Consider the following 43,414-nt stretch of genomic DNA (forward strand, 5'->3'; position numbering starts at 1 on the left):
ATCAATGCTCCGTGAAAAGCGCGGTTACAGCTTTCCCATTCCTCGATATCCGAGGCATGGTTGCCGCGTTCGATTGCTGTGGCTGCGTCAGCGATATCACTGTCCCTGATAAGCGGTACTGCTACCCGCAGCGCCAAGGTTTCCAATGCTGCTCGCATCCTTGTGATTTCCACGATGGATGTTTCGTCGAGATGCGCAACTCTGACGCCCTTGCGGGGTTCGCTGAGCACGAGTCCCTGCGATTCGAGTCGACGAAATGCTTCACGCACTGGTACATGACTGATGGCGAACTCGTGTGCGATCGTGTCTTGGCGTAACCACTCTCCTGGCATCAATTCACCCTTGACGATGCGATCGGCCACTATCTTTGCAATCCGCTCCTGCAATGTCAGATCTGTTGAAGCATCCATCTGAAGCTCGCACTGAGGTTAATTAAGGTGTCATTAAAATAGAAGGTCGCAAACGGACTCGACAGCATTTCTAAACGTGCCATCGATCACCATCGCTTTTATTGCCTCCAAATCGTCATACACCCATCTGTCGTCTTCGAGTGTCGCTGGAACTTTCTCCCGAAGAGCCTGAAGCGCTACCGCGGTACCAATTCCAAGTGGATATTCATTAAGACGGGGCTCAGACAGGTCTAACGCCTGTGCGGCGATCAGCAGCTCGGCCGCGACAATCGCCTGCGTATTTTGAATTACCGTCCGAGTCCGACGGGCGGCAAAGCAAGAATTGCTCACATGATCTTCGGTGTTTCCCTTTGCTGGCAAACTAATTGTGCTGGCGGGGCTGCATAGTCCTACATTTTCGAGAGTAAGACCCGTACCCATGCTTTGCACAACTGAGAAGCCAGTGTTTATTCCGGCCCGCTGAGCGATCAAGTTAGTAGGTAGGCCAAAATTGCAAGCGGGGTCGATGAGGCGGGCACTCCGCCTGTCACAAATAGCGCCTACATCAGTTACTGCCAAGGCAAGAAGATCCATTGCTTGCGCAATATATTGGCCATGGAAATGGCCACCCGAAACTACATCGTATCCTCCCTTTAGGTCGGAAAATATCAACGGATTGTCCGTTGCACTGTTCATTTCCGCTTTGAGAATGGTATCGATGTAATCGAGTGCGTCTAGCGCAGGTCCATAGACCTGCGGCGCACAGCGTAAGGAATATGCGTCTTGAATGCGGGGTTCAATCACAGCTTCCTGGGAGGCCTGGAGCTGAACTTGTCGGGCCGCTTCTGTGCACCGACCGCTGCCCGAAACGACATTGCGTATCGCGGCGGCGACGCGCCGTTGACCACGATGTGGTCGAGCCAGCATGACGCGGTCTTCGAAGCAGGACAGTTCTCCGCGCAATGCCTCAAGTGTCATGCCTAGCGAGATAGTGGCGTCGGTCAATAGTGACCGTGCGTCGTGTGCGGCCAAGACTGCATAGGCTAGGGAAGCTGTGGATCCATTGATGAGAGCCGTTGCGTCCTTTGCGTGCACATCCATGGTCGGTGCCAACCCCGCACGTTCGAAAGCGATTGAGGCTGGGATAACGTCGCCTTGGAACTCGACCTTGCTCTCAGCCATGCCCATGAGCGCGGCACTCATGATGGCGAGCGGCGCGAGATCCCCACTCGCTCCTACGCTTCCTTTGGCCGCGATGACGGGGATGATGTCGTGATTCAGCATCGCGAGCAGCCTATCAACAATCGTCTCTCTAACACCTGAGTGATTACTGGCGAAGGCGTTGGCCCTCATGGCCATCATGGCCCGTACGACTTCGGATGGCATGCGCTCCCCAGTGCTTGCAGAGTGAGAGCGCACAAGATTCCTCTGAAATTCCGAGATCTCTTCGCTTCCAATACGTCGATTTTTGAGACTTCCAACGCCAGTATTGAACGCGTACATCAGGGGAGCGAAATCGTTGAGCCAATTCTCCTCAATGTGAGCGCGTGTCGTGCGAAGTGCTCGCCGGGCGTGCGCGGACAACTCAACTCGGGCATGGTTGCGTGCGATTTCGATCACTTCGTCGGGAGTGAGAGTGGCGCCGTCGAGGGTAACGGTCACTTGGGTCATGGGCTGCTCCGTATTTGATAGATAATAGATAATAGATAATAACTCATCAGAACCGAGTGTCAAGAGATGCATGGGGCACATGCACGCGAGTTGCCGCTTGGTGGGAGGAGCTGCTAGCGGTCTTGAGTGATGTACGCCTCAGGCGTACTGGAACAGGGTGCAGGCAATTGGGGAGGCCATATGCAGCAGCGCGACTAGCTTTGGCGGCGCGTGGGGCGTTTGGATGACTCGCCGGGCTGTGGTGCGCCGTCAAGCGTTCAGTTGGGGGCTACAACCCTGGGGCGGCACGCCTGTCAGGTTGTCGCGTGAAGTAGGAAGGCGCGTCGCTGTGCCTTGATTTGCGCGACAAGCGATGCAAGCGCTTTGCATCAATCTGCTCGATCGCTGCAAGGGAGACGCCCGCCTGTCGACCGAAGACGGGCGCTGCGAGGACGAACTGTTCTTGCAACTGTTCGTCGAGTCCTATCTACTGACGGCCCCTGCGGGTTGCGGCGCTTGCGCCTTGCCGTGGATCGTTTATCCGAATCATCCGACGCGCCGGCGGCTCTTACCCTACTATGGCGCGGCGGCGAGCGTGCCCGCGGCGAACGCGGAAACACTATGCTTGGCCATAGACTTGGTCTCCGCAGGATTGGGGGCTTGCGTGGCGCCTGAGTCCTTGGTGCGCGGCCGTCCGGGTGTCGAGATCCGGCCTATCTGGGCTTCGAAGTGTCGCGACGTGTGGGCCTGTGGTATGCCGTGCAATCGCTCGACAATTCCGTCCTGGCTACACTGGTCGAGCAGCTGCGCACCGATCGATCATCCCGCCAGTTCTGCGTCTGGATGCTTAAGGCCGCCCTAGCGGCCGGGCGACGTTATCCCTGCATTCAATAACTGCGCTCGAAGGATTGACACGAACCCGACCAACTAGTAGATTGGTTGATGTTGTATAGATACCAAGTGCGCGCATGAAACATTGTTCTTGCGTTATGAGTCCCTCCAATGAATAGGCATGAGCGCTGATCTGTCTCCCCGTGCGACCGAAATTGCAGAGCACACTAAGCAACTGCTCGCCGCAGGCGGCTATCACGGGTTCAGCTATGCGGATCTGTCCAAACTGGTGCACATCGGCAAGCCCAGCATTCATCATCATTTTCCGAGCAAAGCGGACTTGGTGTTGACAGTGGTCACGCGACACCGCCAGCAGGCTCGGGAAGGATTGGCGGCTCTCGATCGGAATATTGAGGATCCCTTGGCGCGATTGATGGCCTACGTCAACTATTGGACGGAATGCATCCGCGATGGCACATCGACAATGTGTATTTGCGCCATGCTCGCCGCAGAATTGCCCATGATCCCGCAAGAGATCGTGGATCAGGTTAGAGGTTATTTCGACGACTTGACGACTTGGATAGCGACAGTTCTGGACAGTGGGGTGGCAAGGTCTCAGTTCAAGCTGTGCGACAGCGCGTTTGTCGAGGCTCAGACCTTTATGTCTACGGTACACGGTGCGATGTTGACCGCACGGGCCTTGGGCAACGCGGACTCGTTTCAGGCCATTTCGCGAGTGGCAATTGGTCGCTTGAGCGCGTTGAGTTGAGCATCCCTCATGGAGGCGGGCGCTACGGCGCTCATTTTTTGAGTTGTTTTATCGACCAACTAGTCGGTTGTTTGTTTGGGAAACAATAATTGCCGCCCTGCATTCGTCCAGCCGCCAGCGTTACGGCGATCAGGGCTTTACCTTCAGAAGGAGTCATTGTCCTATGCCTCATCCCATTTCCGCGTTGGGCGCGGGTCACACCATTCTCAGCTTGGCGACCTTCGCTGCGGGTCTCTATAGCTTCGCCCGATACCAAAGAATTGAGAGCACTACCCAGTCCGCCAAGATCTACTTGACCGGAATGGTGGTCTCGGTACTCACATCGTTTGGCTTGTCCAGTACAGGCGGCTTCAATGTTGGCCACGCACTGGGTATCGCGGCACTTATTGCGGTATTGGGCGGCCTATTCGTTCCGCGGATAGGGTTCTTGGGTGGTGCACGGCGATACCTTTCCCAGTTCGCATTCACGTTCAGCTTCTTTCTGTTGTTAGTCCCCGGGATCAATGAGACGCTGACGCGGCTACCGGCTAGTCATCCCATAGCGAGTGGTCCCGAGTCCCCCATCGTACGTGGCGCGCTTGCGGCGTGGCTGGGTATTTTTGTGCTGGGGTCGATACTGCAGTTTTCGTGGCTTCGTTCGTACCGCAGCCGTACATAGCCTGCGAAAACATATTCCAATAGATGGCTAGGCAATATGGCATCGCCAACCTCTGGCCAGAGTTTCGCCAAACTCTGAGCCTAGAACTAGACATTCCACCTAACAGTATTCCTCTCTCCCTCAAGCCGCATCAACGGCGGCCGATGATTTCTAGGAGCAGATTGTGCATGCCGGTCATGAGCAAATACAGAATAATAGGCATTCAGAGAACATGAAAAACATGCTTGATGATGACGAAGCCTTGGAGGGAGTGGAGTCGTGGTTTAACGGGCAAGAGTTGACAATCAAACTAGGCATTCGATACCCAGGGCGAAAAGCTGACGAGTACTTGGAGTCGTGTGCGGGTTGGTTGCTGCGCCTTGTCCGACATGCTCGCGGCGCAAGCATTAAATAGATAGGACGCTGCCGGGTAGCTACTTGTATTTCCCGTATCCTTCTTCAAGCGCTTTTCCAATGTCAGTGCGACGGAACGGTGGTTGAGGCCAGGGGCGCAGAAAACGGCGCCAGAATCAAACGCGCGCGTCTAGTACACCGGAAAGATATGGAGTTTCTATGGAAGACTCGTCGGTATACAGAGTTTTGCAAGCCGCCTGTGAAAGAGCTACATCATATTTGCAGTCAGTAAAAAGTCGGCCGGTAATAGCCTCACCCGAGGCCATACGCCGTCTCGACGAACTTAGGCATGCACTACCGCAAAAAGGCGTTGACTCGATCGAAGTCCTACGGCGCCTCGATGAGATCGGATCTCCTGCGACTGTCGCCACCGTAGGTGGACGTTATTTTGGCCTGGTGATAGGCGGTGCTTTGCCAGCTACCGTTGCGGCGAACTGGCTTGCGACGGCGTGGGACCAGAATGCATGCTTCCGATGGACTTCTCCGATTGCGGCGACTCTAGAAGACGTGTCGTTGCAATGGCTACGCGAATTGTTCGGTATGCCAGAAGGAGTCGCAGGGGCGTTTGTCAGTGGCGCGTCAATGGCCAGCCTTACCGGGCTGGCATCCGCACGCCACGCGCTTCTTTCGCGTTTGGGTTGGGACGTGGAAGCTAAAGGAATTTATGGCGCGCCCGAACTCCGCGTTGTTGTTAGTGAAGAAGTTCATGTGACGGTGTTAAAGGCGCTTTCGTTACTCGGCCTCGGACGCGAACGTGTTATTCGGGTCCCGACTGACCGCCGCGGGCGGCTCAAAGTCGATAGTATGCCGGCGCTCGATAGCCGTACAATTGTCTGCATCCAGGCTGGTAACGTGAACACCGGTGACTTCGATCCGGCGGCGGAAGTCTGTCGTCGTGCAAGAGAGTTCGGTGCCTGGGTCCATGTTGATGGTGCTTTCGGTCTCTGGGCACTTGCGAATCGGGATTTCGGTGCGTTGACAGCCGGCTTGGCTGAGGCAGATTCATGGGCGACGGATGGTCATAAGTGGCTCAATGTTCCTTATGATAGTGGCATCGTCCTTGTTCGAAACGCAGCGGATCTACGGGCAGCAATGTCAGCGAGTGCGGCGTACCTATCAGAGGGCGTCGAGGATGGGCGTGAACCCTCCCACTACACACCGGAATCCTCCAGACGAGCGCGCGGCGTCGAGATATGGGCTGCGTTGCTGCACCTCGGTCGCGACGGCATTTCAGATCTCGTTGGACAATTTTGCAGCCTTGCACGGCAGTTCGCTGACGGTCTTTCGAGCCACGGATACGAAATACTCAATGATGTCGTGCTTAATCAGGTGCTCGTATCCTTTGGATCGCCCGAGGCGACGCGAGCAGTGATCAATGCGCTCCAGGCTGAAGGCGTCTGCTGGTGTGGGGGGACGCTGTGGCAAGGCCGCCCCGCAATGCGCATCAGCGTTGCGAATTGGGCAACTACTGAGGCAGACGTCGAACTCAGCGTTCAAGCCATAGTACGGGCCGTGAAGAGTTCCCTGCCAGGGTGACGGCTTAGGGCAAAGAGGATGGCGCGGCGAGAGGACAGCCTCATTCATAGCAGCCAAAGACACGCTGCACATTGCGCCCGCTTCGCGTCAAATCCAACGTTGTTCTTTCGCCGCATGGGGAGTCTCGCTACCCCTTCGGAAACGTCCCCAGCGATGAGGCGGCGACCAGCTACTGTGGCTGGCCCTGCGCAACATCACCGGGAAGTGGGGCAATTCAACGCATGACTGGAAGGCTGCCATGAACCAGTTTGGGATCCTCTACGAGGAACGGTTCACACATCCACATTGTTGAGATAATGCTGGCTCACCGGACGAAATGATGGTGAGCCTTTAACTGTCCTGCGCACAAAGAAACTGACAGGCCCCGGAATGCGTCGTGCTCAGGTGCCCCAAGTCTCTCAATCCTGGGCGGTGATGTCGATGTCGCGCGTTTCCTTGAAGAAGATCAAAGCCAGTAGCGAAACAATCGTCCAGCAGATCGGATACCAAAGGCCCGAGAAGATGCTGCCGGTCTGCGCTGATATCCCAAAGACGAAGGTCGGTAGCAATCCTCCAACCCAGCCCGTGGCCAGGTTGTACGGGACCGACATCGACGTGTATCGAATTCGCGTCGGGAACATCTCGACAAGCGCCGGACCCACTGTCATCACTGACAGAATCGCGAAGCTAAAGAAGATTACCAACAGCAGAAAGACCATGATGCCGTTGAACGCGGAAGGATCGCTTCTCTCTGGATAGCCTTGATCAATTAAGAGCTTTCGCAGGTCGGTAGACATGCCCGTGCTCCGCACTTTGGCCTCGTCCGCGGAGAGGCCGGCTGCGTCGTACGCCTCGACAATGCCGCTGCCAACCCGAATCATTGTCGCCCCACCGACAGGGGCTTCCGCCAGCGAATAACTGATGCCGGCACTAGACAGTAGCTGTTTTGAGACGTCGCATGGTGACGTAAATTTCCGATTGCCAACCGGATTGAACATCAGTGAGCAGCTGTCCAGATTCGTCTGCAGAGTGACCGGTGCGTTCGCCTGCGCTGAAGCGAGTGCCGGATTGGCGTAATGTGCCAGCCCTTTGTAAGTAGGCATTACAATCGCCGCGGTCACCATGAAGCCGATGAGCAGCGAGTACTTGCGTCCGATGCGATCGCAGATCCATCCCGACAAGGGGAATACAGGTAGGCAGGCAGCCGTCGCCAACAGCACCACGGTATTGACGGTCTTGGGATCGACTTTCAGCGTCTGCGTCAAAAAGTAGGTCGGATACAGGGCCGCCATGTAGTACATCGCAGTCATGCCTGCACAGAGCGCGAAGGCTACGACGATGCGGCGCAAATTCACAGGGTCGAGAAACGCTTCCCTGATGGGCGCCTTAGATAGTTTTCTCGAGGCCTTCAACTTCTCAAATGCGGGCGATTCCTTCATCTTCAGACGAAGGCCGAGCGAAATAGCCAACAGCAAGATCGAACCGACGAACGGTATGCGCCACCCCCACACATCGAAGGCGCTGCCGGAGATCTCCCGGGCACCCAGGATAACGAGGAACGACATCAGTAGGCCAGCGGTAGTCGATGCAGTCGTCCACGACATATTGAGGCCACGCTGGCGCCCAGTAGAGTACTCGGCAACATACGTCAGTGCGCCCGTATATTCACCGCCCGCCGCGAGCCCCTGAAACACGCGCATGCAAATCAACGCAATCGGGGCGGCGATGCCGATCGTTGCATATGTCGGAAGCAACCCTACGCCGACGGTCGCTAGGCCCATCATGCTTATCGTCACGACGAATGTGCGCTTGCGCCCGATCCTGTCGCCAATTCGGCCAAAGATAAGTGCGCCCAAAGGTCGCATCATGAAGCCGATTGCAAACGTCAGCAATGCAAAAATGAAAGCTGTATTGGCGTCGACGCCCGAGAAGAACTTCTGGGCCAGCACGGACGCCAAGGAGCCATATAGCGCGAACTCATACCATTCAAAGGCCGTCCCGATCGAAGCCGACCAGATCGCGCGTGCCATCGGGGCCGGCTCGGAACCTGTCCGCTCGAGGCTACCCTCCATACCTGCGGAATTGCTCATGTTTGTTTGTCTCCAAAATCTAGGGTGGGCTAGGGCGCTTTTTTCTGCGCCGTAAATACAACTTGAATGGAACCTCAGGGCCCGTCCGCGACGCGCGGCGTGTGCTATGCACCAAATTTCACAGGCGCACCATTAGGTCGGGGACGACCTCGAACAGATCCGTGCAGAGGCCATAGTCGGCCACGGAGAAGATGGGCGCATCGGGACCTTGTTGATCGCGACGAACGCCTTGGCGCCCCTCATGCCTGCCAGGTGCTGGATCGCGCCGGAGATGCCAACTGCCACGTAAAGCTGCGCTTCGACGAATTTGCGCCATCTTGACGTTGGCGAGGTCGATGCCCACGCCGTCCGCCATCACGCGGACCTTTACATCAGAGTCGACCACCGGCTTGATTGGGACATGTATTTTCAAAATCTCACTCCTCTGTTCACACCTCGAGAGGCACGCGTCTCTACACGGCCTCGAAGATTGCTGCCATGCCCTGCCCACCGCCGATACACATTGATTCCAAGCCGTAACGTGCTCCGCGGCGGCGCAGCTCATGCAGCAACGTAGCCAGCATGCGCACCCCAGTCGCGGCAATAGGGTGGCCGAGCGAAATGCCGGAGCCATTGACGTTCAACCGCTCTTGATCGTTCCATTTCCACCCCTTGAGGACCGCGAGCACCTGAACGGCGAACGCCTCGTTGAGTTCGACAAGATCGATCCGATCAAACGAGAATCCGGTGCGCGCAAACAGGCGTTGAACTGCAGGCACGGGACCAATGCCCATTTGCGAAGGCTCGCACCCTGCCGCAGCCCAGCCGACCAGGTACCCCATCGGCGACAGTTCAAGTTCGTCGAGCTTGTCCTCGGCGACGATGAGACACGCGGCTGAGGCATCGTTCTGCTGGCTCGCGTTTCCGGCCGTCACAGTTCCACCGTTGCTGATCGGGCGCAGCTTGGAAAGCGACTCCACAGTGGTCCCGGGCCTGATACCTTCGTCACGCGCAAACAGCAACTCGTCACCCTTCTTTTGCGGGATTGAGACCGGTACGACCTCATCGTCGAACCGCCCACTCTCCCAGGCGTCCGCCGCACGCGCGTGGCTCCGGGCGGCGAACCCATCGGCTTCTTCCCGGGAAATGCCGTACTCGCGCGCGAGGTTCTCGGCTGTTTCTAGCATTCCGGAGATGTAGCCGAAGCGCTCCTCAGGCTGCGAACGCTCTCGTCCACGTTCGAGCCGGTCGAGCAGGCGCGCCGAACCGGAGCGTTTGCCCCAGCGCATGTCGGTCGAGTAGTACTCGATATTGCTCATGCTCTCGACTCCACCTGCGAGAACGACATCGGCGGCTCCACTCTGAACCATCATCGCGGCAGTAACGATGGACTGCAGGCCGCCTCCACAGCGTCGGTCGAGTTGCATGCCCGGCACCGCGATCGGCAGCCCGGCGTGCAATGCGGCCCAGCGGCCGATGCAAGGCGTTTCGCTGTTGGCATACGATTGCGCAAACACCACGTCGTCAATGCGCGCCGGATCAATGCCAGAGCGCGCTAGTACCGCCTGGATGACGGTACTCGTCAGCGCTTCAACCGGAACCCCGCGCAAACTGCCGCCGAATGTGCCGACGGGGGTGCGCACGGGTGCCACAATGGCAGCTCGTCTCATGAAATCTCCTTGAATGTGGGTTTCCGCGCGCCCGGCACTGTGGCGCGCGCAAGTTCGTCGCGATCCTCCGGATGCGCGATCGCGATCATCGCGTCGATACGTTGTGCAAGAGTGAGCGCACGTAGGTCAGCGACGCCGTACTCGGTCACGATGATTGCGGCGTCGCTGCGCGGCGTGCTAACCGGTCCCGCAATCCTGGGTACGATCCGGGCATGCCGGCCAGCACGCGACGGCAGTACCACGATCGGCAGGCCGCCACGCGAACGCCGCGCCCCACGCAGGAAGTCCATGGCGCCGCCGACGGCGCCGAGATACCGTCCGCCCGCGACTTCCGCGTTGACCTGTCCGCTTATGTCGACTTCGATGGCCGCATTGATCGCCACAAACCGGTCAATCGATTCGAGCACGCGAATGTCGTGCGTATAGCTCGTGGCGCGGAACTGGATAGCGCGATTGCGGTGCGCAAACCGATGAATGTCCGCTGAGCCCATGATCGTGCCGGCAATTGTTACGCCGAAGTCGATCGTTTTGCGGGCGTTGGTGACCACGCCCCGGCGCATTAGCTCCGCGACAGTGTCGCCGATCGCGCCGCTGTGAATCCCGATATCGCGATGACCGGACAGGGCTGCCAGCACGGTTTCCGGCAAGGCGCCGATGCCACATTGCACGGTGGCGCCATCATCGACGAGCCCTTGCACATGCGACGCGATCGCCAGCTCGACGTCCCCGGCTCGGCTTGCCGGCGCATCGGGCAACGCCCGCGACGACTCAACGAGCAGATCGAAGTCCGTCTTGACCAACCTCCGTGGACCGTAGGTCCATGGCGCCTGCTGATTGACCTCCGCAATCACCACGCGCGCCGAATCGATAAGGGGCACCAGATACTCGTGACTCGCGGACAGGCTGAAGCAGCCGTCAGCATCCGGGGGCGCGACCTGCAACAGCAGCACGTCCACCTTTGACGGACCTTCAGTCAGCACTTTCTCCAATGATGAATAATGAGCCGGCAAGATGTCGAGAACCCCGGCTTCGGCGAGTTGCCGATTCTGAGCTGTACCGCAGTATGAGCGGAAGTCCACCACATCCTCGAACGCTGGCTGCAGCGTGTCGCTCCAACTGGCGCCGATGAACACAGTGAAACGCCCACCTACTGCGTGGCGTTGTGCCATGAGCAGGCGCGTGAGCGTCACGGGCTCCGCAGAGCACTGCCCCCAGGCGACGGTGTCGCCTGGGCGGACCCAGCCTGCCAAGTCCAGGCTCGCGATGTCGCCAACGATCGTCATGATAGCTTTGTAGGCTTAAGGGCAAGTAACGATTGGGTCATGCGAAAGTCTCCTGCTAGTGGGGCTGGACCTCGTCGACCTCGCGGAGAAGGGCGTTGCGAAGCACTAATGCAATGATCGCGAGGCACAGGGGGGTGATCTGTCTTTTCCCACAATGGACGTCCGTCGATACCTCCGTCAATGCAAAGTCAAGAACCATTCCGTACTTCGAAAAACCGCTGTGTATGGCGTGGCCCCGACACGAGGTCCCTGGCAATGCAGAGCGGCTAGCCCAGCTCAATCCAGAGTTTTCAAAGTACGGAACGCAATGTGGGAGAACATTGACTTGCCATCAGGCGTCGCGCACGATGAAAAACAGAAACCGCCCGTGAATGACTTTTGGTCTGAAAGACGCGCCGGGTCGACACGTGGCGCCGCCACGTTCGGAGACATGCAATGAGAAATGTTTACAAGGATCCTGCACTACGAGATACGCCCAGTCAGATGCGCATCGGCAACGTAGTCAAATCCTGTCCCCTATCGAGGCGTCGAGACGTATGTGGGCCCGGGCAAATTCCAATTCCTTCCGCCCCGCGTTTTGGTGACAAGGTGACCCGGTGCGGCGGTCTCGTCGAGAGCGAGTCAAAGACGGCTAGTAGCCACGAAGTCGTATGCGTGACCGTCTGCGGCAACGCCAGCGTGGTCCTCGTGGAGTCGGCGATGCGGTGCGGGAAAATCTCAGGAATCAGTCCCTGAGCCGAGGCGTCGGAGACGCCGTTGCCGGCAGGGGTGCATAGCATAGTCGCCCCTTTTCCATTTAATGAATCTTGTGTTCTGTAGGTGTATTTTCGATGAGTGACTATCTAAGGGATGCATGGCAACCGACGGCCGACGATATTGCCTCGTCAAACGTTACTGCGTTGATGCGGCGGCTTGGTCTCGACAGCTACGACGAACTGCTGGCGTTCTCCAATGCTCAGCCAGAGGCTTACTGGGATACCGTGCTGGATTTCTGCGGCGTGGTGTGGGACACCAAGTACGACGCGTATCTGGACTCATCCAATGGTCTTGAATTTCCCAACTGGTTTCCAGGGGGGCGCCTAAACTGGGTCAAGTCGATCTTCAAGTGGGCCGATGACGTCGAGATGGCCCAGCGCCCCGCTGTCGTTGCAGAGCGCGAGGATGGCAGCGTACAGCGCGTAACTTTTTTTGAACTGAGGGAACGTGTGGCGGCGTTTGCCGCAGGCATGGCATTGATTGGCATCGAACGTGGCGATCGGGTCGGGCTGTTGATGGAGAATGGCGTCGAGGCCACGGTCACGATGCTCGCCTTAGCCTGGCACGGTGCCATTGCTGTTCCGTTGTTCAGCGGCTTTGGCGTCGACGCAATCGTGTCCCGTCTTTCATCGTGCGGCACCAGCAAGCTCATCGCGACTACCGGATTCTCCCGCCGGGGGAAATGGGTCGATACGCGTAAGTTAGTTGCCGAAGCACTGACCAGATTGCCCGAGATCCAGACGGTTGTCTGGAAGCATGCCGGCGAAGACATCACCTTCAACGAGACGGTTGTCGCATGGGAGGACATCGCCAGGGCCGCGCCGCCGTCGCCGGAGCCCGCGGGGATGTCGCCAGTCGACCCCTTCATGATAGTGTACACATCGGGCACCACGGGAAAGCCGAAGGGCGCGGTCCATACCCATGGTGGCTTTCCACTGAAGATCGCTCACGACGCCGCCGTTCATTTCGATGTCCGCCGCGGCGACGTCTTTTGCTGGCCCGCTGACATGGGGTGGATCGCTGGCTCTTTGGTCATGTCGAGCGCGCTGCTAAGCGGCGCTACGCTGGTGTGTTACGACGGCGCCCCAGATTTTCCCGATTGGTCGCGCATGTCGCGGCTCATCGAGCGTCACCGCGTGACCCATTTCGGCTCCGCACCGACCCTGATTCGTGGTCTCGCCGCCAATGCAAGGATCGCGACACAAGGTGATGTATCGTCGATTCGTCTGCTGATCACGGCCGGCGAGGGTATCGATCCCGAGCACTTCTCCTGGTTCCAGCACGCGTTCGGACGCGGACATCGGCCTGTGATCAACTACACCGGCGGGACAGAAGTATCCGGGGCATTGCTATCGAGTGTGGTGGTGCGGCCGATCAGTCCGGGCGGATTCAACACCGCCTCGCCGTCGGTCGAGGCCGATGTCGTCGACGCAAGCGGCAACCCTGTTGTCGGCGCGGTGGGCGAACTCGCGATTCGACGGCCCTTCGTGGGCATGACTAGCTCGTTCTGGCAGGACGACGCCCGCTATCTGGAATCCTACTGGCACGCAATTCCCGGCATCTGGGTCCATGGTGATCTCGCCATGAGGCGCGAAGACGGCACTTATTTTCTCCTCGGTCGCTCCGACGACACGATCAAGCTTGCGGGCAAGCGCGTCGGCCCCGCGGAAATCGAGGAAGTACTTCTTGAGCTGTCTGCGGTGTCCGAAGCGGCCGCCATCGGCGTCGACGATCCGGTCAAGGGACAGAAGCTCGTCGTATTCCTGATCCCGGCGCCATATTGGGATGGCGACGAGGTCAAATTGCGCCGAGATGTAGCCCAACACGTGGATGAGCGGCTGGGCCGTCCGTTTCGCCCGAGCCAGATGCATCTTGTAACCCAACTGCCCAAAACGAGGAGTTCAAAGATTATGCGGCGCGTCATCCGCAGCATCTACACCGACCAGCCGGCGGGCGATCTGTCATCGCTCGACAATCCGGCTGCAATCGAGGAAATCCGTCTCGCTGCGCAGCATTGACGCGCAATCCGCCTTTTCACGAACCGACTCGGTGTCAAAGCGCCGGGAGGAAGAGAAGATGAACCTGAATCTTAAAGACAAAACCGTCTTGATCACCGGCGCCTCGCAGGGTATTGGCGAAGGTCTGGCATGGGCGTTCGCCCGGGAAGGCTGCCATTTGCGGCTAGTTGCGCGTTCGGGGGAAAAGCTTGCCGCGATCGCAAGCAAGGTCTCCGCGGAACATGATGTCGAGGCGGACATCCTCGCGATCGACATGACGCTGCCCGGCGCTGTGGCCGAAGTCGCGCAGTTCGGCGAGACAACTGACGTCATGGTCAACAACGCAGGCGCCATTCCAGGAGGCAACCTCTGGGATGTCGACGAGGAGCGTTGGCGCGCGGGATGGGAATTGAAAGTATTTGGGTACATCAACCTGACTCGCGCACTGTACCCGGTGATGAAGGCCCGAGGTGGCGGCGTGATATTGAACAACATTGGCAACGGCGGTGAGAACTTCGACTTCAACTACATTGCCGGTACGACCGGGAATGCGGCACTGATGGCGTTTACGCGAGCCCTGGGCGGCCGCAGTCTCGCCGACGATAACATTCGCGTGGTCGGCGTAAACCCTGGGCCGGTTGATACCGATCGCATCAACAAGGTACTAAAAGGGCACGCGCAACGCCTGCTCGGCGACGCGGATCGCTATACCGAACTGCTCGCGAACTATCCACTTGGTCGCGCTGCAACGGTCGACGAAGTCGCGGACCTGTTTGTCTATCTCGCCTCGGAAAAGTCTGCTTACACATCCGGCGCGATTTTCACTGTCGACGGCGGGATTACTTCTCGCCGATCTGTCGGCTAACTTCATCACATCCCGGATCGCCCTCCCTGCATCCAACGGCGATCCTTCAAGGAAATGAAATGTCTGAGAACGGCATCGACTTCAACCCTGTCTACAAAGCCTACACGCGACTCGCCTTCGACCGTCCGGCAGCGGGTGTACTGCGAGTGACACTGAACCGACCCGAGAAGCTCAACGCACTCGATGAGCGCGGGCATGATGAGATCGCGCGCGTCTGGCGCGATATCGATGCCGACGAGACAGTTAGCGCGGTACTGCTTTGCGGCGCCGGACGTTCCTTTTCAGCCGGCGGCGACTTCGACATGGTCGAAACGATGATTAACTCGTTCGAAGTGCGTTCCCGTGTCTGGCGAGAAGCGAAGGATCTTGTTTACAACATCGTCAACTGTTCCAAGCCGATCGTTTCTGCTATCCAGGGCTCCGCGGTGGGGGCGGGGCTCGTTGCCGCCTTGCTCGCCGACATTCCCGTCGCCGCGCGCACAGCCAAACTTGTCGATGGACACACGCGTTTGGGCGTAGCTGCCGGTGATCACGCCGCAATTGTCTGGCCGCTATTGTGCGGTATGGCGAAAGCCAAGTATCACCTGCTGTTGTGCGAGCCGGTTAGTGGGGAAAAAGCCGAACAGATGGGCCTAGTGTCTGTCGCGGTGGACGAGTCGGAGCTCCAGGAGACCGCGCTTTCCATCGCGACTCGCTTGGCCCAGGGGGCGCCGACGGCGATTCGCTGGACGAAATACGCGCTGAACAATTGGCTACGCCAGGCGGGCCCGACGTTCGATGCTTCGCTTGCCCTTGAAATGCTCGGATTCTCCGGGCCCGAGGTCATCGAGGGCGTTGCGGCGTTTCGAGAAAAGCGCGCCCCTGCATTCTCGCAGAAGGTTGCGATCTAACGCCAGGGCAACGGAAATTACATGATGTCTAAGGTACTTGATGGTATTCGCGTCCTCGACTTCGGCCGTTATATCGCTGGCCCCTTCTGTGCAGCACTCCTCGCCGACTTCGGCGCCGATGTGATTCGCATTGACCGTGTCGGCGGTAGCGAAGATCGCTTCGTCATGCCGGTGACCGACACCGGCGAAGGGGCATTTTTCCTGCAGGTCAATCGCAACAAACGATCGCTCACGCTTGACGTCGACAGCCCCGGTGGACGGGGAATCGTGCAGCGTCTGCTAAAAACGGCCGACGTCGTGATCGCGAACATGCCGCCAGATACGCTCGCAAATCTCGGTCTCGACTACACGACCATCAGTGCCGTCAAGCCCGATATCATCCTGACCGCGTCGACGGCATTCGGTACGCACGATGATGCGAGCCACCGCGTCGGCTTCGACGGCATCGGCCAGGCGATGAGCGGGGCGGTCCATATCTCCGGCCAACCGGGCAGTCCCACGAAGGCTATGGTGCCGGTGGTTGATTTTTCTACCGCATTATCGAGTGCGCTTGGTACCGTCATGGCCCTATATGAACGTCGTAGCAGCGGCAAAGGCCAATCGGTAGATGCGTCCCTGTTGCAGACAGCGCTGAATCTCTCGAGCGGAGTGCTCATCGAGGAGGCCACGCTTCAGATTAACCGCCAGGCCACCGGAAATCGTAGTCCGATCGCCGGCCCGTCCGACATTTTTCGCGTCGCAGACGGCTGGATCATCGTGCAGGTGATTGGCCAATCCCTCTTCAAACGCTGGGCGCGCATGGTTGGCGCACCGGATCTGATGAACGACCCGCGATTCTCGGACGACCTCCTGCGCGGAGAGAATGGCGACGCGTTGAGCAAGATGATGTCGGAATGGTGTGCGTCGCGCACGCGCGAAGCGGCGCTTTCCGAACTCGAGGCTGCCAAGATCCCTGCCGGTCCTGTCTATTCACCGCGCGAGGCGCTCGAGGACCCCTCAATCCGCGCATCCGGTGCGTTCACCTGGATCGAGTACCCGGGGTTGCACGGCCCGGTACCGATCGTTTCGCCTCCAGCCCGCCTTTCCCGCACGCCACCGGCCATCGACACCCGGCCGCCCACGATTGGCGAGCATACCGACGAGGTCCTGCGGGAAATCGGCTACGCGGCGGAGGAGATCGATGCGTTCCGTGCCTCAGGGGTCGTCTGATGCTGACGTAAATCTCCGGCGGCCGGATTGGGCGACGACGTGTATCACAGGCATTAGTCGTCACATTAAAGTTGGGGGCTCGCGAAAGCACGGAGGCCCGCTCGAGGTCCGCGCGGACGGTGGGCGCATGCACGTGGAGCATCAAGCCGAACATGTGTTGCCGGACGTCGTGAATAGGAAGTCACTAGGAGAAACAGCCCAGTACACAAGTTGGCTGCATCCCGTCCAGAGGGCCACATATTCCCTTGCTTAGACGCGGGCGAAACTCAGCTTCACTAATCCGGTGCCATAAATCAACTGCAATGCTCCGCGACACGAAAGACACGGTTCCGCCCCTCTAATGTGAATTTTAATGTACGGAACATCATTCCGCGACAGATTGACCGTTCCGCGCACGGCTCATTAAATGGGGACATGGTTGACCGAAGGCAGAATGCCGGGCCGTTGGTCACCGGGACGAGGCGACAAGTGTCCAATTCTACCAACGCGTGGTTTAGGTGACAACTTTGGTCACGGCGGCCACGGAGTTCCATAACACCAAGAGGAGACATTCGAATGACTGTGAACAAGCAAAAGCGCACGTTGATCCGGGGAGGCAGCATCCTCAGCAACGACAAGGCGATTGGGGAGCTTCGTATAGGCGACGTTTTGATGCAGGGCACGAAAATCGAAGCGGTGGCGCCGCGCATCGAGGCGGACGACGCCGAGGTAGTGGATGCGACCAACATGATCGTCATGCCTGGCCTTGTCGACAGTCATCGCCATACCTGGCAAACATTGCTGCGGGCGGCCGGCACAGATTGGACCCTCGGGCAATACTTCACTGGCATGCGGCTCATCGCCGGCCGGCTTCTCAGTGCCGACGACATGTATCTGTCCAACTACCTTGGTGCGCTCGAAGCGATGAACTCGGGCATCACCACGTTATACGACTGGTGCCACAACAACAATACGCCGGACCACGCCGAGCAGGCCTTCCTCGGTCTTCGCGACGCCGGTATCCGAGGGGTATGGGGCTACGGCAATGCCAATGACGACAACCTGCCCCCCAACATGACGATCACCGACCTGAATGATGTGCGGCGCATGAAGACGCGGTACTTTTCTTCGAGCGACCAGCTTCTGACGATGGCGTTCGCCGCCCGGGGTCCCGAGATCACTACGCTCGAAATCACCGAGCGGGAGTTCCATTTTGTACGCGATCTCGGTCTGAGGATCACCATGCATGTCGGCGTTGGCTCCTGGCACGTCGACCCGATGAAACAACTGCACCGGCGCGGACTGCTGTCGAATGACACGACCTACGTGCATTGCAACATGCTCAGTCGGGACGAGATGCAACTAATTATCGATACGGGTGGCACGACGTCGATCTCTCCGGAGACGGAACTCAACATGGGCCTAGGCGACCTTGCCACGCTACGCCTGCTCGCGCTAGGCCACCGGCCGAGCATTTCGACCGACGAAGCATCGTCCGCGCCAGGTGACATGTTCAGTTCGATGCGTACTGTTCTCACCATGGCCCGCGCTGAAGCTGCGCGCGAAGCCCTAGCGCAGGGCCGGGAACTGGAACCGATCCCGTTGACCAGTCGCGATGTCTTCGAGTTCTCCACTCTTGAAGGGGCCAAGGCCTGCGGGTACGACGGCCTGATTGGCTCACTCACGCCCGGCAAACAAGCGGACGTTGTGCTCATCGACACCAATGCAGTCAACCTGATGCCGCTCAACTACACGTACGGCTCGATCATCGAATCGACCCATGCCGGCAACATCGATAGCGTCTATGTCGCTGGCAAAGCGATGAAGAGAGGGGGCAAGCTGCTCAGTGTAGACCTGGCCTCGCTGCGCAAGAAGGTGGATGCGGCGCGCGACGGGCTGTTCTCGCGTGCGGGAGTGCCTCATGACCAGCATTGGATGCCGAAGCCGTACCTGCGCAAGCAAGTGGTAGACGCCGCCTGACCGTACCGCAGCGGTGCGAAACAATCCGCCGTGCCACACCTCAATGGGGAACGCCTTCTGTGGCGGGTGTGGCGCTTCGATCTGCCAAGGCGTTGTCGAAAGGCACGCATGAGGCGGGCGGTAGAGTAGGACCCAAAAATGAGGCCAGTGGCCACAGGAGACAAAAATGCACTTCCTTCGAACCAGCGGCATTGCATGCGGCGCCCTGGCAGTCGCTATGCTCGTCAACAGCGCCGCCAACGCGGCCGATCAGTTGAAGATCGGTTTCATCGGGACGCTCTCCGGCACGAACGCCACCATGGGCAACCAGTTGAGCGACGGCTTCCAACTCGCGATCGAGCAGGCCGGTGGAAATCTGGGTGGACTGCCCACACGCGTCATCAAGGTCGACGATCAGCAGAAGCCGGATATCGGCCGGCAGGAAGCCAACCGGCTGATCGAGTCGGAGAAGGTCCAGTTCATCGTAGGCGTACCGTTCTCGAACGTGTTGAACGCGGTGTTCACGCCAGCTGTGCAGAAAACGATCCTGATCGGCATGGCTGGCGCGCCATCGGCAATCGCCGGCGCGTCCTGTTCACAGTACTTTTTCTCGAGTTCGTGGCAAGGCGACACGCTCGCGGAAGCCGTTGGTACCGCGCTTGAGCGCAAGCAGGTTAAGCGACTCTATGTGATGGTCCCCAATTTCCCGGGCGGCCGCGAGGTTGTGGCCGGGCTCAAGCGAAAATTCAAGGGAGAAATCGTCGGCGAGATCTATACGCCGCTGACGCAACTCGATTTCGCTCCGGAGTTGGCGCAGCTTCGCACGGCAAAGCCTGATGCGGTCTTCGCATTCTTCCCGGGCGGGCTCGGTATCCAGTTCATCAAACAGTACGCGCAGTCCGGTCTCAAGGATGCCGTTCCCTTGTACACGGCCTATACGATCGATGCCAACACGCTTGGCGCCATGGGCGAGGCTGCAGTGGGTGTGCGCACCGCCGAGTTCTGGGGCGCCTCAATGGACAACCCGGCCAACCGGCAGTTCATCGACGCCTTCCAGAAACGGTACAAGTACGCGCCATCCTCCTACGCAGCCCAAGGTTACGACGCCGGTCGAATGCTTGACGCAGCCATTCGACAGGCGAACGGCAGCATTGATGACCGCGCGGCCATGGCTGCTGCGCTCAAGTCGGCGAAGTTCCAATCTGTGCGTGGGGACTTCCGGTTCAACAACAATCATTTCCCAATACAGGACTTGTACGTTGGCGAAATCGTGAAGTCCGCGGACGGCGTGCCCACGATGAAGCTTGGCGAGCGCGTGCTACACGACTACGGCGATGCCTATGCGGCTTCCTGCCCGTTGAAGTAGCCATACGAAGCATGATCTCACGGCGTTGGCGGCGCTCCCCCAGCGGGAGGGTCGCCAACGTCGCTTCACACCCTAATCCAACTAGACCTCGCATCATGACCCTGCAAGAAAAGCGGACGCTGCTTCGCGGCGGCACGATCCTTACCGGCGACGAGAAGCTTGGTGAACTGCGCCGCGGCGATCTCCTGATCGAAGGCACTCGTATCGCAGCCATTGCTCCCAACATTCCGGTCGACGGTGCCGAGATCGTCGATGCCGACGGCATGATCGTCATCCCCGGCTTCGTCGACAGCCATAGGCACACGTGGCAATCGCTGCTACGCGCAGTGGGCACCGACTGGACGCTGGGTCAGTACTACACTGGCATGCGGTTGACGATGGGTAAGCTGTACACCCCGCAGGACATGCAGCTCGCCAACTACCTTGGCGCACTAGAGTGCCTCAATGCCGGCATCACGACACTACTCGACTGGTCGCACAACAACAACACGCCCGACCACGCGGACGCGGCTATTGCCGGTTTGCGCGACGCCGGGATTCGTGCGGTGTGGGCGTATGGCAACGGCAATGACGAATGGATCCCGCCCAACGACAAGCCGTCCAACCTCAACGATGTGCGTCGCGTGCGTATCGAGCATTTCTCCTCCGAACGCCAACTGCTGCGCATGGCGTTCGCGGCGCGCGGCCCGGAGTTCACGCCGATCGACCTCACCGAGAGCGAGTTTCGCTTCGCGCGCGAACTCGATATTCCGGTCACCGTACATGTTGGCGTCGGCCGCTGGTCCGCCTGCAAGCCTATCCATCAGTTGAACTCTCGCGGGCTCCTGTACGAGAACACCAACTACGTGCATTGTTGCACGCTCCCCGACGACGAGCTGCGCATGCTGGTCGACAGTGGGGGTAGCACTTCGCTTGCGCCGGATACCGCTCTCAACGAGGGGTTCGGTGACCCGCCGACGTTGCGCCTGCTGGCCATGGGGCACGAGCCGAGCCTATCGGTCGATGTGGTGTCATCCGCCCCGGGCGACATGTTTGCGGCGATGCGCCTGCTCCTCAGCACGACGCGCGGCAATGAAGCTCGCCGTTTCCTTGCAGAAAACCGGGACTTCGACCCGATTCCCCTGACCAGCCGACAGGTCTTCGGATTTGCCACCCGACAGGGCGCACTTGCCTGCGGATTCGGTGACCGCGTGGGAACGTTGGTTCCGGGCAAGGAGGCCGACGTCGTGCTGCTCAACGCGAGGGATATCAACATGATGCCGCTCAACTATTCGTACGGAAACATCGTCGAATCCGCGCATCCTGGCAATGTCGACTCCGTCTTCGTTGCGGGCCGCGCCGTCAAACGCCATGGCAAGCTCGTCGGCGTCGACCTCGACGGCCTATACCGTCGCGTCGTGGCCGCAAGGGACGGCTTGTTCGAAAAGGCCGGATTGGCGTGCGATCGGCACTGGATGCCGGCGCCTCTCCCCAAGCCGGACCTCTAGTCGAAGGAATGCCGGAGGCCCCTGATCCTGGAAGTTGCGCAAGTCTTGGTAGCATGCGGCCAGGCGACGGCGTTCGAAGCCGTGTTGGTCGAAGCCATCCGCCAAAGTCTGATGCCGGCGAAGGGGTTTATCCTGCAGCGTGCGCCGCGGCATCGAGGCCCCTCTACGGCATCTTGGGCAACGCTGCGCTAAATGCCCCCGTCGTGGGGATTCGCGCCGTCAAGGTCGTGCGTTACACGACGCCTGATCTGGCTGGTTCCCGGACCACGGCGCTGGTCGGCCTGGGCGGCGTGCCGGGCAACGCCGGGGCATCGTCTTACGTTTCCGCAAATGCGAGCTACGCGCGCGGTGACGCTCACGCGACAAGCGCGTACCTCTCAGGAAAGTACGCGAGCCGTGCCCGGGCGGCGCAGAATCAGCGTATCGGATTTGTGTACGCCTTAAATCCCCTTGTAAGGGCCTACCTCCCATACGCTGGCGTGTGCGCGTGATGCATCTCGATCTACAGGCGGGTCAGTCAACGCAACGTTCGCTCCCCTGCGTTTGCGCTCCCCGCCGCGCGGCCTGAAGGTGTGTGGGGTAGTTCAGATCGATCGGCCTGGCTCGTATCCCTCGCAGACCAGCCCGTCCGTCCAGCTCGGCGCGCACTGCTTCGCGCTTAGTGAATCCGTCGTCGTGCAGAGCGCAAGAACTTAGCATAAGAACCATCGTCGCCACTACAGCGCCTGATGGAATCTAGGTATTCACGTTTCACTCGAGATAACTGTTGGCTGGGCGCGCCCATTCGCCGCAAGCTTTCTGCTGATTGTCGTTCACGTGCATTTGGAGGGTAGGCTGCACCGAGGACGCCTTCAGCGACACGCTCCGTCGAATCTGCCCAACGCGCGGAGCCACTGCAAGCGCAACGACGCCGAAGAAGTTCCGTGCTTTAAAAGCCCGCATTCAACCACGCGAACGATGCTGCCGGCGCAAACGGGCGGCCGATCGATCCCGCGTCACGCTATCAGCATCTCTTTCGAAGTACGGAAGGACTGTTTTTGGTTCATTGACACTCAGGCAGCTCGCCGCCATTGTGGAACTCCTTGCAATGCCGGCGCGCTATTCTTGTTCCACTTTGCTAGTGGCGCCTTGCGCCCAATGCTTTAGCGCAAGGCATACCGTGCGCCAGCCTTTATTTTCAAAACGATGGAGATAGCTATGACTGAAACAGACATGATGGCCGGCAAAGTGGTCATTGTTACCGGCGCCGGTGGCGGTATCGGCAGGGACATCGCACTATTGATGGCCCGCTATGGCGCACGCGTACTCGTCAATGACATCGGCGCGGCCCTTGACGGCGCCGGCCGCGATACAACGCCGGGGCAGCGCGTGGCGCAGGAAATCGTGGCAGCGGGCGGGGAAGCTGTAGCTGACGCGCAAAGCGTTGCCGACCCTGGCGCCGGTGATCGGATCGTTACCCATGCGCTTGACGTATTCGGCCGCGTAGACTGCGTGGTCAACAATGCGGGAATCCTGCGAGATCGCTTCTTCCACAAGATGACAGACGAGGAGTGGGATGCCGTCCTCAAGGTGCATCTGTATGGCACGTTTAGCCTCAGTCGGGCCGCGGCGGTACATTTCAAACAGCGGGAAAGCGGCGCATTCATCCACATGACATCGACCTCTGGCCTGATCGGCAATTATGCCCAGGCCAACTACAACGCCGCCAAAATGGGTATCGCTGGTCTCTCGAAATCGATCGCGCTCGATCTCGAAAAGTTCAGCGTTCGCTCGAATTGCATCGCGCCGTTCGCGTGGAGTCGTATGGTCAGTTCGATCCCGATCGACACGCCTGAACAGGCCGCGCGCGTCGAGAAGATCAAGCAAATGACTCCGGCCAAGATTGCACCGCTCGCAGTCTACCTCGCAAGTGACGCGGCGCGCGACGTCAACGGGCAGATCTTTACTGTACGTAACAATGAGATCTTCCTAATGAGCCAGCCTAGGCCCGTGCGTTCCGTGCATCGCAGCGAGGGTTGGAGTCCGGAATCGATTGCCGTCCATGGCATGCCGGCGCTCAAGGCATCGTTCGTGCCCATGGAGCGCTCGGGTGACGTTTTCAGTTGGGATCCTACATGACGTTCGACGGCGCCCCAGCTTTCGCCGCCGTCCACCTTGCCACATTCACAGGATCTCTCCATGTCGATTGACTACCATTCGCTCAAGGCTTGGCCGTTCGAGGACGTTGAGCACCACTATTCCGAACGCGACGCGATGCTCTATGCGCTGAGCGTGGGTTATGGCCATGACCCTCTGGACCGTAACGCGCTGACGTTTACCTACGGACCATCCCTGCACGCTGTGCCGACCATGGCAGCAGTACTAGGCTTTCCCGGTCAGTGGATGAAGCACCCCGCTGCCGGCATCGACTGGGTAAAGGTGGTGCACGGAGAACAACGCATCCGGCTGCATCGCCCCTTGCCGAAGTCGGGAACGATTATCGGCCGCTCCCGCATTAAAGCCGTCATAGACAAGGGCGCGGGCAGGGGCGCCCAGGTCCTAATCGAACGCGATGTCGTCGACAAGGCCACGGGAGCACTTCTGGCTAGTGTCGAGCAGTTGAATTTCTGCCGGGGGGATGGCGGCTTCGCCGAGCGGGGCCAGCCCAGCGACGTGCCCTTGCCGCCTGTGGAAAGCGTACCGGACTCGTCGCCCGATATCGTATGCGATCTGCCGACGCGCGCGGATGCGGCGCTCCTGTACCGTCTCAATGGCGATTCGAACCCGCTGCATGCTGATCCTGATGTGGCGGACGCGGCAGGATTTCCACGTCCGATCCTACACGGGCTTGCCACTTACGGCATTGCCGGCCACGCGATCCTCCGTAGCGTCTGTGGTTACGATCCGCTGCGGCTGCGCATGCTATTCGCAAGGTTCTCGGCGCCGGTGCTACCCGGCGAGACAATCCGTACCGAGATTTGGGTCAGAGACAGAGGCAGCCCGACAATTGCCTTCCGTGCCAGAGTGCTCGAACGGGATGTCACAGTCCTCAGCAACGGTGTTGCCGAAGTGAGGTGAGCGCCTTCGTCTCAGTCGATATCGGCTTTCTCACGTGCTCGCCGGCCCAAGCCGCGGGCACTGTGGCGTGGGCACAATTCCGTACTTTGGACGGACAATCCGACGTTCGGGGCGGACTCCCCCGAAACCCTGAGAATACGTCCAACGGCGCATTCGCCATAGTCTATCGATGCCATGTGTGCAGGGGCTCCCCCCCGAACGCAAGATGTCTTCCGCACTACGCTTATCAAAGTACGGAACACATGGCGTGGTTTGATTGACCTCCTCGGCAATCATTGCCATGCTAAATGCATAAATAGAAGGGATCGGCTCCTCCTTCCAAGGTGCCGATCGAACTCACGGAGTGAGACATGACTTTAAACTTACTAGTCGAACAGGCGCTCAATGGCGCGCAGTTCGGCGTGATGCTGTTCTTAACGTCAGCTGGTCTGACGCTCGTATTCGGCATCATGAATCTTATCAACCTGGCGCACGGTTCGCTGTACATGGCCGGCGCCTATGTCGGCGCCAGCGTGCTAGCGGCAACGGGCAGCTTTGCTCTGGCGATTCTGGTGGCGGTGCCAAGCGCCGCTCTCCTCGGCATGTTGATCGAGCGCGTGCTGCTCCGCTGGTTCTATCGACGCAGCCACCTGGACCAGACGCTGGCGACCTTCGGCTTGATCATGGTTGCCAACGAGGCAGTACGCATGATTTGGGGTGCCACCCCGATGCAGATGACGCTTCCGGTAGCGTTGCAAGGGTCTGTGGAACTCCTGCCAGGTATGCAGTATCCGGTGTACCGCCTCGTCGTGCTCTCGATTGGCCTGTTAATTGCCCTTGCCCTTTACCTGATGGTTGTGCACACGCGCGGAGGGATGTGGGTTCGCGCCGGCGCCAGCGACCGAGTTGCCGCATCTGCTCTGGGTATCAACGTGGACCGGGTCTTCGCCATCGTCTTCATGGCGGGCGCCGCGCTGGCCGGCCTGGCCGGCGTCATGGCCGGGCCCATCCTGGCGGTGCAGGTAGGGATGGGCGAGCCAATTCTCATTCTAGCCTTGGTTGTCATTGTTATTGGCGGTGTCGGTTCCATCCGCGGCGCCTTCATCGCCGCATTGCTCGTCGGCATCGGCGACACGTTCGGCCGGGTGCTGCTCAGCCCGGCGCTCGGGTCGATGTTCATTTACATGATTATGGCTGCCCTGCTTGCCTGGCGCCCCACCGGACTCTTTCCCAGCCATGCTTGACGTAACCTCTCCCATCCTGCGCCCAGTTCGCCCTCACGTTCTGCGGACGTTGCCGAGCCTTCTGATCATCGTGGCTCTCGCCGTGCTACCGGTGCTCGCCACCGCGTTTGACCAGCCCTTCCTGGTTCGCGTCCTAACCCGGGTCATGGTGTTCGCGGTAGCAGCGGTATCGCTGAACGTCCTGCTCGGATTCGCGGGCTTGATAAGCGTGATGCATGCAGCCCTATTCGGGATCGGTGGCTATACGATTGCCATCCTAGCGAGCCACGTTGACATGCCGCTGACGATCTTCGGCCTGGCATTCAAGGGCACAGACAATCTTCTGGTCTCGCTCCCAATCGCGATGCTCGTGTCCGCCGCCGTGGCCGGGGTATTGGGCATCGTGGCCCTGCGCACGCGCGGTGCGTATTTCATCATGATCACGCTCGCCTTCAACCAGATGATTTACTACTTCTTTGTCTCGTTCGACGCCTACGGCGGCGACGAGGGCTTGCAGATCAGTTCGCCGCTTCGTTTGGGGAGCTTGCCTCTGGAAGATCGCACGACGATTTACTACCTGTGCCTAGGCGTCCTTCTCGTCGTGCTGGCCGGTGCCTCGCGCCTCGTCCAGAGCCGATTCGGTACCGTGATCCGGGCCGCCATGGGTAACGAGCGGCGCGTGGCGGCCGTGGGAATTTCCCCGACGCGATACCAACTGATGGTCTTCGTTATCGCTGGCGCGGTAGCCGGCCTTGCTGGCGTGCTCCTCGCGATCTCACAGCAGTTCGTCAGCCCAGCGGACATGGCATGGACCCGATCTGGCGAACTTATCGTGATGGTCGTACTAGGCGGTATGGCCACCGTGTGGGGACCGGTAGTCGGCGTGGCCCTGTATGTCGTGGTGGAAACGCTCCTTTCGGGACTCACTATCCATTGGCAACTTCCCTTCGGGATTCTCATCATCCTCATGGTCCTGTTTCTACGCCACGGCATTGCCGGTGTACTTACGGCAGTAGGGACTCACAAGGGGGAGAAACGTCATCATGCATGAGTCGATGCTTTCCGTTACCAAATTGCGCAAGCGCTTTGGTGGACTTCAGGTCACGAACGGACTATCACTTGACGTCTGGCGCAACGAGTTTCATGCCCTGATCGGTCCGAATGGCGCCGGCAAGACCACCTTGATCAACCAACTCCATGGAACGTTCTTCCCGGACGCAGGCGATATCCAGTTGGACGGAGTAGACATTACCCGTCTGCCGGTACACGCCAGGGCCACACTAGGCCTGGCTCGGTCATTCCAGATCTCGTCGGTCATCCCTGACTTCACGGCCCTGCAGAACGTGGCGCTAGCAGTGCAGGCGGGCACCGGCCACAGTTTCCGCTTCTGGCGACCGACGCGTGACGATGCCACCCTCCTCGCGCCGGCCCGCGAAGCGTTGCATCTGGCAGGCCTGGAAGCACGAGCCGACACAGCAGCGGTTAACCTTTCGCACGGCGAGCGCCGTCAGCTCGAGATTGCCATTGCCCTGGCAATGCGCCCCAAGGTCATGCTGCTCGACGAGCCGATGGCCGGCATGGGCCAGAACGAAAGCCGACAGCTGGTGGATCTCCTGCAGCGTTTGAAAGGGGAATACACCATCGTTATGGTTGAACATGACATGGACGCCGTTTTCGCGCTGGCTGACCGACTCAGCGTACTAGTCGCCGGCTCGGTTATCGCTACTGGCACGCCAGACGACATCCGACGCGACGCATCAGTACAGGCCGCCTATCTTGGCCATTCGGAACCTCGGAGTTAAAAATGCTGCTTGCTCTGCAGAATGTTTGTGCCGGGTATGGGGATGTCCCAGTGCTGTTCGATGCGTCACTCGTCGTTCAGGAAGGCGAGGCTGTAGGCCTGCTCGGGCGTAATGGCATGGGGCGTACCACCCTAATCAACGCTGTGCTCGGCATCTGCCCCCCAAGCGGGGGCCAGATCACGTTCCGTGGTGCTCGTATCGACGCCCTGGCGCCCCATCGCATTGCGCAGCACGGCATCGGCATCGTACCGGAGGGGCGGCGCATCTTCCCCAACCTCAACGTCCGGGAAAACCTGCTGGTGGCGGCCCGCCACGGCCGTCGTCCGGGTGCCTGGACGCTCGATCGCGTTCTCGCCTTCTTCCCGCGACTGCGCGAAAGGATGTCAAATCCTGGCAACCTCCTTTCTGGTGGCGAACAGCAAATGCTCGCGATCGGGAGGGCACTGCTGACCAATCCCGCCTTGTTGATTCTCGACGAAGCGACGGAGGGGCTGGCGCCGCTCATCCGCGAGGAGATTTGGACAATCCTTCGGCGCCTCAAGAAAGAAGGGATGTCGATGATCGTCGTCGATAAGGACGTCGATGCGATCTGCCGAGTCGTTGATCGGCACTACATCATGGAAAAAGGCCGGGTAGCGTGGCAGGGATCCAGCGACGATCTGATGCGCGACGAAGCGCTACGCAAGAGCTATCTTTCGGTCGCTTGAGTGGCGATAGTGGAAGCGGGCTTTGTCACGTTGGCGATTCGATGACGCAACGTCACAGAGAACACGAGTTTGCTCTCACGAAGACTTCAAACGGCAACTGTCACGGGGCGATTCCCATGGGATTGACTTGGAAGCCCGGCGTTGGCGACTGGGCGTTGGAGGCCGGCGATGCTGCGCTGGCGCCGTTTTCCTTCGTAGCGCTGATTCTCTGCCGGATGACATTGAGGAGGCCACGAAGCTGGCGGCGGGCATCGGCTATCCACTGATGCTTAAGGCTAGCTGGGGCGGAGGCGGCCGCGGCATGCGGGCGATTCGGCAGGAAGTGGAACTGGCCGACGCTATCACCGCGGCCCGGCGTGAAGCAAAGGCGGCCTTCGGCAACGACGAGGTGTACCTCGAGAAGTTCATCGTGAGAGCGAAGCATGTGGAGGTCCAGATTCTCGGCGACACCGAGCAAGTTGGGTATTCCTACTCACTTCCACACTCACGATACGAGCGGCGTGGCTGCACCGTCGGTGCTGGCGGCCGTGGAGGTGGGGTGGATGCAGTCGACAGCTCCACGGACTCCATGAGCGGGCTGACGTCCCAGCCAAGCCTGGGTGCCAAGCTTGTCGCGGGGGCAAGGATGGCCACCGCGGGCAATCCAATGCTTGTTGGCACGCCGATGCAAGGCGCCGTGATAACTGTCAGCGTCAGGGTCGGGTAGGTTGTCGCCAAGGGTGAAACCGTAGGGGCAATTGAGGCGATGAAGATGGAGACAAGCGTCGTGACCGAAGTCGGTGGGACGGTGAAGGAGATTCTCGTGCAACCAGGCGCTCAGGTTCGCGCTGGCCAGCTGCCGATTGAGTTGCAGTAGGACGTTCCAGTTTGAAAAGGGCTGCGGCACGCTGATGCTGCTGCCTAAAATTCTTCTGGCATTACTTCGGGTCCTCCATAAGCCATCGACATACAACTACAGCCCGTCCTCCCGCAGGCGGGAGACTGTCTGCAATGAAACGCCAAACCAGTCGTAGAAGGACGACTCAAGGTCGTGTGGACCCGCCCAGCCGATGCGGTCTTTCAGTTCGGCGATAGATAAGTTGAATTGCATCGACTCGAACAGCGCACGCATCAAGCGCTGCGTCCTGCATATCTGGGTGAAAGCCATGCCTCTGGTGAAAAGGGCGCTTCGAATGCGCTGGGGAGTTGTATTGAGGGCCTGCGCAACCACTTCGGCTGTCCAATTCCGCGTCGGGTCGTGGAATACAGTTCCAGATATCATGTCCCGTAACCATGGCGCCCCAGGCGAGTCCCCTAGCATTCCTTGAGTGATAAGGAGGCCGACTTCACTGTGCGCCTTGCCGCTGAGTTCCAGGCTGCAATTGGTCGCAGAGAACGCGTTGCCTGCAAGGTGCAGGTCAATGGATTCGAAGGCCGGGACTTCGATGGCATGGCCGGTCTTTAGGGGGCGCTCAAAGCCGCGTCTCGTTAGGCTGTGGTCACCGTGAGCCGGTGAAATCCTTAGAGGGAAGGCTGGCACGAGTCTACGGAGGGACACCCGGGAACGGCAACGAATTTGGATACGCATGGAAACCTCTAAATCCTGTTCTGTTTCCAAATCTTCGTCACAATCCCAAATGGCGTAAATTTGATTCTTCTGAACGCACCGTTCGGATAACTGCCGAAACCCAGCATTCTGTGTGAGCGAACGGCTATTCCGAACTTTCCCAGATGGAAGTGGCCTACCCCCGTACAGAGTGGGGACCTTGGAAACAGACTAGGGGACGCTCATGGACACCGTCACGCTGAAAGGAGTGGGTTGGTAAGTCAACCGAGTCCCAAGACGAAATAATTGCGTTCCCCGTCAAGGCGCTCTCCGCGACCCGCGACCGTGAGGAGCGAGTACAGGTTCCCGGCGATCCACTGGCCCCTCGTTGGTACCGGCTGTACATTCTGCCGCCGGTGCCGCTTCAGCGCTGCATGTGGGCCGGTGGACGATTGCGGTCCCTCCGCGTAGTGAGGTTGTATCGAAGAAGTCCACCATACTGGACGTGGGCGCCGAAACGGGAGGGACGGGGTCACTGGCTTTCGTTGCCGTGGAGAGTACTGCGCGCCCCAAGGCCTTCGGTTAGCCGAAGCGCAAGACATCGGGAAGAGGCCTCTCAAATGCGTCACCGGCGCCGCTCGTTGCGAGCGCGATCGAGGAATGGCCTCGCAAAATGGGGCCCGACCCGGTGCTTCTGCTCCGATTCTCTACCTTGACCTTCAACGGACACAGGATTCACTACGAGCGCCCGCGTGGAACCGCCTTTTTGGATCTCAGCCCGCGTCGATAAGTGTCATAATTCTGCCTCCGTGGTTGCGCACCAGAGCATAGTGGCATGGCCGGAAAAGCGACTGTCGGAGCGGTCGCCCTGAGAAACTGTTCATCCGCAAATATGCCGGCCGGTCGCCCGAGGCTTGGCCGCTGGCTACCAATATGGGCTCTCCATGGACCGTCTGCAAGCAATGCAAGTGTTTCGACGCATCGTTGAAACGAATAGCTTCACTAAAGCTGCCGAGACGTTGGGGCTGCCTGCATCGACAGTAACCAGTATCGTAAAGAATCTCGAGGCTCACCTGGGTGTCCGACTGCTTCAGCGCACCACGCGAAGGCTGAGCGTGACCTCCGATGGCGCCACATACTACGAGCATTGCAGACGGATCATTGACGCTATCGACAGCGCCGAGGCCGGCTTCCCCGGCGTAGCTGGCAAGCCAGCCGGCAAACTCAAGGTCGACGCCCCCACGTCGTTGGCCAGGGCGGTCTTGATCCCGGCACTGCGGGACTTTCGGCGGCGTTACCCCGATATCGAACTGACGCTTGCGCTGGGAGACCGCCCTGTCGATATCGTTCACGAAGGAGTCGATTGCGCGATTCGAACCGGTGTCCTGGCGGACTCGTCCACCCTGGTTGGGAGGCGGCTCGGCAGCTTTGAATGGATTGTTGCTGCATCGCCCACCTATCTCGACGCTTTCGGCGAACCCATGGACCTTAGTTCGTTGCGTGACCATGAGGTTGTCGGCTATACGCTCAGCCAGACCGGCCGCCCCATGGAGTGGGATTTTGTCGTGGATGGAGAGCCCCAGCATTTCCAGCCCACGGGCCACTTATTTGTGAACGACACCGAAAGCTATATTGCCTGCGGCGTCGAAGGGCTTGGCATCGTTCGTGCGGGGAATTTCCTGATGCTGCCACATATCGAGGCAGGACGCCTTCGTCGGGTGCTGGCTGGGTATGCATCGCCCCGGGTGCCCGTTTCGATGCTGTATGCCCGCAACCGGCACCTAGCGCCTACAGTGAGGGTCTTCTTCGATTGGGCATTGGCCTTGTTCACCGCGTCGCCCCTTTTCAATCCCCAAGCTCGAGGCTTGACTCGTAGCGAGAAAGGCTGAGGCCGGGGTTGCATTAGACCAATGTGTCACTTGGCGAGACGCATCACCGCTCGCTATTCGGCTTCAAGGATTGCGTCGGAATCAATGGTGGTTTTCGGGTCACTAGATCGCCCGCAAGCATCCATTCTTACTTGGCCGCGAACGCGAGGCTACGTCGGTCTTCCAAGGGATTCGTCTGCTCTTTCCGGACCACAAGTATGCTCCACGACTGCGTTGTGAATCCCTTGCTCCTCGTAGAATGCCACAGCTCCCTTTGCTGAAAGTATGGGTGCAGCTCCCGCTGATTTAGGACTGACGTAACGCCTACTACCCCTCGACGGGAACTACGTTGACAGGCAATCGATGATTGCCTGTACGAAGACCCCGCAAGCCTGGCTACACAACCGGCGGGTGCCACATAGGCATATTTTCTCCGGCAATTCTCGAAGGTGAAAGTAGGTTGCCGAGCTGGCCAGGACCGGGACCCGCAGCGGTATCGAACGTCCCGTAGTCGCCGCCATTGGCGCCATGTCATCCACTCGTCGATTCTTCGCCTACCCGGAATTCTGATCGCAGCTAGAGCTACTTTATCTTACCGTGCGTCGGCCCCCAAAATTCGTTCAATTTTCCCCGGCCCAGGAGCGACCATGACTCACTTCACTTTGAACGGCAAGCCAATAGACATGGACGGCGACCCAGAGATGCCTCTGCTCTGGGCGCTGCGCGAATCCCTGGACCTGACAGGTACAAAGTTCGGTTGCGGTATGGCGTTGTGCGGCGCTTGTACCGTGCTCGTGGATGGCTCGCCCGCCCGTTCGTGTCAGACCCCAATCGCCAATATTGCCGGCCGCGCCGTCACTACGATCGAGGGAGCAAGTGGCAAGGTCGCCGTGGCTGTTCAGCAGACGTGGATCCGCTTGGACGTGCCGCAGTGCGGCTACTGCCAGTCCGGCCAGGTGCTGGCCGCAACGGCGCTGCTGACGGTGAACAAGCGCCCGACGGACGACGACATCGACGCGGCGCTGAGCGGCAACCTGTGCCGTTGCGCCACATACCAACGTATCCGCGCGGCGGTGCACGAGGCCGCGAAGGCACTGGAGGCCTAGTATGCATATTCCTAAGATCTTTTCCGAACACAAGCCGCAGAACGCATCGCGCCGCCGCTTCCTTATCGGCGCCGTGGCGGTCGGGGGCGGGCTGGTCGTCGGCTTTCATAACGTGCCCGCGATTGGCTCATCGGGATCCGATGCGGCCAAGGTGGCCGGAGAAGCGATGAGCAACCCGTTCGCGGGTTACGTGAAGATCGACGCCGACAACAAGGTGACCGTGATCGCATCGCAGTTCGAAAGCGGTCAGGGAATTTGGCACGGAATCGCCACATTGGTGCAGGAAGAGCTCGATGCCGACTGGGCCGATATCGACGTTGTCGGTGGCTTCGGCAACCCGGCGCTGTACAGCAACAAAGTGCTCGGCATGCAAGCCACAGGCGGGTCGACCGGCACATCCATTTCGTTCGATCGCTACCGCCAGGCTGGCGCCGCCGCCAGGGCGATGCTCGTCGCTGCGGCAGCGCAAGCGTGGCACGTGCCGGCCGCCGAGATCCGCGCAGCTAAGGGCGTGCTGACGCATACCTCGGGGAAGCACGCAACCTACGGCAGCCTGGCCGCTGCCGCGGCGAAGCTGCCACCGCCGGCGACGGTTGCGCTGAAGGCACGAAAAGATTGGGTCTATATAGGGAACGAGACCCTACCACGCTTCGACACGCCGCCCAAGGTCAACGGCAAGCTGAAGTTCGTCATCGACGTGAAGGCTACAGGTATGTTGACCGCGGTGATGATCCATCCGCCGCTGTTTGGCGCGCGCCTTATCGGTGTCGATGCGAGCGCGGCACGCCGATTGGAGGGCTTCGTCGACGCCATCGAGACACCGCGAGGCGTCGCCGTAGTGGCCGATCATATGTGGACGGCACTCAAGGCGCGCGACTTGGTCAAGGCAGAATGGGACGATAGCAAAGCGGAGAAACGCGGCTCCGAGGAGATCATTGCCCAGTACCGCCTGCTGGCCGCCCGGGGGGGAGATGCCGTTGCGATAGAAAAGGGCGACGTGAATCTAGCATTCCGTGAGGCGGCGAAGGTCATCGAGGGGACCTATGAATTTCCTTTCCTGGCGCACGCTCCGCTCGAACCATTGAATGCCGCTGTTCGCATGAATGCAGACGGCACGCTCGAGGTCTGGGGCGGGCACCAGTATCAGGATACCTATCAGGCGCTGGTTGCTGAACTCGCTGGCGTCCCGCCGGAGAAGGTGATCCTGCACGTTATGCGAACGGGAGGCAGTTTCGGCCGCCGCGCTGTATTCAATGCCGACGTGATCTTCGAGGCGGTGAGCGTGGCAAAGGCGATGGGCTTCAAGGCGCCAGTCAAGGTGCAGTGGACACGCGAGAACGACATGCGCGCGGGCCAGTACCGGCCGATTTACCTGCACAAGTTCAAGGCCGGCATTGACGCGCAAGGCAAGCTGATTGCTTGGCGGGACACGATTATCGGGCAATCGCTATGCGTGGGCACTCCGTTCGATGTATGGATCAAAAACGGCGTCGATCCCACAACCGTCGAGGGTTCGGCGACGATGCCGTACGCGGTGCCGAATCGCCGCGTCGACGTAAGCGCTCCGCAGTTGGGCGTGCCGGTGACCTTTTGGCGCTCCGTCGGTATGAATCATGCTGGCTACGCTGTGGAATGCTTCTTCGACGAGGTGGCCGCAGCCGCCGGCAAGGACCCGCTGCAGTATCGGCTCGACCTGCTCGGCGAGCATCCACGCCAAGCCGCGGTGCTCAAGCTGGCTGCCGAAAAGGCAGATTGGGGCAAGACCTTGCCCGCTGGGCGCGCGCTTGGGCTGTCGATCACCGAAACATTCGGCACCGTCGTCGCGCAGGTCGCTGAGGTCTCGAACGACAACGGCAACCTCAAGGTCCATCGTATCGTTTGCGCAATTGACTGCGGCATTGTTGTAAGCCCGGACCAGGTCCGAGCGCAGATGGAGGGCGGTATCGGTTTTGGCCTCGGTGCGGCGCTCAAGTCGGAGATCACCCTTGACAAAGGCACCGTAGTGCAGGGCAACTATGGTGATTACGATGTTCTGCGCCTGCACGAGATGCCTTGTATCGAGGTGCACATCGTCAAGTCCGATGCCCCGCCGACTGGCGCAGGAGAACCAGGCGTGCCCGGTGCCGGTCCCGCTGTCGCTAACGCACTGTTCGCGTTAAGCCGCAAAGCGCACCGTGTGCTTCCCCTCCTGCGACACACTTGAGCAACCATTCCCTAGATCATTCAGGAGGCATCATGAGCACGATACCCAAGTTGGTCACCGCGATCACGTTACTTGTCGCGCTTCCTAGCGCGCAATCGCAGGACTCCGCGGCGTTGGCGCAGAAAAGTAACTGCATGGCGTGCCACGCAGCAGACAAGAGACTTGTTGGCCCGTCCTTCGCGGAAATTGCCGCGCGCTATAAGGACAAGCCGGATGGCCTGGCCGCCGTTGCGACAAGCAATCGCCAGGGCAGTAAAGGAACCTGGGGCGGCATGCCGATGCCCGCCAATCCAGGCGTCAGTGGCGAACAAGCTGCCGAGTTGGCGAAATGGGTGCTCGCGCGATAGCTCACGAGCGAGCGGTAGACGCAACGCCGGATGGCGCGCGCTCTCTGAAGGTGTCAAGTCACGGAACCCGTTGATCTCGACATCCTGCGTGCCTGCCGGCGGCGGCTGCGCGAACGACAGAAGCTGGTGCTGGTCACAGTTGTCTGTACCTGGGGCTCATCGCCCCAGCCACCGGGAGCAATGGCAATCCGGGAAGACGGCATGGTCGCAGGCTCCGTATCCGGAGGATGCATTGAGGACGACCTGATCGACCAAGTGCACCATTTCGGCGTAGAGACACTAACTGATGCTGGATCCCGACCCGCTTGACCAGATCGTCGAGCGCCTGGGTCAGAGGATTACAACGCGGCGCACAGTAGAGCTGACCACGGGTCGTGCCACGTACTTCGACGGTGCGCCTCAAGAGGGGATCGAATGTGACGGAGGCCCTGACCACCGTGCTTGGCCCTGCCTGCCGCTTGATCGTGATCGGGGCAGCCCAGCTTTCGCGATACCTCTGTCAGGGTGCAGTCAGCTTGGGATTCGATATGACGGTTTGCGATCCTCGCGAGGAGTACTTTGCGGGCTGGAACGTGCCAGGCGCTCGCCTGCTACGAGGCATGCCGGACTACGAAAAAACGACAGCCTTGCGGTGGGCCTAGCCGGACCATCACATGTTTGAATAGTTCGGTCCGCCGCCACCCTCAGGCGTTCTCCAAACAATGTTTTGCGATGGATCCTTGATGTCGCAGCTCTTGCAATGCAAGCAGTTCTGCGCGCTGACGACCAGTCTGTGCGTCGCGCCCACCGAACCTGTTCCGCCCGATTGCGCGAATTCGTAAACCGCAGCCGGGCAATAGCGTGATTCCGGACCTGCGTAATGGCGAAGATTCAACGCGACCGGCGTCATGCTACTCTGCAACACCAGATGTTCCGGCTGATCCTCAGCATGATTGGTGTTTGAGAGGAGGACGGACGAAAACCGATCGAACGTCAGTTTGCCATCCGGCCGGGGATAGACAATCGGCCGATGATGCTTGGCCAGGTCGAGCGTCTCGTGATCGGCATGTCGGTGCCTAAGCGTCCAAGGTACTCGACCGCCCATGAGTTTCTGCTCAATGCCCGTCATCAGTGCTCCTAGGTAGAGCCCCTTGCTCATCCATTGTCTGAAGTTGCGGGCGCGATGCAACTCTTCATAGAACCACGACGCGCGGAATGCTGCGGGATAGGCGCTGAGCGTATCGGAGGAATAACCGGCCGAAACGGCGTCGAATGCTGCGTCTGCCGCCAGCATTCCTGTCTTGATCGCGGCATGGCTGCCCTTGACGAGTGCGGGGTTGAGAAATCCGGCGTCGTCGCCAGCCAAGGCGCCGCCGGGAAATACGAGCGTCGGCAATGCGGTCAGGCCACCTGCGGCGATCGCACGCGCTCCGTAAGCCACACGCGTCCCGCCTTCGAACAACGTTCGGATAGCGGAATGTGTTTTGTATCGCTGGAACTCCTCGAAAGGCGAAAGCCACGGATTTGCATACCCCAGCCCCACAATGAATCCGACCGCAACCTGGTTGCCCTCTGCATGGTAGAGGAACGATCCGCCATAGGTGTCCCGCTCGAGCGGCCATCCGGCCGTGTGCATGACGAGTCCTGGCCGGTGCTTCGCTGGATCGATGTTCCAGAGTTCCTTGATGCCGATCCCATGAACCTGTGGGCTGGCGTTGTCCCGAAGCCCGAACTTAGAAGTCAGTTCGAGGCCCAAGTGGCCGCGCGCGCCTTCGCAGAACAGCGTATATCTCGCATGAATCGTCACGCCGCGCTGGAAATTTTCGCGGGCCTTGCCATCACGGCCGACTCCCAGGTCTCGGGTGGCAACGCCCTTGACCGAGCCATCATCGTGATAAAGGATCTCGGCCGCCGGAAACCCAGCGAAGATCTCGACACCGAGCGCCTCGGCCTGTTTTCCCAGCCAGCGAACAACGTTGCCGAGGCTGACGACATAGTTGCCCTCGTTGCGCAATATGCGGGGCAGCAGCCAGTCTGGCACGCTCACCGACGTCCTTTTAGTGAGGAACAGGAACCGATCTTCGCTGACTGGCACGTTGAGCGGTGCACCCATCGACTTCCACTCAGGCAGCAGTTCGTTCAGCGCACGCGGGTCCATGACCGCTCCGGAGATGATATGGGCGCCGATCTCCGAGCCTTTCTCCAGTACGCACACGGCGATGTCGGTACCTGCTTCCCGGGCGCGCTGTTTGAGCCTTATAGCGGCTGACAGGCCCGCCGGACCGCCGCCGACCACGACGACATCATATTCCATCGTCTCGCGAGCCGCGCCTGCTGTCTCTGCTTGTGTTGCCATCAGAAGGAGCGTGGCAGGCCGAGTATATGCTCCGCAACGTAGGAAAGGATCAGATTGGTCGAGATCGGTGCGACCTGGTACAGGCGCGTCTCGCGGAACTTGCGCTCGACGTCGTATTCACAGGCGAAACCGAAGCCGCCGAACGTCTGCAGGCAAACGTTGGCCGCCTCCCAAGAGGCTTTCGCGGCCAGGTACTTGGCCATGTTCGCCTCCGCTCCGCAAGCGGAGTGTGCATCGAACAATTCACAGGCGCGAAAGCGCATCAAGTTAGCGGCGCTGACTTCGATGTAGTTCTCGGCGATCGGGAATTGCACACCCTGATTCTGTCCGATTGGCCGGTCGAAGACGATGCGCTCTCCGGCGTACTTCGCTGCGCGATTCAGGAACCACCAACCGTCGCCAATGCACTCGGCCGCGATCAGCGTGCGTTCGGCGTTGAGGCCGTCGAGAATGTAGCGAAATCCCTTACCTTCCTCGCCGATCAGGTTCTCCGCCGGAATTTCCAGGTTGTCGAAGAACAGCTCGTTTGTTTCGTGGTTAACCATGTTGGTAATCGGACGTACGGTCAGTCCGCTGCCGATCGCGTCGCGCAAGTCCACCAGGAAGATCGAGAGGCCTTCGGATTTACGCTTTACCTGATCCGCCGGCGTCGTGCGGGCGAGTAGGATCATGAGTTCGGAGTGCTGCACGCGCGAGATCCAGACCTTCTGTCCGTTGATCACGTAGCGATCGCCCTTCTTGATGGCAACGGTCTTGATCTTCGTGGTGTCGGTGCCTGTCGTCGGCTCGGTCACGCCCATTGATTGCAGCCGCAGTTCGCCCGACGCAATACGTGGCAAGTACTTCCGCTTCTGCGCTTCGGACCCATGGCGCAGGAGAGTGTTCATGTTGTACATCTGACCATGGCAGGACCCGGAATTGCCGCCATTGCTATTGATCTCTTCCATAATCACGGATGCTTCGGTCAGGCCGAGACCGGAGCCACCATACTCCTGGGGAATCAGTGCGGACAGCCAACCGGCCTTGGTCAGCGCCTCGACGAACGTCTCCGGATAGCCGCGCTGCTCGTCGATTTTGCGCCAATACTCGTCGGGATAGTCGGCGCACAGGCTTCGAAGGGCGTCACGGATTTCCTGGTACTTGTCTTCGGTAGGGAATTTCATCGTCGTCAATGCATGGTGGAGAGGTTGGGCGAGTCGAGGAATCAATGTGCGGCGTCGCGAATCATGTTGCGGGCGATCACGAGTTGCTGGATCTGTGTCGTTCCCTCATAGATGCGGAAGAGCCGGACGTCGCGATAGAAGCGCTCGATGCCGTAGTCGCTGACATAGCCGGCGCCGCCGTGGATTTGCACGCATCGGTCGGCCACGCGTCCACACATTTCGGAGGCGAACAGCTTGGCGCATGACGCCTCGGTGCTCACGTTCTCACCGCTGTCCCGGCGGCGGGCGGCATCGATCACCATGCAGCGGGCGGCGTAGAGTTCGGCGCGGCTGTCGGCAAGCATGGCCTGAATCAACTGGAAATCGGAGATCGCTCGGCCGAACTGCTTGCGCTCCATGGCGTATCGCAAGGTGTCGTCGAGCATGCGCTGTGCGACTGCCACGCAGATCGCGGCGATATGAATGCGGCCCTTGTCGAGAACCTTCATGGCCGTCTTGAAGCCCTTGCCCTCGATGCCACCGATGAGGTTGGCAGCCGGCACGCGGCAGTTCTCGAAGATGACGTCGCACGTATGCGCGCCCTTCTGCCCCATCTTTTTGTCGCGCTTGCCGAAACTGATGCCGGGTGTGCCCGCGTCCACGATGAACGCCGAGATGCCGGCCGCACCCCGTTCTTCCGGATTGGTGCGCGCCATCAGCGTAAAGATACCGGCATGCGGCGCATTGGTAATGAAGCGCTTCGTCCCATTTACCACGTACATGTCGCCTTCCCTGCGCGCCATCGTGCGCAGCGATGCCGCGTCGGAGCCGGATTCGGGTTCAGTCAGGGCAAACGATGCGATGATCTCGCCCGTAGCCAGCCGAGGCAGGTAGCGCGCCTTCTGTTCGTCGGTGCCATCAAACAGGATACCTTGGGAGCCGATGCCGACCGTGGTGCCGAGCAGTGATCGAAAGGCCGGCGAGGCATAGCCCAACTCGAACATTGACAGCACTTCTTCTTCCATCGTCAACTCGAGGCCGCCATAGGCTTCCGGGATGGTTAGCCCGAACAGCCCCATTGCCTTCAGATCCGCAACAATGTCGTCGGGAATTTCGTCAGCTTCCGCGACACGTTCCTCATTCGGGATGAGGCGCTCGCGGACAAAGCGCGCGATGTTGTCGCGCAGGACGTTCATCGTTTCGATATCACGGATCATAGTCGTCAACTCAGTAAATCAAGTAATCATGCTGCGTTGTGGATTTCCAAGCGTCAACAAGTCGGCGCGCTTTGTTCCGTACTTCGACAGACGCGTATCCCGGCGCTCGATGGTGCACTGGCACATGAGGGCCGACGCTTTCCCCGCGCAAAAAGGGGCCGCCTCCCACGTGCGGTGTGGCCCAACCCGTTGCTGGTGGACACCTTGGCGATACTGGATGCGTCTGGCCAATTACGCGCACGTCGTCAACACCATCTGACTAAGCGATAGAGCCTCTGTGCGCCGCATTTCAAATAGTTACCACCATTGATTTCGAGGTACGGAACGTGCTGTGGTGGTGCGTTGACTTGTCCGTGCCCGCGTATCAGGATGGAATGCAGAAGTGCGTAGCTGCGGAAGCGTTCGCCGTTACGGATGCGACTACACCCCCCCTCGCCGGCGGTATCGCCAGTAACGGTTCCGTTGCACGCGCCGGATTCCAATCCATATCACTCGGGACGATGAGGAGTTACACCCATGAAGATGCCGCGTGCGCATATCGAGATGATGGCGCTTTCGCAAGATGAAGGCTGGTGTGTGTTGGATGGATTTCCGGCTGGGCTCGAGGTGAGAGTGCTGGCCGACGACCTGGACGAGGCCGCCCAATGCGGCGCCCGGACACGGCTTGTCCGGTTCGCTCCTGGTGCCGTCACGCAGGGCACGCTGGTGCACGGGTATTGGGAAGAGGTGTTCTTGATATCGGGAGACCTCCAAGCGCTCGACGAGTCCCCGCGGCTCTCATCGAACGCGGTCCCGCCGTTACATACATACTCGTGCCGGCCTCCCGGTACCCCGCACGGCCCTTTCGTTTCGCGGCGCGGCTGCATCCTGTTCGAAGTGCAGTATTTCCTGCCGCGCTGATGTTCCCATCCCATTCTTTCTAACTAGATCCTCAACAAGGAACCTTGAAATGTCCGGACTATTCGACTCATTGACGCTGCGCGGCGTGACGCTGCGCAACCGGATCGGGGTGTCCCCGATGTGCCAATACAGTGCAGTGGACGGGTATGTCAACGCCTGGCACCTGGTTCACCTGGGCTCCCGCGCCGTGGGTGGCGCCGGGCTCGTGATGACCGAAGGTACCGCGATCGTGCCCGAGGGGCGTATCACGCCATCCGATCTCGGCCTCTGGAAGGACGATCACATTGCTGGCCATCGAGATCTCGTCCGATTCATCGAAGCCCAGGGAGCCGTGGCCGGCGTGCAACTCGCGCACGCCGGGCGGAAGGCGTCGCGCGTGCCGCCTTGGGAATCCGACCCGGGACAGACGCAAGGTAGGCCGTTGACGATCGAAGAAGGTGGATGGGAGCCGGACGGCGCCAGCCCGCTCGCCTTTGATCACGGATACACCGTACCGCATGAACTGACGATCCAGGAGATTGAGCATGTGGTCGATGAGTTTGCCCTTTCGGCGCAACGCGCCGGGGAAGCGGGATACCGGTGGATCGAAGTGCATGCCGCGCATGGTTACCTCCTGCATTCCTTCAATTCAGTGCTATCGAACCATCGGACGGATGCCTACGGCGGTTCGCTCGAAAATCGCTGTCGAATCACTCTCGAGGTGGCTCGCGCGATACGCCGGGTCTGGCCGGCCGACCGGGTGCTAGCCTTCCGGCTGTCATACACCGACTGGGTAGAAGGCGGGTGGAGTGTCGAAGAGACGATTGAGCTTGCTCGCTGGCTCAAGGATGAGGGTGTGGACCTGGTTGACGTTAGCTCGGGCGGAGCCGTGCCCCATCCGACGATTCCGGTCGGACCGGGCTACCAAGTACCCGGCGCTGCGGCGATTCGCGAAGGAGCAACGATGCCGGTCGCCGCAGTCGGCTGGATCGACAAGGCCGAGCAGGCCGAGGCGATCCTGCGGGAGAAAAAGGCGGACATCGTTATGATGGCGCGCGAAATGCTGCGGGACCCCTATTGGCCACTTCGCGCCGCACTGCAACTGGACCGCACCGAGGAAGCTCGCATGCCCGTCCAATACAATTCCGCCTGGGCACATCTTGGCGCCTTCAGCTTCGATCCCATTACGGCACCGAGAATCACGAAATCGGGGATCGAAAAAGTGGACGGCGCTCGCCGCAATGCCCTCGCATAACCATGATCATGGGCAAGCGCCCGCATGCCCATCTGGGTAGTCCGCCTGCGGGGGGCCACCCAGACGGAGCGCATCGACATTGCCACATTACTGAGGCGGTCGTAGAGCGAAGTAATTTCGTCACTCCGGAATCCGGTTGGATCCCGCCTTTTATATAGAAGTCTGGCCGGTTAATTGACAATATTGCTCGAACTAATCGCGAATGACAGCCGATTGGCATGGAGAGTACAAGCGCAATGGCACATTGAGCCACTTTGCCGCGTTGAATACGGCCACCGGAGACGTGCTGCGCAAGACCGCGGCGCGTCACATCTGCGAGCAGTTCGTGGCGTTTCTGACCTATATTGTGGCCCTCAGCACGGTGGTCAGGAAATCCACGTGATCTGTGACAACGTGAGCAGCCACAAGACGTCGCACGTCCAGGACTCCTGCGGGCTCATCGATGCGTACACATGCACTTCACGCCCACCTATTCGTCCTGGCTGAGCAAGGTGGAGAATTGGCTATCCCGCATCCGGCGTGACGTAATTAGTCGCAGCATCGTTACTTCGGTGAATGACTTGGACCGGCCTGCGCTGCGCGCAAGAAGTAAAACCGTCGCCACAATTTAAAAACTGGATTCAGTATTTAAAAAATAAATGCACGCGGCAGATATGCATTCTTGTGTTAAGAAAAAAGCAATAGGATGCAGTTTTATGCGTGTTGGCCAGTTCCTGTGGATGGAAGGGCTTGTTCTCAGGCTGTGCTCCTATTTCTGGTGCCGTATTTATTGCATAGTGTTGACTCCAGTCGTGTGGATGACTTGACATGAAGCGCTTCTCTCTGACATTTCGTTGTCATGCGTAGTGCACGGCAACATAGTTTCCTGATGCCCCATGGACTACACCCCGATCAAATCCCTGCTGATTGCCAACCGTTCCGAGATCTCCATCCGCGTGATGCGCGCGGCTGCCGAGATGAATATCCGGACCGTGGCGATCTATTCGAAGGAAGACCGCCTCGCGCTCCATCGCTTCAAGGCCGATGAGAGCTAC

The 43,414-nt window shown here is 59.6% G+C and carries 33 protein-coding genes and 5 pseudogenes; 27 read left to right on the plus strand and 11 right to left on the minus strand.

Annotated elements, in window-relative coordinates; all coding sequences use genetic code 11:
* Together AC1DKV_RS29920 and AC1DKV_RS29925 are read right to left on the minus strand one after the other, a co-directional pair.
* Nucleotides 1-410, minus strand: a 410-nt coding sequence (locus AC1DKV_RS29920) for a GntR family transcriptional regulator (RefSeq protein ID WP_441643572.1), incomplete at its 3' end; no start/stop codon positions are given.
* A gap of 33 nt (nucleotides 411-443) precedes the next feature.
* Nucleotides 444-2,060: an HAL/PAL/TAL family ammonia-lyase gene (locus AC1DKV_RS29925; RefSeq protein ID WP_441622589.1), complete on the minus strand. Its 1,617-nt coding sequence runs from the start codon at nucleotides 2,058-2,060 to the stop codon at nucleotides 444-446.
* Nucleotides 2,061-3,051: 991 nt separating this feature from the next.
* On the opposite strand from AC1DKV_RS29925, the gene AC1DKV_RS29930 reads away from it, so the two are divergent.
* Nucleotides 3,052-3,639: a TetR/AcrR family transcriptional regulator gene (locus tag AC1DKV_RS29930; protein ID WP_441622591.1), complete on the plus strand. Its 588-nt coding sequence runs from the start codon at nucleotides 3,052-3,054 to the stop codon at nucleotides 3,637-3,639.
* 31 nt (nucleotides 3,640-3,670) lie between these two features.
* Here AC1DKV_RS29930 and AC1DKV_RS29935 read toward each other — a convergent pair whose 3' ends face one another.
* Nucleotides 3,671-4,003 (minus strand): hypothetical protein, encoded by a 333-nt coding sequence (locus AC1DKV_RS29935; RefSeq protein ID WP_441622593.1) that lies wholly within the window; start codon nucleotides 4,001-4,003, stop codon nucleotides 3,671-3,673.
* A gap of 846 nt (nucleotides 4,004-4,849) precedes the next feature.
* Here AC1DKV_RS29935 and AC1DKV_RS29940 point away from each other — a divergent pair.
* Together AC1DKV_RS29940 and AC1DKV_RS29945 are read left to right on the plus strand one after the other, a co-directional pair.
* Nucleotides 4,850-6,226 carry a pyridoxal phosphate-dependent decarboxylase family protein gene (locus tag AC1DKV_RS29940; RefSeq protein ID WP_441622595.1) on the plus strand — a complete coding sequence of 459 codons (1,377 nt, stop codon included), beginning with the start codon at nucleotides 4,850-4,852 and terminating at the stop codon, nucleotides 6,224-6,226.
* Between the two features lie 137 nt (nucleotides 6,227-6,363).
* Nucleotides 6,364-6,518, plus strand: a pseudogene (locus AC1DKV_RS29945) (IS256 family transposase); the annotation flags it as partial.
* Nucleotides 6,519-6,624: 106 nt separating this feature from the next.
* Here the strand turns inward: AC1DKV_RS29945 and AC1DKV_RS29950 are convergent.
* From AC1DKV_RS29950 to AC1DKV_RS29965, 4 genes and pseudogenes are all read right to left on the minus strand, one after another.
* Nucleotides 6,625-8,295: an MFS transporter gene (locus AC1DKV_RS29950; protein WP_441622597.1), complete on the minus strand. Its 1,671-nt coding sequence runs from the start codon at nucleotides 8,293-8,295 to the stop codon at nucleotides 6,625-6,627.
* Between the two features lie 118 nt (nucleotides 8,296-8,413).
* Nucleotides 8,414-8,604, minus strand: a pseudogene (locus AC1DKV_RS29955) (FAD-binding protein); the annotation flags it as partial.
* Between the two features lie 143 nt (nucleotides 8,605-8,747).
* The gene (locus tag AC1DKV_RS29960; RefSeq protein ID WP_441622599.1) at nucleotides 8,748-9,944 is read right to left on the minus strand and encodes an acetyl-CoA C-acetyltransferase; all 1,197 of its coding nucleotides are present in this window, start codon (nucleotides 9,942-9,944) and stop codon (nucleotides 8,748-8,750) included.
* Nucleotides 9,941-11,227 (minus strand): acetyl-CoA hydrolase/transferase family protein, encoded by a 1,287-nt coding sequence (locus AC1DKV_RS29965; protein WP_441622601.1) that lies wholly within the window; start codon nucleotides 11,225-11,227, stop codon nucleotides 9,941-9,943. Before AC1DKV_RS29965 ends, AC1DKV_RS29960 begins: the two co-directional genes overlap by 4 nt.
* 830 nt (nucleotides 11,228-12,057) lie before the next feature.
* Here AC1DKV_RS29965 and AC1DKV_RS29970 point away from each other — a divergent pair.
* The 15 genes and pseudogenes from AC1DKV_RS29970 to AC1DKV_RS30040 form a co-directional block, all read left to right on the plus strand.
* A complete protein-coding gene (locus tag AC1DKV_RS29970) occupies nucleotides 12,058-14,001 on the plus strand; it encodes an AMP-binding protein (RefSeq protein ID WP_441622603.1) in 1,944 nt (647 codons plus the stop codon).
* A 58-nt stretch (nucleotides 14,002-14,059) separates the two neighbouring features.
* Entirely contained in the window at nucleotides 14,060-14,845 is a 786-nt protein-coding gene (locus AC1DKV_RS29975) for an SDR family oxidoreductase (RefSeq protein ID WP_441622605.1), read from the plus strand.
* A gap of 59 nt (nucleotides 14,846-14,904) precedes the next feature.
* Nucleotides 14,905-15,735: an enoyl-CoA hydratase/isomerase family protein gene (locus AC1DKV_RS29980; RefSeq protein ID WP_441622607.1), complete on the plus strand. Its 831-nt coding sequence runs from the start codon at nucleotides 14,905-14,907 to the stop codon at nucleotides 15,733-15,735.
* A gap of 21 nt (nucleotides 15,736-15,756) precedes the next feature.
* Nucleotides 15,757-16,944, plus strand: a complete 1,188-nt coding sequence (locus AC1DKV_RS29985) for a CaiB/BaiF CoA transferase family protein (protein ID WP_441622609.1) — start codon at nucleotides 15,757-15,759, stop codon at nucleotides 16,942-16,944.
* Between the two features lie 555 nt (nucleotides 16,945-17,499).
* Entirely contained in the window at nucleotides 17,500-18,903 is a 1,404-nt protein-coding gene (locus AC1DKV_RS29990) for an amidohydrolase family protein (RefSeq protein ID WP_441622611.1), read from the plus strand.
* A gap of 166 nt (nucleotides 18,904-19,069) precedes the next feature.
* A complete protein-coding gene (locus AC1DKV_RS29995) occupies nucleotides 19,070-20,248 on the plus strand; it encodes an ABC transporter substrate-binding protein (protein ID WP_441622613.1) in 1,179 nt (392 codons plus the stop codon).
* A gap of 95 nt (nucleotides 20,249-20,343) precedes the next feature.
* Nucleotides 20,344-21,735 carry an amidohydrolase family protein gene (locus AC1DKV_RS30000; protein ID WP_441622615.1) on the plus strand — a complete coding sequence of 464 codons (1,392 nt, stop codon included), beginning with the start codon at nucleotides 20,344-20,346 and terminating at the stop codon, nucleotides 21,733-21,735.
* A gap of 1,212 nt (nucleotides 21,736-22,947) precedes the next feature.
* A complete protein-coding gene (locus tag AC1DKV_RS30005) occupies nucleotides 22,948-23,853 on the plus strand; it encodes an SDR family NAD(P)-dependent oxidoreductase (RefSeq protein WP_441622646.1) in 906 nt (301 codons plus the stop codon).
* Nucleotides 23,854-23,913: 60 nt separating this feature from the next.
* On the plus strand, nucleotides 23,914-24,792 hold the full coding sequence (locus AC1DKV_RS30010) for a MaoC/PaaZ C-terminal domain-containing protein (RefSeq protein ID WP_441622617.1): 879 nt from the start codon (nucleotides 23,914-23,916) through the stop codon (nucleotides 24,790-24,792).
* Between the two features lie 350 nt (nucleotides 24,793-25,142).
* A complete protein-coding gene (locus AC1DKV_RS30015; protein WP_441622619.1) occupies nucleotides 25,143-26,015 on the plus strand; it encodes a branched-chain amino acid ABC transporter permease in 873 nt (290 codons plus the stop codon).
* A complete protein-coding gene (locus AC1DKV_RS30020; RefSeq protein WP_441622621.1) occupies nucleotides 26,008-27,045 on the plus strand; it encodes a branched-chain amino acid ABC transporter permease in 1,038 nt (345 codons plus the stop codon). Before AC1DKV_RS30015 ends, AC1DKV_RS30020 begins: the two co-directional genes overlap by 8 nt.
* A complete protein-coding gene (locus tag AC1DKV_RS30025; RefSeq protein WP_441622623.1) occupies nucleotides 27,038-27,796 on the plus strand; it encodes an ABC transporter ATP-binding protein in 759 nt (252 codons plus the stop codon). The genes AC1DKV_RS30020 and AC1DKV_RS30025 overlap by 8 nt, the downstream gene beginning before the upstream one ends.
* 2 nt (nucleotides 27,797-27,798) lie before the next feature.
* Nucleotides 27,799-28,503, plus strand: a complete 705-nt coding sequence (locus AC1DKV_RS30030; RefSeq protein WP_441622625.1) for an ABC transporter ATP-binding protein — start codon at nucleotides 27,799-27,801, stop codon at nucleotides 28,501-28,503.
* A 175-nt stretch (nucleotides 28,504-28,678) separates the two neighbouring features.
* Nucleotides 28,679-28,954 (plus strand): annotated as a pseudogene (locus tag AC1DKV_RS30035) (ATP-binding protein); the annotation flags it as partial.
* 270 nt (nucleotides 28,955-29,224) lie between these two features.
* Nucleotides 29,225-29,359 (plus strand): annotated as a pseudogene (locus tag AC1DKV_RS30040) (biotin/lipoyl-containing protein); the annotation flags it as partial.
* 96 nt (nucleotides 29,360-29,455) lie between these two features.
* Here AC1DKV_RS30040 and AC1DKV_RS30045 read toward each other — a convergent pair.
* Complete coding sequence (locus AC1DKV_RS30045; RefSeq protein WP_441622627.1) at nucleotides 29,456-29,650, minus strand: hypothetical protein; 195 nt, start codon at nucleotides 29,648-29,650, stop codon at nucleotides 29,456-29,458.
* 1,322 nt (nucleotides 29,651-30,972) lie between these two features.
* Here AC1DKV_RS30045 and AC1DKV_RS30050 point away from each other — a divergent pair.
* From AC1DKV_RS30050 to AC1DKV_RS30070, 5 genes are all read left to right on the plus strand, one after another.
* Entirely contained in the window at nucleotides 30,973-31,917 is a 945-nt protein-coding gene (locus tag AC1DKV_RS30050; RefSeq protein WP_441622629.1) for a LysR family transcriptional regulator, read from the plus strand.
* Nucleotides 31,918-32,543: 626 nt separating this feature from the next.
* Nucleotides 32,544-33,002 carry a (2Fe-2S)-binding protein gene (locus AC1DKV_RS30055; RefSeq protein WP_441622631.1) on the plus strand — a complete coding sequence of 153 codons (459 nt, stop codon included), beginning with the start codon at nucleotides 32,544-32,546 and terminating at the stop codon, nucleotides 33,000-33,002.
* A 1-nt stretch (nucleotide 33,003) separates the two neighbouring features.
* Nucleotides 33,004-35,205, plus strand: a complete 2,202-nt coding sequence (locus AC1DKV_RS30060) for a xanthine dehydrogenase family protein molybdopterin-binding subunit (RefSeq protein ID WP_441622632.1) — start codon at nucleotides 33,004-33,006, stop codon at nucleotides 35,203-35,205.
* A gap of 32 nt (nucleotides 35,206-35,237) precedes the next feature.
* Complete coding sequence (locus AC1DKV_RS30065; protein WP_441622634.1) at nucleotides 35,238-35,552, plus strand: c-type cytochrome; 315 nt, start codon at nucleotides 35,238-35,240, stop codon at nucleotides 35,550-35,552.
* A gap of 105 nt (nucleotides 35,553-35,657) precedes the next feature.
* On the plus strand, nucleotides 35,658-35,861 hold the full coding sequence (locus AC1DKV_RS30070) for an XdhC family protein (protein ID WP_441622648.1): 204 nt from the start codon (nucleotides 35,658-35,660) through the stop codon (nucleotides 35,859-35,861).
* Nucleotides 35,862-36,201: 340 nt separating this feature from the next.
* On the opposite strand, the gene AC1DKV_RS30075 is transcribed toward AC1DKV_RS30070, so the two are convergent.
* From AC1DKV_RS30075 to AC1DKV_RS30085, 3 genes are read right to left on the minus strand one after another with little or no spacing between them, the layout of a single operon-like run.
* A complete protein-coding gene (locus tag AC1DKV_RS30075) occupies nucleotides 36,202-37,887 on the minus strand; it encodes an electron transfer flavoprotein-ubiquinone oxidoreductase (protein WP_441622636.1) in 1,686 nt (561 codons plus the stop codon).
* Nucleotides 37,887-39,050, minus strand: coding sequence for an acyl-CoA dehydrogenase family protein (locus AC1DKV_RS30080; RefSeq protein WP_441622638.1), 1,164 nt, complete (start codon nucleotides 39,048-39,050; stop codon nucleotides 37,887-37,889). Before AC1DKV_RS30080 ends, AC1DKV_RS30075 begins: the two co-directional genes overlap by 1 nt.
* Nucleotides 39,051-39,091: 41 nt before the next feature.
* Nucleotides 39,092-40,246, minus strand: a complete 1,155-nt coding sequence (locus AC1DKV_RS30085) for an acyl-CoA dehydrogenase family protein (protein ID WP_441622640.1) — start codon at nucleotides 40,244-40,246, stop codon at nucleotides 39,092-39,094.
* A 516-nt stretch (nucleotides 40,247-40,762) separates the two neighbouring features.
* Here AC1DKV_RS30085 and AC1DKV_RS30090 point away from each other — a divergent pair.
* The 4 genes and pseudogenes from AC1DKV_RS30090 to AC1DKV_RS30105 all read left to right on the plus strand — a co-directional run.
* Nucleotides 40,763-41,146, plus strand: coding sequence for a cupin domain-containing protein (locus AC1DKV_RS30090; protein WP_441622642.1), 384 nt, complete (start codon nucleotides 40,763-40,765; stop codon nucleotides 41,144-41,146).
* Between the two features lie 49 nt (nucleotides 41,147-41,195).
* On the plus strand, nucleotides 41,196-42,380 hold the full coding sequence (locus AC1DKV_RS30095) for an NADH:flavin oxidoreductase/NADH oxidase (protein ID WP_441622644.1): 1,185 nt from the start codon (nucleotides 41,196-41,198) through the stop codon (nucleotides 42,378-42,380).
* Between the two features lie 208 nt (nucleotides 42,381-42,588).
* Nucleotides 42,589-42,991: pseudogene (locus tag AC1DKV_RS30100) on the plus strand (transposase); the annotation flags it as partial.
* Nucleotides 42,992-43,255: 264 nt separating this feature from the next.
* A partial coding sequence (locus tag AC1DKV_RS30105) for a biotin carboxylase N-terminal domain-containing protein (RefSeq protein WP_441643574.1) occupies nucleotides 43,256-43,414 on the plus strand: 159 nt, incomplete at its 3' end.

This window comes from Cupriavidus sp. 05T41, from assembly GCF_056396525.1.

Bases quoted from the DNA above. Each gene is read 5' to 3' on its own strand.
- AC1DKV_RS29925 (WP_441622589.1), bottom strand. From the start codon at position 2,060: ATGACCCAAGTGACCGTTACCCTCGACGGCGCCACTCTCACTCCCGAC.
- AC1DKV_RS29930 (WP_441622591.1), top strand. From the start codon at position 3,052: ATGAGCGCTGATCTGTCTCCCCGTGCGACCGAAATTGCAGAGCACACT.
- AC1DKV_RS29940 (WP_441622595.1), top strand. From the start codon at position 4,850: ATGGAAGACTCGTCGGTATACAGAGTTTTGCAAGCCGCCTGTGAAAGA.
- AC1DKV_RS29950 (WP_441622597.1), bottom strand. From the start codon at position 8,295: ATGAGCAATTCCGCAGGTATGGAGGGTAGCCTCGAGCGGACAGGTTCC.
- AC1DKV_RS29960 (WP_441622599.1), bottom strand. From the start codon at position 9,944: ATGAGACGAGCTGCCATTGTGGCACCCGTGCGCACCCCCGTCGGCACA.
- AC1DKV_RS29965 (WP_441622601.1), bottom strand. From the start codon at position 11,227: ATGACGATCGTTGGCGACATCGCGAGCCTGGACTTGGCAGGCTGGGTC.
- AC1DKV_RS29970 (WP_441622603.1), top strand. From the start codon at position 12,058: ATGAGTGACTATCTAAGGGATGCATGGCAACCGACGGCCGACGATATT.
- AC1DKV_RS29975 (WP_441622605.1), top strand. From the start codon at position 14,060: ATGAACCTGAATCTTAAAGACAAAACCGTCTTGATCACCGGCGCCTCG.
- AC1DKV_RS29980 (WP_441622607.1), top strand. From the start codon at position 14,905: ATGTCTGAGAACGGCATCGACTTCAACCCTGTCTACAAAGCCTACACG.
- AC1DKV_RS29985 (WP_441622609.1), top strand. From the start codon at position 15,757: ATGATGTCTAAGGTACTTGATGGTATTCGCGTCCTCGACTTCGGCCGT.
- AC1DKV_RS29990 (WP_441622611.1), top strand. From the start codon at position 17,500: ATGACTGTGAACAAGCAAAAGCGCACGTTGATCCGGGGAGGCAGCATC.
- AC1DKV_RS29995 (WP_441622613.1), top strand. From the start codon at position 19,070: ATGCACTTCCTTCGAACCAGCGGCATTGCATGCGGCGCCCTGGCAGTC.
- AC1DKV_RS30000 (WP_441622615.1), top strand. From the start codon at position 20,344: ATGACCCTGCAAGAAAAGCGGACGCTGCTTCGCGGCGGCACGATCCTT.
- AC1DKV_RS30005 (WP_441622646.1), top strand. From the start codon at position 22,948: ATGATGGCCGGCAAAGTGGTCATTGTTACCGGCGCCGGTGGCGGTATC.
- AC1DKV_RS30010 (WP_441622617.1), top strand. From the start codon at position 23,914: ATGTCGATTGACTACCATTCGCTCAAGGCTTGGCCGTTCGAGGACGTT.
- AC1DKV_RS30015 (WP_441622619.1), top strand. From the start codon at position 25,143: ATGACTTTAAACTTACTAGTCGAACAGGCGCTCAATGGCGCGCAGTTC.
- AC1DKV_RS30020 (WP_441622621.1), top strand. From the start codon at position 26,008: ATGCTTGACGTAACCTCTCCCATCCTGCGCCCAGTTCGCCCTCACGTT.
- AC1DKV_RS30025 (WP_441622623.1), top strand. From the start codon at position 27,038: ATGCATGAGTCGATGCTTTCCGTTACCAAATTGCGCAAGCGCTTTGGT.
- AC1DKV_RS30030 (WP_441622625.1), top strand. From the start codon at position 27,799: ATGCTGCTTGCTCTGCAGAATGTTTGTGCCGGGTATGGGGATGTCCCA.
- AC1DKV_RS30045 (WP_441622627.1), bottom strand. From the start codon at position 29,650: ATGGCTTTCACCCAGATATGCAGGACGCAGCGCTTGATGCGTGCGCTG.
- AC1DKV_RS30050 (WP_441622629.1), top strand. From the start codon at position 30,973: ATGGACCGTCTGCAAGCAATGCAAGTGTTTCGACGCATCGTTGAAACG.
- AC1DKV_RS30055 (WP_441622631.1), top strand. From the start codon at position 32,544: ATGACTCACTTCACTTTGAACGGCAAGCCAATAGACATGGACGGCGAC.
- AC1DKV_RS30060 (WP_441622632.1), top strand. From the start codon at position 33,004: ATGCATATTCCTAAGATCTTTTCCGAACACAAGCCGCAGAACGCATCG.
- AC1DKV_RS30065 (WP_441622634.1), top strand. From the start codon at position 35,238: ATGAGCACGATACCCAAGTTGGTCACCGCGATCACGTTACTTGTCGCG.
- AC1DKV_RS30075 (WP_441622636.1), bottom strand. From the start codon at position 37,887: ATGGCAACACAAGCAGAGACAGCAGGCGCGGCTCGCGAGACGATGGAA.
- AC1DKV_RS30080 (WP_441622638.1), bottom strand. From the start codon at position 39,050: ATGAAATTCCCTACCGAAGACAAGTACCAGGAAATCCGTGACGCCCTT.
- AC1DKV_RS30085 (WP_441622640.1), bottom strand. From the start codon at position 40,246: ATGATCCGTGATATCGAAACGATGAACGTCCTGCGCGACAACATCGCG.
- AC1DKV_RS30090 (WP_441622642.1), top strand. From the start codon at position 40,763: ATGAAGATGCCGCGTGCGCATATCGAGATGATGGCGCTTTCGCAAGAT.
- AC1DKV_RS30095 (WP_441622644.1), top strand. From the start codon at position 41,196: ATGTCCGGACTATTCGACTCATTGACGCTGCGCGGCGTGACGCTGCGC.